The organism is Acinetobacter sp. YH12120 (genome assembly GCF_013418795.1).
GTDB lineage: Bacteria > Pseudomonadota > Gammaproteobacteria > Pseudomonadales > Moraxellaceae > Acinetobacter > Acinetobacter towneri.
This window is the reverse complement of record NZ_VPBI01000019.1, coordinates 1-44,429: the sequence shown is the minus strand read 5'-3', so window position 1 is coordinate 44,429 and position 44,429 is coordinate 1. Positions and strand designations below refer to the sequence as shown.

39 protein-coding genes and 1 pseudogene are annotated in these 44,429 nt (G+C 41.3%); 16 read left to right on the top strand and 24 right to left on the bottom strand.

The window, feature by feature from the left end:
* Positions 1-1,236 precede the first annotated feature (1,236 nt).
* Positions 1,237-2,469, bottom strand: coding sequence for a tyrosine--tRNA ligase (tyrS, locus tag FTU58_RS11395; protein ID WP_162495524.1), 1,233 nt, complete (start codon positions 2,467-2,469; stop codon positions 1,237-1,239).
* A gap of 63 nt (positions 2,470-2,532) precedes the next feature.
* Between tyrS and FTU58_RS11390 the strand changes: the two genes are divergently transcribed.
* Positions 2,533-3,660 carry an anhydro-N-acetylmuramic acid kinase gene (locus FTU58_RS11390; RefSeq protein ID WP_004969740.1) on the top strand — a complete coding sequence of 376 codons (1,128 nt, stop codon included), beginning with the start codon at positions 2,533-2,535 and terminating at the stop codon, positions 3,658-3,660.
* 131 nt (positions 3,661-3,791) lie between these two features.
* Here FTU58_RS11390 and erpA read toward each other — a convergent pair whose 3' ends face one another.
* From erpA to FTU58_RS11375, 3 genes are all read right to left on the bottom strand, one after another.
* A complete protein-coding gene (gene erpA, locus FTU58_RS11385; protein WP_004969742.1) occupies positions 3,792-4,127 on the bottom strand; it encodes an iron-sulfur cluster insertion protein ErpA in 336 nt (111 codons plus the stop codon).
* A 133-nt stretch (positions 4,128-4,260) separates the two neighbouring features.
* Positions 4,261-5,268 carry a putative solute-binding protein gene (locus FTU58_RS11380; protein ID WP_104852777.1) on the bottom strand — a complete coding sequence of 336 codons (1,008 nt, stop codon included), beginning with the start codon at positions 5,266-5,268 and terminating at the stop codon, positions 4,261-4,263.
* A 181-nt stretch (positions 5,269-5,449) separates the two neighbouring features.
* Positions 5,450-6,466 carry a putative solute-binding protein gene (locus tag FTU58_RS11375; protein ID WP_180062447.1) on the bottom strand — a complete coding sequence of 339 codons (1,017 nt, stop codon included), beginning with the start codon at positions 6,464-6,466 and terminating at the stop codon, positions 5,450-5,452.
* A 387-nt stretch (positions 6,467-6,853) separates the two neighbouring features.
* On the opposite strand from FTU58_RS11375, the gene FTU58_RS11370 reads away from it, so the two are divergent.
* Entirely contained in the window at positions 6,854-8,794 is a 1,941-nt protein-coding gene (locus FTU58_RS11370) for an ATP-binding cassette domain-containing protein (RefSeq protein WP_180062446.1), read from the top strand.
* 455 nt (positions 8,795-9,249) lie between these two features.
* Here FTU58_RS11370 and FTU58_RS11365 read toward each other — a convergent pair whose 3' ends face one another.
* The 5 genes from FTU58_RS11365 to dnaA all read right to left on the bottom strand — a co-directional run bounded on the left by FTU58_RS11365 (position 9,250) and on the right by dnaA (position 16,040).
* Positions 9,250-9,612 (bottom strand): hypothetical protein, encoded by a 363-nt coding sequence (locus FTU58_RS11365; RefSeq protein WP_004969754.1) that lies wholly within the window; start codon positions 9,610-9,612, stop codon positions 9,250-9,252.
* A 161-nt stretch (positions 9,613-9,773) separates the two neighbouring features.
* Complete coding sequence (gene gyrB, locus FTU58_RS11360; protein ID WP_180062445.1) at positions 9,774-12,242, bottom strand: DNA topoisomerase (ATP-hydrolyzing) subunit B; 2,469 nt, start codon at positions 12,240-12,242, stop codon at positions 9,774-9,776.
* Between the two features lie 44 nt (positions 12,243-12,286).
* Complete coding sequence (gene recF / locus FTU58_RS11355; protein WP_180062444.1) at positions 12,287-13,369, bottom strand: DNA replication/repair protein RecF; 1,083 nt, start codon at positions 13,367-13,369, stop codon at positions 12,287-12,289.
* 37 nt (positions 13,370-13,406) lie between these two features.
* A complete protein-coding gene (gene dnaN, locus FTU58_RS11350) occupies positions 13,407-14,555 on the bottom strand; it encodes a DNA polymerase III subunit beta (RefSeq protein ID WP_004969759.1) in 1,149 nt (382 codons plus the stop codon).
* Positions 14,556-14,663: 108 nt separating this feature from the next.
* Positions 14,664-16,040 carry a chromosomal replication initiator protein DnaA gene (gene dnaA, locus FTU58_RS11345; RefSeq protein ID WP_004969761.1) on the bottom strand — a complete coding sequence of 459 codons (1,377 nt, stop codon included), beginning with the start codon at positions 16,038-16,040 and terminating at the stop codon, positions 14,664-14,666.
* A 660-nt stretch (positions 16,041-16,700) separates the two neighbouring features.
* Here dnaA and rpmH point away from each other — a divergent pair.
* The 6 genes from rpmH to FTU58_RS11315 all read left to right on the top strand — a co-directional run bounded on the left by rpmH (position 16,701) and on the right by FTU58_RS11315 (position 21,459).
* Positions 16,701-16,835, top strand: coding sequence for a 50S ribosomal protein L34 (gene rpmH / locus FTU58_RS11340; protein WP_000831329.1), 135 nt, complete (start codon positions 16,701-16,703; stop codon positions 16,833-16,835).
* A 31-nt stretch (positions 16,836-16,866) separates the two neighbouring features.
* Positions 16,867-17,259, top strand: a complete 393-nt coding sequence (rnpA, locus tag FTU58_RS11335; RefSeq protein WP_004969764.1) for a ribonuclease P protein component — start codon at positions 16,867-16,869, stop codon at positions 17,257-17,259.
* A 9-nt stretch (positions 17,260-17,268) separates the two neighbouring features.
* Positions 17,269-17,589 (top strand): membrane protein insertion efficiency factor YidD, encoded by a 321-nt coding sequence (gene yidD, locus FTU58_RS11330; protein ID WP_004969767.1) that lies wholly within the window; start codon positions 17,269-17,271, stop codon positions 17,587-17,589.
* Between the two features lie 5 nt (positions 17,590-17,594).
* Positions 17,595-19,358 (top strand): membrane protein insertase YidC, encoded by a 1,764-nt coding sequence (gene yidC, locus FTU58_RS11325; protein ID WP_004969769.1) that lies wholly within the window; start codon positions 17,595-17,597, stop codon positions 19,356-19,358.
* Between the two features lie 91 nt (positions 19,359-19,449).
* Positions 19,450-20,805: a tRNA uridine-5-carboxymethylaminomethyl(34) synthesis GTPase MnmE gene (gene mnmE, locus FTU58_RS11320; RefSeq protein WP_180062443.1), complete on the top strand. Its 1,356-nt coding sequence runs from the start codon at positions 19,450-19,452 to the stop codon at positions 20,803-20,805.
* Between the two features lie 318 nt (positions 20,806-21,123).
* Complete coding sequence (locus FTU58_RS11315) at positions 21,124-21,459, top strand: DUF1622 domain-containing protein (protein WP_154321234.1); 336 nt, start codon at positions 21,124-21,126, stop codon at positions 21,457-21,459.
* 123 nt (positions 21,460-21,582) lie between these two features.
* On the opposite strand, the gene FTU58_RS11310 is transcribed toward FTU58_RS11315, so the two are convergent.
* Positions 21,583-22,770 (bottom strand): MFS transporter, encoded by a 1,188-nt coding sequence (locus FTU58_RS11310; protein ID WP_171287397.1) that lies wholly within the window; start codon positions 22,768-22,770, stop codon positions 21,583-21,585.
* A gap of 103 nt (positions 22,771-22,873) precedes the next feature.
* On the bottom strand, positions 22,874-23,140 hold the full coding sequence (locus FTU58_RS11305; protein WP_004969779.1) for a metal/formaldehyde-sensitive transcriptional repressor: 267 nt from the start codon (positions 23,138-23,140) through the stop codon (positions 22,874-22,876).
* Between the two features lie 58 nt (positions 23,141-23,198).
* On the opposite strand from FTU58_RS11305, the gene dmeF reads away from it, so the two are divergent.
* Both dmeF and FTU58_RS11295 read left to right on the top strand, forming a co-directional pair.
* Positions 23,199-24,194: a CDF family Co(II)/Ni(II) efflux transporter DmeF gene (dmeF, locus tag FTU58_RS11300; RefSeq protein WP_180062442.1), complete on the top strand. Its 996-nt coding sequence runs from the start codon at positions 23,199-23,201 to the stop codon at positions 24,192-24,194.
* Positions 24,195-24,362: 168 nt separating this feature from the next.
* A complete protein-coding gene (locus FTU58_RS11295) occupies positions 24,363-25,010 on the top strand; it encodes a DsbC family protein (protein WP_372238852.1) in 648 nt (215 codons plus the stop codon).
* Positions 25,011-25,184: 174 nt separating this feature from the next.
* On the opposite strand, the gene FTU58_RS11290 is transcribed toward FTU58_RS11295, so the two are convergent.
* From FTU58_RS11290 to FTU58_RS11275, 4 genes are all read right to left on the bottom strand, one after another.
* Positions 25,185-25,442, bottom strand: a complete 258-nt coding sequence (locus tag FTU58_RS11290) for a GlsB/YeaQ/YmgE family stress response membrane protein (RefSeq protein WP_004969785.1) — start codon at positions 25,440-25,442, stop codon at positions 25,185-25,187.
* A 196-nt stretch (positions 25,443-25,638) separates the two neighbouring features.
* A complete protein-coding gene (gene hpt, locus FTU58_RS11285) occupies positions 25,639-26,166 on the bottom strand; it encodes a hypoxanthine phosphoribosyltransferase (protein ID WP_004969787.1) in 528 nt (175 codons plus the stop codon).
* 217 nt (positions 26,167-26,383) lie between these two features.
* Positions 26,384-27,724, bottom strand: coding sequence for a guanine deaminase (gene guaD, locus FTU58_RS11280; protein WP_154321230.1), 1,341 nt, complete (start codon positions 27,722-27,724; stop codon positions 26,384-26,386).
* Positions 27,725-27,883: 159 nt separating this feature from the next.
* Positions 27,884-28,849 carry a TerC family protein gene (locus FTU58_RS11275; RefSeq protein WP_104852786.1) on the bottom strand — a complete coding sequence of 322 codons (966 nt, stop codon included), beginning with the start codon at positions 28,847-28,849 and terminating at the stop codon, positions 27,884-27,886.
* 398 nt (positions 28,850-29,247) lie between these two features.
* Here FTU58_RS11275 and FTU58_RS11270 point away from each other — a divergent pair, with 398 nt between their 5' ends.
* On the top strand, positions 29,248-29,529 hold the full coding sequence (locus FTU58_RS11270; RefSeq protein WP_004969793.1) for a GNAT family N-acetyltransferase: 282 nt from the start codon (positions 29,248-29,250) through the stop codon (positions 29,527-29,529).
* 161 nt (positions 29,530-29,690) lie between these two features.
* Here FTU58_RS11270 and FTU58_RS11265 read toward each other — a convergent pair whose 3' ends face one another.
* Together FTU58_RS11265 and mpl are read right to left on the bottom strand one after the other, a co-directional pair.
* Positions 29,691-30,776, bottom strand: coding sequence for a zinc-dependent alcohol dehydrogenase family protein (locus FTU58_RS11265; RefSeq protein ID WP_180062441.1), 1,086 nt, complete (start codon positions 30,774-30,776; stop codon positions 29,691-29,693).
* Between the two features lie 238 nt (positions 30,777-31,014).
* Positions 31,015-32,385, bottom strand: a complete 1,371-nt coding sequence (mpl, locus tag FTU58_RS11260) for a UDP-N-acetylmuramate:L-alanyl-gamma-D-glutamyl-meso-diaminopimelate ligase (RefSeq protein WP_004969796.1) — start codon at positions 32,383-32,385, stop codon at positions 31,015-31,017.
* A gap of 240 nt (positions 32,386-32,625) precedes the next feature.
* Between mpl and FTU58_RS11255 the strand changes: the two genes are divergently transcribed.
* The 4 genes from FTU58_RS11255 (at position 32,626) to FTU58_RS11240 (ending at position 36,803) form a co-directional block, all read left to right on the top strand.
* Entirely contained in the window at positions 32,626-32,967 is a 342-nt protein-coding gene (locus FTU58_RS11255) for a DMT family protein (RefSeq protein WP_019836196.1), read from the top strand.
* Between the two features lie 223 nt (positions 32,968-33,190).
* Positions 33,191-33,703: a 5-(carboxyamino)imidazole ribonucleotide mutase gene (gene purE, locus FTU58_RS11250; RefSeq protein WP_004969800.1), complete on the top strand. Its 513-nt coding sequence runs from the start codon at positions 33,191-33,193 to the stop codon at positions 33,701-33,703.
* Positions 33,704-33,717: 14 nt separating this feature from the next.
* A complete protein-coding gene (locus tag FTU58_RS11245; protein WP_104852791.1) occupies positions 33,718-34,839 on the top strand; it encodes a 5-(carboxyamino)imidazole ribonucleotide synthase in 1,122 nt (373 codons plus the stop codon).
* A 677-nt stretch (positions 34,840-35,516) separates the two neighbouring features.
* On the top strand, positions 35,517-36,803 hold the full coding sequence (locus FTU58_RS11240; protein WP_004969803.1) for a lytic murein transglycosylase: 1,287 nt from the start codon (positions 35,517-35,519) through the stop codon (positions 36,801-36,803).
* 70 nt (positions 36,804-36,873) lie between these two features.
* Here the strand turns inward: FTU58_RS11240 and FTU58_RS11235 are convergent, their stop codons facing one another.
* The 5 genes from FTU58_RS11235 to FTU58_RS11215 form a co-directional block, all read right to left on the bottom strand.
* Positions 36,874-37,251 (bottom strand): hypothetical protein, encoded by a 378-nt coding sequence (locus FTU58_RS11235; RefSeq protein ID WP_162164695.1) that lies wholly within the window; start codon positions 37,249-37,251, stop codon positions 36,874-36,876.
* Positions 37,252-37,391: 140 nt separating this feature from the next.
* Entirely contained in the window at positions 37,392-38,306 is a 915-nt protein-coding gene (locus FTU58_RS11230) for a matrixin family metalloprotease (RefSeq protein ID WP_004969807.1), read from the bottom strand.
* A 219-nt stretch (positions 38,307-38,525) separates the two neighbouring features.
* Positions 38,526-40,460 (bottom strand): molecular chaperone DnaK, encoded by a 1,935-nt coding sequence (gene dnaK / locus FTU58_RS11225; RefSeq protein WP_104852793.1) that lies wholly within the window; start codon positions 40,458-40,460, stop codon positions 38,526-38,528.
* 121 nt (positions 40,461-40,581) lie between these two features.
* Positions 40,582-41,154: a nucleotide exchange factor GrpE gene (grpE, locus tag FTU58_RS11220; RefSeq protein WP_256734016.1), complete on the bottom strand. Its 573-nt coding sequence runs from the start codon at positions 41,152-41,154 to the stop codon at positions 40,582-40,584.
* A gap of 566 nt (positions 41,155-41,720) precedes the next feature.
* Entirely contained in the window at positions 41,721-42,200 is a 480-nt protein-coding gene (locus tag FTU58_RS11215; protein WP_178867890.1) for a hypothetical protein, read from the bottom strand.
* A gap of 220 nt (positions 42,201-42,420) precedes the next feature.
* Between FTU58_RS11215 and FTU58_RS11210 the strand changes: the two genes are divergently transcribed.
* Positions 42,421-43,494: an alpha/beta hydrolase gene (locus tag FTU58_RS11210; RefSeq protein ID WP_131261892.1), complete on the top strand. Its 1,074-nt coding sequence runs from the start codon at positions 42,421-42,423 to the stop codon at positions 43,492-43,494.
* A 40-nt stretch (positions 43,495-43,534) separates the two neighbouring features.
* Here the strand turns inward: FTU58_RS11210 and FTU58_RS11205 are convergent, their stop codons facing one another.
* Together FTU58_RS11205 and FTU58_RS11200 are read right to left on the bottom strand one after the other, a co-directional pair.
* Positions 43,535-44,179, bottom strand: a complete 645-nt coding sequence (locus tag FTU58_RS11205; RefSeq protein ID WP_180062448.1) for an acetoacetate decarboxylase family protein — start codon at positions 44,177-44,179, stop codon at positions 43,535-43,537.
* Between the two features lie 138 nt (positions 44,180-44,317).
* Positions 44,318-44,429 (bottom strand): annotated as a pseudogene (locus FTU58_RS11200) (IS982 family transposase); the annotation flags it as partial.

The window sequence follows — 44,429 nt, the reverse complement described above, 5'->3', positions numbered from 1 at the left end:
GATCAAACTCTTCAGTTAAAATCATTTTGAAGTTTTAATCTAAACTTCCAAATCTGGCTCATCAATTTTCTGACTTAAATTTCGCTCAAATAAACTTCGAGTAATTTAAACCAATCAATCAATGAAATATGTTCGATCAATCAATCAGTAAAAATCCACACAAGTTGTTCTTCATAATCTCTTAATGATCTTAATTTCTGCCTCGTCAGCAGAAATTTTAACACAAAACACTTCTAACAACTTAACCCTGTAAGCTAAGTTCGTAGGCTGTTTCGCGTCGGGATGGGTGCATTCTAGGGGATTTCAAAATCTTTGCAAGCCCCAAATTAGAATATTTTTCACGTATGTATTTTTTTTCTACAAAAATGCTTGGTTTTTTAATTTTTTAGCTATTTTTTCATCAAATTTAAATAAAAACTCTCCTCTACAATGCAGAGAAGACTTTTTTTATCCATACTTTTATGGGTTCAAATCGGTCAAGTTTTGAAGACTGCAATCAACGATTGCCAATGTATATGATTCGTTTCATCTTACGACATCTAAAAAATTTTACATCTCAGTTAAAAATGCTTTTGCATTATCCAAAATAATATTCCTACATACGGCGTACATCTAGCATTGATTTCATGTCAGCTTGGTGGTTTTGTCCGTTAATTCAAAGTTGATGCTTAGCATTTGCATTACCGACTTCAAGTTGACAAACCTACTCTTCTATTCGGCAAGTTTAGATCGCGCCATCCACATGCACTACCTACAAGAGGTTTTGCCGTATAAAAGTAGCTTTAGCTTTGAATTTTGAATTTAGGTCTTAAAGTTTTAAGAAAATTTTTATAAAACAAAGAGAAGTAATCTTACATTTTACCTTTAGATATAAACCACAACAAAACTAGAGGCAAAAAAAAGAAAGAGATCTCTCCCAAAATCTCTCCCTCGGAGTTGAATCTATATGCGATCCATATATCATTATTATAGTTATACGAAAAAAAGAGTCCCTTGGGGAAGGGACTTGTAAATTGTGGAGCTATAGTTATAAGTACCCTCTAGATCTGTTTTGTACACTGTGTCTAGATGGGTAAATCTTATACATAACTGAGCAAAAATGCAAGCTACTTGGCAAAATTTAAGTGTTGTTTTTATAAGGTTTTTTTTGAATTTACTTATTCATATAATTAATATACCAAACAGAAAATAAAAGCAGACCGAAGCCTGCTTTTATTTCAATCACTTAGAATGGACCTAGTCCGTAAATGTGACTTTGGCAATGGCTTTTTTGCCCGCCTGAATAATGTGTGTTGCGTTTTCTTTGACCGAGAAACCTGCGTCGACCACATTCCAATCCACTTTTACTGCGCCACGTGCCACAGCATCTTTGGCTTGTGCAGCATTTTTAGTTAAACCTGCAGCACGTACAATAGAAGCAATAAATAATTCACCACCAAATTCAGCACGTGAAATTGTTACTTCTGGCGTACCTTCAGGTAATTCACCTTCGGTAATAATATTACCCGCACCTTTATGGGCATTGGCTGCGGCTTCGCTGCCGTGGAAACGCTCAACCAATTCGAGTGCCAAAATCTTTTTGATTTCTTGCGGATTACGACCTTCTGCCATTTCTTTAAGCAAAATTTCAATTTCATCCATCGACTTGAAGCTGAGTAACTCAAAATAGCGCTCAATCAGACTATCAGGCATCGACAAGACTTTTTGATACATCGCACCCGGTGCATCAAATACGCCAATATAGTTGCCTAAAGATTTAGACATTTTATTCACGCCATCTAAGCCTTCAAGAATTGGCACAGTAATACAAACTTGCGCTTCCTGATCATAACGACCTTGCAAGGTACGTCCCATCAACAAGTTAAAGGTCTGGTCTGTACCGCCCAATTCTACATCGGCTTGTAATGCCACCGAGTCATAACCTTGTACCAACGGATACAAAAATTCGTGAATCGCAATCGGTTGCTGGTTGTTATAACGCTTGGTGAAGTCATCACGTTCCAACATACGCGCTACGGTTTGCTGCGATGCCAACTGAATTAAGTCTGCTGCAGTTTTTGTTGCAAACCATTCAGAGTTAAACACCACTTTGGTTTTATTTGGATCAAGAATTTTAAAAACTTGTTCCTGATACGTTTTGGCATTTTCCAAGACTTTTTCACGTGACAACGGCGGACGTGTAGCACTTTTACCTGTTGGGTCACCAATCATGGCAGTGTAATCGCCAATCAAGAAAAATACTTCGTGACCTAAGTCTTGGAATACTTTTAATTTATTGATTAATACCGTATGCCCCAAGTGTAAATCAGGTGCAGTCGGGTCAAACCCCGCCTTAATTTTTAAAGGACGATTCTCTTTTAATTTCTTTAGAAGATCTTCTTCAGAAATAATTTCATGCGTGCCTCGTTGAATGAGAGCAAGTTGTTCTTCAGCCGGCAGGAAATTTGACATCACGAAATCCAAACACATCAGTTATTCAATTTGTGCGATATACTAACACTTTTTCAGCATATTGCAGGCTATAGAATAACCATGACAGCGATCTATATTGGGGTAATGACGGGCACAAGTATGGATGGTGTCGATCTTGTTGCTGCTTCTTTTGATCCACTGCAACTCCACGCGACCCTGACTTTGCCGTTTGATCCCGATTTACGTGACGAACTCATGGCACTGACTTTGCCAGGTGACAATGAAATTGACCGCATGGGCAAGGCAGATGTGGCTTTAGCCACCATGATTGGACATGGTATTAATAGCCTGATTGAAAAAAATAAACTGGATAAATCTCAAATTAAAGCGATTGGTTCGCATGGCCAGACCATTCGTCATCGTCCTGAACATGCTTTTACTTTACAAATTGGTGATCCGAACATCATCACCGAAATTACCCAAATTCCTGTAATTTCAGATTTTCGTCGTCGTGACATGGCTGCAGGCGGACAAGGCGCACCGTTAGTGCCCGCTTTCCATCAAAACTTATTCCAACATCCGAGTATTCATCGGGTAATTTTAAATTTAGGCGGCATTGCCAATGTCAGTTTGTTGCCTGCAGGACAGCCCGAAGCAGTATCGGGTTTTGATACAGGGCCTGCCAATATTTTAATGGATGCTTGGTGTGAGCGTTACACAGGACAACCTTATGATGAAAATGGCAATTGGGCTGCGTATGGACATCCGATTCGCAGCTTGTTAGATCGTTTACAAGCCCATGCTTTTTTCTCTAAAGAACCACCCAAAAGTACAGGGCGCGAAGACTTTAACTTGGAATGGCTAGATGAACAGGTTGCCGATTGGCGCAATGATGTGGAATATGACGAGCTGGAAGATAATCCTGAAAATATTCAAGCGACTTTATTAAAGCTCACCACCCGCGCGATTAAAAAAGCCATTTATCGTTCAGGCATGGATACAGGTGAAGTCTATGTCTGTGGCGGTGGTGCCTATAATTCTTATTTGCTAGAGCAATTGCGCTGGCGTTTGCGCAAACATCAATGGACTGTACAAAGTACAGCCGATTTAGGGCTAAACCCAACATGGGTCGAAGCCACCGCCTTTGCTTGGTTGGCAATGCGTTTTTGTCAGCAATTAAGTGGCAATTTACCTGCGGTCACAGGGGCTAAAGGTGATCGCATTTTAGGTACCATGACTTTGGTTTAAGGATGCACTTTTAAACCAGATCAGTAGCAACAAAAAAGCCTTTCCTCTTCTATATAGGAAAGGCTTTGATCATTTTGAGTGCATCAATCTACTTTTTCAGATGCTGATACTCAAAAATATTTAAATCATACTTAGATTGAGAATGAAGAACCACAACCACAAGTCGTGGTTGCATTCGGGTTTTGTACCACAAAACGCGAACCTTCCAAGCCTTCAATATAGTCCACTACCGAGCCAACTAAATATTGATAGCTGAGTGAATCGACCAGCATTTTTACATCGCCATTCACAAATTCTGCATCATCTTCATTTTGGCTTTCCGCAAAGTTAAAGCCATAAGAAAATCCTGAACAACCGCCACCTGTCACATATACACGTAGCATTAAGTCTTGATTACCTTCACTGTCACGCAATTGGCGAACTTTTTTAGCAGCGTTGTCGGTGAGCTCAAGTGCTTGGGCATTCATGATGGATTTTCCTCAGGTACAATTCAGATGTCTTTTCTGCAAAAAGACCACTTATCAAGTATAGCATACTCAATATTGGGACGGTGATGCAGAATTAAAGTGAATTCTGAGTAATTACCTCAAGATTCTCCAATTATTTGTAATTTTCGTCCTGCAAGCCACATTCAAAATTGGTTGGCGCTTCTTTACAGCGGAATTGCCACAATAATTTCATCATGCGTTTGTCATAAACACCACGTTTAGTTAAATCAATCCGCGATTCACGCATCATTTTTTGATAACCCGGTTGATCTGCTGCAGGCACTTGCATCCAATATTTTGCAGGAATATCGGCTTTCATTTTGCCTAAAATACCAAAGGCACGTGGTAACTGCCCTTTCACCCATTCACGTGATTTTTGCCCAAAACCTGCAGGGAATTTATCTGGGCGGATAATAATATTGCCCGTGACCTGTAAAATTGGATAATTCACAATCGCGCCTTTAGTGCCTAAGCCTTTATGTAGTTCCAAAGGACGGAATACTGCAGCAGGCGCACCAATAATATCGACCTGACCATTGTTAAATTTACTGCCAAAATTGGTGACATCGGCACTGACTGCTTGCGCACCAATTTGCTGTACCATAATTTTTTGCGCTTGGTCATAATCTAAAACAGCAATTTTTTTCCCCGCGGCTTTGGCGACACTATTAATACTGCGGTCATTCACCATCAAAAAGGCATCACCCACAGGAATGACACCTGCGACTTCATACTGACCATTGCGCATATATTTGGCGAAAGCAGGACTTGCCAAACCTTGCATGACTTTGACTGCCAGTTTTAAATCTGGAATCGCGCCAATTGCATCCAATGAGCCTGTAAAATGGTTAAATTGACGACCACGCATGCCCGTCACACTAATACCATCACATTTTCCTGCTTTAAAATCTTCTGCAATCACGCCTTCGTTTTGACCTACGCGTAACTCAATCTCTGCACCCCAGTTTTTGGCCGCCAATTGATAGTCTTGCATTAAGTTATAGACATCACCGTTTTTACCGACCAAATCGAATACACAGACCACTTGTTTGGCCTGCGCTGCACTAGCGACTAAAGATAAGCCTGCGCCAAATAATAAAGCTTGCGTCCATTGTTTCATTTCTAGTTCCTTCCATTTTTTGTTTTTCTGCGCACAGTTGATCCAAACCTTCAATTTAGTATCACTGTTCTTTTATCAAGCTCAGATTAGCGAATTTTGATTTTTTGGCTGATATGGCTCAATTGACGAATCTTTCATTATAAAAAACCTAGAGATCTAGGCTTTTTTATTAAAAATCAATCTATTCACCACCTAGTGAACATTCAAAATTGGTTTTTTCGACAGAACAACGAGCGCGTTTTAACACACTCATCATGGCAGGGTCATAAATACCGCGTTTGGTCATATCCATACGTCCATCACGTAGCATTTTTTGATATTTAGTTTTATCTTCTGCGCTCAAGTTCATTTTATATTTGGCTGGAATTTCACCTTCTAAACGATTAATCATACTCATCGCTTTAGGCAGATTTTTTACAAACCAATCTCGTGATTTTTGCCCAAAGCCCGCAGGGAATTGTTCAGGGCGAATCACAAAGTCTGCGGTCACTTGTAATACAGGGAAGTTAAACATCGCCCCGTGATTACCTAAACCCTTGTAGATTTCTAAAGGTTTGTACGCATAGGCAGGCGCACCGACCATATCGACCTGACCATTGTTAAATTTCGCCACAAAGTTAGATACATCAGAAATGACAGCTTGCGCACCGACACGCTGCACCATAATTTTTTGTGCATCGTCATAGCCCAATACCGCAAACTTTTTCCCTGCTGCTTTTTCAATCGAGCTGATGTTCTTGTCGCGCACAAAAATAAAGGCCGAACCTAAAGGTGAAATACCCGCAACTTCATATTTCTTGCCACCTAAATTGGTAACCATTTTCGCTTCATTACGTTGATCTAAAGCAAAGCTGATGGCACGTTGTGCAATCGCATTACTTGGCGCACCACCTAAAGCATCAATCGAGCCTGCAAATTTATTGTATTGGCGAGCACGCATGGCGGTCATAAATACCCCATCACATTTGCCTGCTTTAAAATCATTGTCTGCGACAGCTTCATCCTGACGTGGAATTAAATTGACTTCTGCACCCCAGCCTTTTGCTGCTAGCGCCCACTCTTGTGCCATCTGAAAAGATTCACCTGACTTACCCAGTAAGTCAAAGACACATACATCTACTTTTGCTGCTTGCGCCTGAGCACTGAAACCGATCGCTGCGAATGCTGTCAATGTTGCGCTGACCCATATTTTTTTCATTGTTTCGATCCTTCTACAGATTTTTTTATTTTTGAGTGTCCGTACACGAAACAAATATTAAGCAAGTTCAAATTAAAAAAATAGAGCATTTACTCGAATTTCATCTGTCAATTCTGCCAAAACCTTATACTGCCTTATTTAAGCGATCATTTTTATTTCATAATTCACTTATATTTTATAGATTTAGATCAAAATAAAGATCATTTCCAACATGCACGTATTTTGTGCTTGTTTACAAAGTCATAAAAAAAGCCTGTTGTTAGATCATAATTTTTAAACATCACAAGAGAGATTTTTCGCAAATCACAAATAAAACTGGGCTTATTTTTGTTTTCTGGTGGGCTTCCATTAGAATATGCCTAACTTTTGTTGTGACCAGTAAACACCATGATTCAACTTGACCAAGTTTCTTTACGCCGCAGTGGACGTGTTTTATTTCAAAAAGCGTCTATGCAAATCCATCCAGGCTGGAAAGTCGGTCTTACAGGTGTCAATGGTGCAGGAAAATCCAGTTTATTTGCTGCGCTTTTAGGTAGTTTAACCCCAGACGAAGGTACGTTGAGCCGTCCGCAAGGCTGGACTGTGGCGCACATGGCACAGGAAGTTAAAGCATTGGATTTACCTGCGATTGATTTTGTGCTGTCGGGTGATGAAGAATACTGGAACATTCAACAACAACTGCAACATCCTGAACAATTAAATAATGACCAACTTGCACATTTGCATGGTCGTTTTGATGAAATTCATGGCTATACCGCACCCGCCAAAGCCGCACAACTGATGGCAGGTTTAGGTTTTATGGAACATCAAAACAGCTTGGCGGTCAGTAGTTTTTCTGGTGGATGGCGCATGCGTTTAAATTTGGCGCGTACCTTAATGAGTCGCTCCGAATTATTATTACTGGACGAACCAACCAACCACTTAGACTTAGATGCAATTTTATGGTTAGAAGACTGGCTTAAAGCCTATGCGGGAACTTTGGTGCTGATTTCCCATGACCGTGATTTTTTAGATGCCATTACCGATCATATTTTACATATTGAAAATAGTGAACTGACTTTATATACAGGCAATTATTCAACCTTTGAAACCACACGCAGTGAACGCTTGGCACAACATCAACAAGCGTATGAAAAACAATTAGAAACCCGTGCACATTTACAAAAATATATTGATCGTTTTAAAGCCAAAGCCACCAAAGCACGGCAGGCACAAAGCCGTATCAAGCAATTGGAACGCATGCAATTGCTTGCCCCTGCGCATGTAGATACACCATTTACCTTTAGTTTCCGTGAACCGACCAAAATGAGCTCACCCTTACTGACCTTGGAACAAGTCAGCATTGGTTATGCAGACAAAGTGATTGCCAGCAAAATTAACCTACAAATTACCCCGACCAGTCGTATTGGTTTATTGGGGATGAACGGCGCAGGTAAATCGACCTTAATTAAATCCTTAGTGGGTGAATTGGCGTTATTGGCAGGTACTCGCAAAGCCTCAGAATTACTCAATATTGGCTATTTTGCACAGCATCAAATGGATGCTTTAGATGATAGCGCCAGCCCGATGCTACAACTGGCACGCATTGCCGATAAAAAAATCAGCGAAGCCACTTTACGCGCCTTTTTAGGCAGTTTTGGTTTTAGTGGCGAACGTATGGACACGCCTTGTGAAAGTTTTTCAGGAGGTGAACGTGCACGTTTGGCTTTGGCTTTAATTGTCTGGCAACGTCCTAACGTACTGATTCTGGACGAACCGACCAACCATTTAGACTTAGATATGCGATATGCCTTAACCATGGCATTACAGGATTATGAAGGTGCAGTGGTATTGGTGTCACACGAACGTCAATTAATTGCCAGTGTCTGCGATGACTTACTCTTGGTTCATGCAGGACAATGCACAGAATTTGAAGGCGATTTACAAGATTATGCCCAATGGTTACGCCAAGCTCGTGCAGACATGCTTAAGCAAGGTACATCCAACACAGCTCCATCCAATCCAAGTCCAGTGGTTGAGAACAAGACTAACCCAGTCAAAGTAGATAAAGAAGCTCAACGCAAACTGGCAGCACAACGCCGTGAACAAACTCGCCCTATTCGTAAAAATATTGAAAAATACGAAGCGCAAATTGAAAAAATTCAACCGCGTCTGACTGAAATTGAAACCGAACTGGCAGATCCTGCCCTTTACGATGCCAACCGTAAAGATGATTTGCTCAAACTCATGAATGAGCAAAATGATCTGAAAACAAAATTGGCACAGGCAGAAGAACAAATGCTTGAATTGATGATGGAATTGGAAGAACTCGAAAGTAGCTTTGAATAGCCATACCGATGAGATTTTAACGCTATGCTAAATAGGGTTAAATCTCATCATATTTCGTAGAATATGCATTGTGTATGTTCCATACTTATAAGACACATTCGTAATAGTTTTAATCTTTAGTTTATCTTCACAATAACCACGCAAAGAAATTTAATTCACTCTCTGCGTTTGTTTATTTTTACTTATCAATCTTGCACCACAGCATAGTTGTATGACACCCCCACCCTGAATAAAAGTAAGACAACATAGCTACCAAGCAAGAAGTTTTGAATTTAAAACTCAGTGTGATTTTTAAATTCAAAATCTACAATTTAAATTTAAAAGCAAAAACTTAGTTATCCACAACTCAAACTAACTGTTATTTTAAATTCAAAACTCTAATTAAAGCCAAATCAATCCATTCTTTCATGGTTATTTTGAGTCATTGAATCTCAGTGATTCACAGAAAATCGCTGCTACTCGGCAGTAATTTTTGCTTTGCTAATACATAATTCTTGTATTTTCCAGCCCTGAATATAGCGCCAGATTTCTTGAATATACCCTTGATCATCCGCCAAACCAATTTGAATCCGACAGTTAACCTGCTCACGATCAAACTCATATTCTTCTAATTCAACATTCGGTTTGATCGGTTTCCAGACACCATTATTCACTGCATGCTGAATGTTGGCATAACGTGTTTCACGATTTTCCACACGTGATTCTGCCGTATAAACGACTTTAAAATCTTCATCTTCATAGTGTGCTAACAGCTCCACATTGCCAGTAAAAAAAGCATTCACCCATGCATCACGTGCTTGTTCTAATTGATTATCCATCTTAATGATTCTCCTATATTTTTGGCTTAATGTAGCTCAGCATGACAGAACAATAAGTCAGTTTTATAAAAGTTATTTGGATGAATCACGACAACAACAAAAGCCAAACATAAAAAAGCACTCCGTAGAGTGCTTATGGTTATGCGGATGATTTGGACGAATTAAGCGTCAATATCTGCATTTAAGGCATTTTCTTCAATAAAGGCACGACGTGGCTCTACATCATCGCCCATTAAGCAAGAGAACATGCGGTCTGCTTCAATGGCATCATCAATGGTGACTTGCAACATATTGCGGTTTTCTGGGTCCATGGTGGTTTCCCAAAGCTGTTCCGCGTTCATCTCACCTAGACCTTTATAGCGCTGAATCATCATGCCGCGACGCGAGTCTTGTAAAATGTGTTGCCACACTTGATGGAAATTGTTGACCGTAATTTTACGTTCACCTTTTTCCAAGTATGCACCTTCTTCAAGCAGCGTAAACCAGCTTTTTGAATTTTTCAGCAAACGTGCATATTCAGCTGAACCTAGCAAACCTGTGTCTAGCAAATAAGTATGGGGCAAGTTGTGCACATATACCGTGATTCGTGGCCAATACGTTGCAGATTTTTGACCATCCACATCTTCTTTTTCAAACTGTTCGATGCTTAATTCAGGACGCAAACTTGGCTGTAATCGTTCAATGCTTTGACGTAATTGCTCGCCCCATTGTTGTACATAGGCCTGATCTGCTGCTTGATCAATTTTAAAGGCATCTAGCTCCAATAAACCATCCAACAGACTTGCAGGATAACGCAGCGTTAAACGACTCAAACTCTTTTGTGATGTTTGATAATCAGCAATGACTTTGGCTAAAGCCTCGCCACGAATTGCAGGTGCATCAGCACTCACATGCAGCTCCAGTTCATCAATCGCATTAGAAATTAAATAGGTTTCTAAAGCATCGTTATCTTTGATGTACTGTTCCTGCTTGCCTTTTTTCAGCTTATACAATGGTGGCTGTGCGATATAAATATGACCGCGCTCGACCAATTCTGGCATTTGACGGAAGAAGAAGGTCAAGAGCAAGGTACGAATATGTGAACCATCTACGTCAGCATCGGTCATGATGATGATTTTGTGATAACGCAGTTTGTCTGGGTTATATTCTTCACGACCAATACCACAGCCCAAAGCAGTAATTAAAGTACCTACTTCTGCCGATGAAATCATCTTGTCAAAACGGGCACGTTCCACGTTCAGGATTTTACCTTTCAGTGGCAAAATCGCCTGCATTTTACGGTTACGACCTTGTTTAGCCGAACCACCTGCCGAGTCACCCTCGACTAAATATAATTCAGATAATGCTGGGTCTTTTTCCTGACAGTCGGCCAATTTACCTGGCAAACCTGCAATATCCAAAGCACTCTTACGACGCGTCATTTCGCGGGCTTTACGCGCTGCATCACGGGCACGTGCTGCATCAATAATTTTACCCGCGATAGATTTTGCTGCTTGTGGATTTTCCAATAAATATTCAGAGAAAGATTTATTCATGGCCTGCTCAACAGCAGGTTTCACTTCACTCGACACCAATTTTTCTTTGGTTTGTGATGAAAATTTTGGATCTGGCACTTTGACCGACACAATCGCGGTTAAACCTTCACGTGCATCATCGCCTGAAACCACAACTTTTTCTTTTTTCAGGATATTTTCGCTTTCCATGTAGTTGTTTAAACCACGGGTCAGCGCAGCACGGAAGCCTGCTAAGTGCGTTCCACCATCTTTTTGTGGAATGTTATTGGTAAAGCAACGTACGTTTTCCTGATAGGAATCATTCCACTGTAAAGCAACTTCTACGGTAATTCCGTTTTCAGCCTGCGTGGTGAAATGAAAAATCTCATTCAGATGTGTTTTGCCTGCATTGATATATTTCACAAATTCAGACAAACCGCCTTCATAGTCAAAAATATGTTCTAAATTGACACGTTCATCACGCAGTACAATACGCACGCCCGCGTTTAAGAAAGACAGTTCACGCAAGCGACGCGCCAAAATATCAACATTAAAAATAGTTTGGCTAAAAGTTTCAGCACTTGGCCAAAAACGCACAGTCGTGCCTGATTGATCAGTTTCGCCGACCACTTTCAGAGGATATTGCGGATCACCATGACGGTATTCCTGTTGGTGAATTTGACCCGCGCGTTTAATCGTTAATTCAAGTTTACTCGATAAAGCGTTGACCACCGACACACCAACGCCGTGCAAACCGCCCGACACTTTATAACTGTTGTCATCAAACTTACCACCTGCGTGCAGAATGGTCAGAATGACCTCTGCTGCAGAGACACCTTCTTCAGGGTGAATATCGGTTGGGATACCACGACCATTGTCAGATACGCTGACAGATTCATCTTCATGGATAGTCACCAAAATTTCATCACAATGACCCGCCAAAGCTTCATCAATAGCGTTATCGACTACCTCGAACACCATGTGATGCAAACCTGTACCATCATCTGTATCACCGATATACATGCCTGGGCGTTTACGAACAGCATCTAGGCCACGCAATACTTTGATACTAGAGGAATCATAAGCCTTTTCATTGGTTTGTTCTGTAGTAGAGACAGATTGATCTTCTGAACTCATGGTTTCTCCCTAGTGAAAAATAGGTCTATCCAAAGATAAAAAAATTATTGCTCAACAGCCTGCACCGTTCCGTGATCGACCTGAAATAAGCGATAAGGAATCGACAACGCTTGTAAGTGTTGTTGCACGGATTGATGATCTAAAGTGGTAATAAAAACTTGACTACCCAATTGGCTTAATCGTTCAATTAAACGTTGTTGTGCGCTTAAATCTAATTCTGCTGTCAGATCATCTAATAATACCACAGTTTCCTTATTAGACGCATGCAGCATTGCAATCTGTGACAGTTTTAATGCCATAATCAATAGCTTTTTCTGCCCACGTGACAGCACCACATCGGCATCACCCATTGGGGTTTTTAAGCGTAAATCGGCGCGGTGTGGCCCATATTCGGTATAGCGACGTTCCACATCTTTTTGATGATAATTGCACAGATCATTCAACAAGCCTGTTTCGGTATGAAAGCCTGCGCTGTATTCCAGACTAATGTGTAAATCAGGCAATAAATACTGTAAATCTTGTGCAAAAAATTGCTGCCATTGTTCCACCGTTCCCAAACGCTGCCGATGCAAAATCTCACCATAATCACTGAGCATTTTGTTCCACGGTTCCAAGTCCGACAGACTTAAATGTCGCTTTGATTTAAGCAAACTATTACGTTGTTTTAAGGCACGTGAATAATATTGCCAAGCGTGATAAAACTCTGGTTCCACGTGGAACATCAACCAGTCCAACAGTTGCCGTCGTGGTTTTGCACCATGGTCAATAATATCGGTACTGAGTGGATCAATATGTTGTAAAGGCAGAATTTTAGCCAATTGCCCTTGGGTCGCAACAGGGTCGCCATTGACCTTAATCAACTGCTCACCCGATGCCATTTTTTGCATGCCAATTTTTTCAGTCAATGACTGAGCAAATACAATCGCATCTTGGCTACTGTTCTGAATGTAATTTTTAGGAATATGGGTGCGAAAAGAACGCCCTGTCGCCAATAAATGAATCGCTTCTAAAATCGAGGTTTTACCCGAACCATTTTGCCCATAAAAGACGTTAAACGGCTGCAACTCATGAAGTGCAACCGCTTTTAAGTTCCGAACACGCTCGATATGTAAACGCGTAATATGCATGATTCAGCTAGATTTAATCTTGAAATAAACCGCTCACTTAAACACGCATTGGCATCACAACATAGGTTTGATCTTGATGTGCTGGATCTTGTACCAATACCGATTGATTGGCTTCGGTCATGGTCATCGATACATCATCGCCATCCAATGCCCCTAATACGTCCAATAAATACTGTGCGTTAAATGACATTTCTAACGGCGAATCGGCATATTGAATCGCTAAATCTTCAATTGCTTCATCTTGTTCTGGGTTATTGGCACGTAATTGCAAGGTGTCCGCACTAAAATTCAGGAATACGCCACGCAATTTTTCATTACTTAAAATCGCCACACGCTGTAAAGATTGTTTAAATACATCATGCGCGATCAGCACGTTTTTATCACCACCACGTGGAATCACACGGCGATAATCTGGGAACTTACCATCAATTAATTTAGTGGTAAAACGCACGGTAATTTCTGCTTGTTCTTTATCACGGCTTGGGGTGCGAATGGTCACATTCAGCAATTCACGCCCAATTAAAAGTGCCAGTTGTTCATCTTCAATGCTCAGCAAACGCTGCAATTCAGCCACAGCTTTACGCGGCACAATGGCTTGAATTAATTGAGTAGCTGTCGAAGATGCCGCTGTTTCACACAAGGCCAAACGGTGACCATCTGTGGTCACAGCACGTAATTGGTTTTCATCAATTTCTAACAAAGTACCCGTTAAATAAAAACGTACATCCTGCACTGCCATCGCAAACGCAGTTTTTTCAAACAAACGCTTCAGCTCACGCTCAGTAACCGTCACTTGCGTACCTTGAGCATTTTCTGTAGCCAATAATGGATAATCTTCCGCAGGCAAAGTACCTAATACAAAGCGGCTATTGCCCGATTTTAAAATACAGCGCTGATCTTCAGTGATTTGCAAATCAATCAAAGCTGCGCTTGGTAAAGATTTACAAATATCCATCAGTTTACGTGCAGGCACTGTAGTTTCCCCTGCCTGTAAACATGCCCCTTCAGTCAGATTCGTACTGGCAACCAATTCCACTTCCAAGTCCGAACCAGTAATGGTTAAGGCTTGCTCAGTCACCTGAACTTTGACATTGGATAAAATATTTAAGGTATGGCGACGTTCAACCGCTCCTACGACATGTGACAGAACATTCAGTAAGCTTTCTTTCGCGATTTTTAAACGCACGGTACATTCCTCTAACAACTGAAGATTGGAGTATAAAATAGGTTTTTTAGCAGTGTACTATGCGGCAAAAGCTGCCGCATGGCAAGAACAGAATTTGAGCAAATTCGGTCAACTTTGCAACAATCGTTGCAGGTTTTTATAGTCTTCGTTAAAGATCGGATCTTCTTCGCGCAGGCTTTGTACTTTTTCGCAGGCATGCATCACGGTACTGTGATCACGGCCACCAAATGCCATACCAATTTCAGGGAAACTGTCGCCTGTCAGCTCACGTGCCAAGCCCATTGCCAACTGACGTGGACGCGCATAAATACGGGTACGTTTTGGCCCCACCAATTCTTTGAGCGGAATACGGAAATATTCACTCACGACTCGCTGAATATTTTCGGTACTGATGGTACGTGCGCGAATTGCCAAGACATCTTTTAAAGATTCACGTACCACATCTAGATCGATTGGGGTGCCTTTAAAACGGGAAATTGCCACCACTTTATTGAGTGCACCTTCAAGTTCACGCACATTAGCCACCACTTGCTGGGCAATAAATAAAGCACAGTTACGTGGTAAATCTACGGCGCTGCTTTCAGCTTTCTTTAATAAAATTTCAATTCGGGTTTCAATATCTGGCGGTTCTACCCCGACTGATAAGCCCCAAGAAAAACGTGACACCAAACGTGCATCCAATTCGGTTAATTCTTTTGGATAACGGTCTGAAGTCAAAATAATCTGTTTAGATTCATCCAATAAAGCGTTAAAGGTATAGAAAAACTCCACCAAACTGGCTTCTTTACCTGCCAATAAGTGAATGTCATCCACCAATAACAAATCTAAAGAGCGGCAGTTTTTCTTAAATTCTTCAACCTTGCCCTGCTGCAAAGAGCTGACAAAATCCTGCACAAAACTTTCTGCAGTCATGTACATCACCCGTGCATTCGGTTTGGCTTGCAACAAAGCATTGCCCACCGCTTGCATCAAGTGAGTTTTACCCAAACCTGTTGGGCCATACAAAAATAATGGGTTGTGCTGTGAAGCCCCCAATTGGGTCAATACCTTGCGACAGGTTTCCGCAGCCATTTGGTTAGAACGACCTTCCACAAATAAGGAAAAGGTAAATAACGGATTGAGTTGGCGTTTACGGCTTTTTGCAGAACTTTCTTCTTTTTCACGTTTAGGCTTGGCCACAGGCGCAGGGCTAGATTCCAGCGCAGCAGTAGTGGTAGCAGGTTGTTCACTGGCCGATAAAATTGCACCTGGACGCGAATCGACTAAAATTTCGACCTTACGCACGCGTCCCTCAGACAACTGCTCTGCCAAAATAGTAATCAATTCCAGATGATGTTCTTGAATGTAACGCGTCCAATAAGGATTAGGCGCATAAAGTTTTAATGTATCTTCAACTTCTTCTGCCACCAATGGGCGAATCCACATTGTAAAGACATTTCCAGAGAGCTCTTGTCGCAAGCGATTTAAGCAGTCCGTCCAAAGCATGTGAAACCCCTATCTAATCCATTTTTAAATTTAAAACTTCTCTCGACCGCCTGAGCGGGTCGCCATTCTAACCAAGTTATCCACATCTGTCATGACAAAATCAGCAAAATTGCTCAAAAAAGGAATCATTAAACCTGAATTTAAATTTGAAACGTGGTGTGGATAAGTTTATCCGCAAGGTGTGGATAAAATATAGCACAAAGTTATCCACATAATATTAAAATTATAGAAACACAGATATCCACAATTCAAAATTTTGTTTTATAAAAGAAAAAGTGGGTTTTCAACAGAAAAATGCGTCCCTAATAGTAATAAATTTAAATTTATAAATTTGAATTTATTTATAAGAAACGTTGCAACTGTGGATAATTCAATCTGAGTTTAAATTTAAATTCAAAACCGAAAATTTTAAAATTAAACAGAATAAGCTTGTGGATAATTATGTGAATAATACTGTTAATAACTTATTAGTCAAGCATAAACAATTACTTATCTTGTGTATACTTTAATTTGTATGATCAACCAGTCAATTGAGCGAAAACTTGTTAAAAAGAAAAATTTAGGCTTATTTTGCAAGAAACCGTGTTTTTCATTGACAGCTCAAGCAATGAGCACTAAAATCGCGGACCTTTATAGAAAGATCATTTTTGGAGTTTCGATATGAAACGTACATTTCAACCATCTGAATTAAAGCGTAAGCGCGTTCATGGTTTCCGTGCTCGTATGGCTACTAAAGCTGGTCGTCAAGTATTGGCTCGCCGTCGTGCAAAAGGTCGTCACAGCTTAACTGTTTAATACAGTCACGCTGAACCGACTCTTGGGTGTTATGACAACACTTTATGGCTTCAGCACAGAGTTGAGATTACGCTGTGCTGCCGATTATAAAGGTGTGTTTGATGGTGCGCTTTTTAAAGTGCATCAACCCCATTTCTTATTTCTTGCAAAACATTCCGAACTGCCGAATAGCCGTTTGGGTCTTGTCGTTGCAAAAAAGAAAGTGCGTCGTGCACACGAACGAAATCGAGTAAAACGACTTGCTCGCGAAAGTTTTCGCTTACACCAACAGCAATTAAATGACTTAGATATTGTGGTAATGCCCAAAGTTGGGGTAGATACGGTATCTAATGCGGAATTGCATCAGCAATTACAATTTGCTTGGCAGAAGTTACAACGTCTCGCCAAAAAGCATTCAAAAATAGCTCCCTCCCCACAAAAGTAGAGATGGCCAATGGTACTTTTACTGCATTGGTTGATACGTTTCTATCAGATCGCGATTAGTCCTTTATTGGGACCACGCTGTCGCTATATTCCAACATGTTCTCAATATTCTTTGGAAGCAGTCCATACGCATGGTGCTGTACGTGGTGTGTGGCTGGCTACAAAACGTATTTGTCGTTGTCATCCGTGGGGTGGTTCGGGCTATGATCCGGTGCCGCCAAAAGTCATTCGTTTTATTTCATTTCAGCAAATAGATTCTCAAACGCATCACATTACTGTACCCTTTCGTGATCGTTTATTGAACCAAAATCACTCTAACCACTTGGGGTAATAGATATGCAACAATGGGCCAGGTTTGCAATTCTCGGGGCCATGTTTGTCGTCGCATATTTGCTCATTTTGGCGTGGCAAAAAGATTATGGAAATGCTGAAACAGCACCGCAGCAAAAAACTGCCGTTGTTTCACATGAAGTGTCTGCAGATTTGCCGAATGCCCAAACGGCTACAGCAGCTTCTGATGTACCGCAAGCAAATATTCCTGCACAGCAAACAACCGATGCCACAGCACCTGTAAGTCAGCAGCTTATTTCAGTACAAACTGACCTTTATCATCTTTGGATCAATCCGAAAGGTGGTGATATTGTTCGTGTTGAATTACTCAATCATGACAAAAATAAAGACAGTGACGATCCTTTCGTCATGCTGGAAAGCGATGCTAAGCGCACCTATGTCGCGCAATCTGGGTTAATCGGGCTGAATGGTCCAGACAGTAGCCGTAATGGCCGCCCAAGCTATGAAATTGAAAAATCGACTTATAGCTTAGCCGATGCCAAAGAAAGCAAAAATAAAGCGGGTGAAACAGTTAAAACTTTAACTGTCCCAATGGTATATAAAACTGCCGATGGTGTAGAAATCATTAAAACCTTTAGTTTTACTGAAGGTGAATATCCTGTGCTGGTGAATCACAAAGTGATTAACCGCAGCAGCCAAAACTGGCAAGGTCAGATGTTTGGTCAGTTGAAACGTGATAATTCAGATGATCCAGGCAAGTCAGATCAAGGTATTTTTACCTTGGGTACTTTCCTTGGCGGCGCATGGGGAACACCTGAAGAACACTACAACAAGTTGAAATTTGACAATTTTAATGACGAAAAATTGAATGTCGATGCAACAGGTGGTTGGGTGGCCGTGGTTCAGCACTATTTCGTGAGTGCATGGGTTCCGGGGCAGTTAAAATTGACGCAGGCCGATGGTCAACCGTATGCAGCGAAGTTGGAATCACGTAAATCTAGCGATGAAATGAACATCATTGGTTTTACCTCGCCAACCATTAATGTCCCTGCAGGTACGGTGGCAGAAGTTGATGCGACCTTCTACTCTGGTCCAAAAATTCAGTCTGAATTGAAAGATTTGGCGACAGGTTTGAACCAAACTGTGGATTATGGCTGGTTATGGCCAATTGCAAAATTATTGTTTATTGGTTTGCAATTCTTCCATGGTTTAGTGGGCAACTGGGGTTGGTCAATCATCTTATTAACCGTTCTTGTCAAACTGATTCTTTGGCCGTTATCGTCTAAGAGCTATCGTTCTATGGCGAAAATGCGTGTGATTGCACCAGAAATGCAGCGCATGAAAGAAGAATTTGGCGAAGACCGTATGCGTTTCTCGCAAGAAATGATGGCACTTTATAAACGTGAACAAGTGAATCCACTGTCAGGTTGTTTGCCATTGTTACTACAAATGCCAATTTTCCTTGCCTTGTACTGGGTATTGATGGAATCGGTAGAGTTACGCCATGCACCGTGGTTAGGTTGGATTCAAGACTTATCGGCAATGGACCCTTGGTTTATCTTGCCATTGTTGATGGGTGTGACCATGTATGTTCAACAAATGTTGAACCCACAGCCAACAGATCCAATGCAGGCAAAAATCTTCCGCATTATGCCTGTGGTATTTACCGTATTCTTATTGTTCTTCCCTGCAGGTCTAGTTCTGTACTGGATTGTCAACAACTTGATTACGATTTTGCAGCAAAGCTTGATCAACAAAAGTGTTGAAAAAGACCGCGCTAAACGAGAAGAGGCAACTCCAGTCAATTAAGTATGGCTGAGCTGCTGAATAAATCCGCTTAAGATGGTAATCTTAGGCGGATTTTTCTTTGCATATATTTTGAAAGTTTTAGGTGAATTTTATGTATAACCGCAGCACCATTGCCGCAATCGCGACTCCACCTGGCCGTGGTGGTGTGGGGGTGATTCGCCTGTCGGGACCAAAAGCCTATGCGATTGCCGCAGCCTTGACCCAAAAAGACTTACCCAAAGCACGTTATGCAGGTTTTCGCCAGTTTTACGATGCAGCCAATGAAGTCATGGATGAAGGTTTGGTGATTTGTTTCCCCAATCCTCATTCATTTACTGGCGAAGATGTGGTGGAACTACAAGGGCATGGTGGCCCAGTGATTCAAAATGCTTTATTGGCACGTTTACTGGAACTCGGTGCAACGGCTGCCAAAGCGGGTGAATTTTCGATGCGCGCCTTTGAAAATGGCAAGCTGGATTTGGTACAGGCCGAAGCCATTGCCGATTTAATTGATGCCACTTCACAAGCCGCTGCGCGTTCTGCAGTGCGTTCCCTTCAAGGGGCTTTTTCCACCAAAGTGAATACTGTGCTAGAACAGTTAATTCATTTACGTTTGCATGTTGAAGCTGCTATTGATTTTCCTGAAGAAGAAATTGACTTTTTGGCTGATGGGAAAATCCTCAATTTGCTAGATGAAGTGGCTACTTCGGTGACTGCTGTGCAACAATCTGCGCGTCAGGGACAATTGTTGCGTGAAGGTCTGCAGGTAGTGATTGCGGGCAAACCTAATGCAGGTAAATCTTCTCTACTCAATGCCTTGGCGGGTATTGAACGTGCAATTGTGACTGATATTGCGGGAACTACTCGTGACGTATTGCATGAAAAAATTACCCTAAATGGCTTACCAATTACCCTGACCGATACCGCAGGTTTACGTGAAACAGGGGATATTGTGGAGCAGGAAGGGATTCGCCGTGCAATTAAAGAAATTGAACAGGCGGATTTATTGTTATTGGTCTATGACTTGAGCCAAAACGAAGATCCGTTGCAATTGGCACAGCATTATTTTGCTGAACATATTGAACCGAAGCGTTTGATGTTGATTGGCAATAAATGCGATTTAACTGGTGTACAAGCTACAATTTCAGATTTTAATGGTTTTAGACATATTACTGTGTCGGCCAAACAAGAAACAGGTGTTCAATCGCTCATAGAGGCGATTACAGCGCATGCAGGCTTTCAGCCTGAAGAAGATACCTTTATTGCACGTACCCGTCATTTAGACGCAATGAAACGCACGCAGCAGTATTTGGCTGAAGCACGTGAGCAGTTGGTGGTCTATCATGCGGGGGAATTAGTAGCCGAGTCGTTACGTCTTGCACAGAATGCTTTGGGTGAGATCACTGGTGATTTTTCTGCAGATGATTTGTTGGGCAAGATTTTTGGATCGTTTTGTATTGGGAAATGATTTTTAGCGATTACTTCCTGATTTGATACAAAAATAGCATTAAGTTTGAGTGGCTTAGTGCTTTTTTATTATCCTATTTGGGGTGATCTGCTACTAAAAATCAGCCTATTCGTTAATGTTTAGTTTCTCATTCGGCACAAGCCCGATCTAACTTATGTCATATTTAAACGTTTCAATTTATCTTTATGAAAACCCATCAATAATCACGTAAGTCTTTTTAAACCGCAGCATTTAAAGCTATGATGAGAAAATAATCAAAAATTGGCGCTCAATTCAATCCTAAATGCACGAGATGAAATCTCTGATGGAGGTATTTGGATGTTTGAACTGGCTTTTTTACGTGAAATACTCATTTCTTCGGTTCATTTTTTGCAATTGTCACTCGAAGCCATTTCTGTGATTTGCGTGGTGATTGGTCTGGTTAAAACTTTATTGGTGCTGGTTCAGTTAAAATCGGGGCGTACTGCACGTTATTGTTTTGGGGATTGGCTCGCGACGGCACTTGAATTTCAGTTGGCTGCAGATATTTTAGCCACCACAGTAGATCCAGATTTAGATAGCCTAATTAAACTGGCGATCATTGCTGTCATTCGAACCTTTTTAAATTACTTCCTAACTAAAGAATTAGAGCATCAAACCATCAATGAAAAATAATGGCTGCTGAGTTTGAGATCAAACAGAAGACATAGTCCTAGTCATCTACAAAGTTTGAATATTTGAATAAACTCAGCTGATCCAAACCTTGTCCTGATTTTAGTTTGTCGTTTAGATGAAACTTCATCCTAAAACAGGTTTGTTCTGCAATTGGCGATACCAAATAATGATGTAGCCACACAGTAAGCAGATGGCTGCACAAAAGCTAAGTACGGCGGTGGTTAAACCAAAATGATCGGCCAGATAACCGACTGCAATAATTGGCAGAATTGTGCCTAAATAGCCCACAAATAAATAGGTCGACATCACTGCAGCGCGATTCTGTAGATTGGTCATGGCATGAATTAAGCCAAAAGCACCAATCAATGCCAACCCGTGTCCTATGCCTAGCAGCACATCACTCACAAAAAATAGAAAACTCCAATGTAAATACATGCATAAACCGAGTACCAATAAACTCAATAACAGCAAATACAGCCCATAATTTAGACATTTTTGTGCAGGAATGGCTTTAGAAAAATACTGCACCAGCGCTGAAATCAGCAAAATACAGGTGATGGCCAAACCACTGACCAAAGGCCCGTGCCACGGAATAATCACTTGCACAAAAGAGGGAGAGAGCGAAGCAAATAAACTAAAGGCAGCAAAGGCACAGAATGCGGTTAAACCTGTAATATAAAATTCTGCATGAAAGCGTGGTTCTGGGCGTTCTAATTTTGGGGCAATCGAGAAGGCTTGTGGCGTAAATTCAGGCGGTGCTAAACGTAACAATCCAATAAAACACAGTACTGCACCCAAAATGACAGGAATATATGGACTAAACAAAGGCGCTGCTGAAAATTGTGCCACACCACCACCGAGCAAAGGACCTAAGCCAAACCCGACTGCGGTAATGACTGAACTGAGCTGTGGCGCATGTGCTTTATGTGATTCGGGGATACTCCACATTAAGCCAATTAACGCCGATGTAGTCATAAGACCTGAAGCAATTCCAATCACAAAACGCCCCAAAGCAAGCCAAAGTGCATTGGTGGCAAACATAGACAGAATCAGTCCGAGGGTGATGATGACTAAACCCAATTCTAAGGTTTTTAAGAAGCCGATACTGTTGCTGGTACGCCCTAAAAAGAGCAAGGTAGCCAAACAACCGAGCATATACGCCACAAAAATAAAGGTGATATGGCTGGGTAAAAGCTGCCACAATTCCTGATAAATTGGATACAGCGGGCTTGCAAGTGCCGTGCCCATGGTGCCAATAATCAGGGCGAGGCTGATCATCACGAAAGGATGCCAAGATTGAGATTGAGTCATAAAAAACTCGATTGATGGCTAAACTGTTGAGTTTAGTCTCATATAGTGAGAAATATCACTCAGTGTAAAGACAAGCCTTGAATCTGGTCAAGCCTATTTGTGTTTAAGCATAGCGTTTCAGCAATTTCATAAACTCTTCCAGTTCATGTTCATCAATCGCGCATTGATCACCAATCACATGATGGCGTAAATGCGATTCGATTAACTCATTCATCAAACCATTGACCGCACCTTTAATGGCTGCGACTTGTTGTAAAACTTCAATACAGCCATGATCAGGATTGTGAAGTGCTTGTTCTACTGCCCCAATTTGTCCTTGTAGGCGTTTGACGCGATTTAAAATTTTCTTATCTGTATGTAAATGACCCAACACATCACCTCAATTTTTATATACTCTATGGGAGTATATTTAACAATGATTTCCCATTATGCGTCAGCAACACTCTCATCGTATGCATCCACATCAATTCGATCAAGGCAATCCGCTGGCGCAGAAAAAAATATTATATGCGGCTTTGCTGACGGCTGTCATGATGTTCTTGGAAATCTTGGGTGGTTGGATTTTTCATTCCATGGCTTTGCTAGCGGATGGCTGGCACATGAGCTCACACATGCTGGCGCTAGGCTTGGCTTATTTTGCCTATCGGGCAGCACGTCATTATGCAGCAGATACACGGTTTAGTTTTGGTACATGGAAAATTGAAATTTTAGCTGGCTATAGCAGCGCCATTTTATTGTTGGTGGTGGCTGCATTTATGGCAATTCACTCTATCGAGCGTTTATTTTTTCCTGTCGATATTCAGTATAACCAAGCCATCCCAATTGCAATTTTAGGGTTATTGGTCAATTTGATTTGTGCATGGTTATTACATGAAGATGATCACCATCACCATCACCATCACCATCACCATCACCATCACCATCACCATCACCATCACCATCACCATCACCATCATGAGCATACGCATGACAGCCATGACCTGAATCAAAAAGCCGCCTTTATGCATGTGGTGGCAGATGCGGTGACTTCAATTTTTGCGATTATTGCTTTAATTGCGGGTAAATATTGGGGCTGGGATTTTCTAGATGCACTGTTAGGTATTGTTGGTTCAATTTTAGTGGCGCGTTGGGCGATAGGTTTGATGCAGGAAACAGGGAAAACATTGCTGGATGCAGAAATGGATCATCCTGTGGTGGATGAAATTCGTGAAGTGATTGCAGAGTTACCAGTCAGTGTGATGATTACAGACTTGCATGTTTGGAAAGTCGGACAGGGTAAATTTTCCTGTATTTTGGCATTGGAAACCGCACACGATTTAGACGCAGATCAAGTCCGCACCGCCCTCGCCATTCATGAAGAAATTGTGCATATTTCAGTAGAAATTAATCCGCCATCAGGCTTGAATGTTCCACGTGAAACCTAAAGCGTTGCATAGCAAAAACGAGTTGTAGCAATTGCGTAATTCTGGCTTAAAAATACTGAATTCTGTGCAGCTTTCAGCTTAGAATCAGGCTAAATTTACTTTTAGATGAAACACATGATTAAACAATTGAGTTTAGCTGCCTTAATGGGATTATGCAGCGCCGTGAGCATGGCCGATGTTGCAACGGTTAGTAAAAATGTCAAACAACAGCATCCGCAACTGAAATTAGACAATATTCAAGCCACAGAAATGAAAGGTATTTACAGTGCCTCTATGGATGGTCAAGTGGTGTATTTGAATGAAGATGCACAACATATTTTGGCGGGTTCAATGATTCGTTTAAAGGATCAGCATAACTTAACCAAAGATTTATTGATCCAACAAAACAGTGTCGATTGGAAAAAGTTACCGTTACAAGATGCAATCAAAAGTGTGCGAGGTACGGGAAAACGTCAGATTGCGATCTTTTCTGACCCAAATTGCCCATATTGTAAACAGCTTGAGGCTGAACTGAAAAAGCTGGACAACATTACAATCTATACCTTTATTTTGCCGTTAAAAGCGCAATCTGTTGCGCCATCTAAACAGGTGTATTGTGAGAAAAACCCTGCTCTTGCTTGGGAAAACCTGATCACAAAAGCACAATTGCCTACAAGTCAAAGCAGTTGTGCCAACCCTGTGGAGCGCAACATTGTTTTAGCGCATCGTTTAGGTGTAAACGGTACGCCTGCGATTATTTTCTCGAATGGCTTTAAAGTTATGGGAGCATATCCTGCGGCACAAATTGAACAGATTTTTAAAGAATTTGGTCTTTAAGAACGGCTAATTTTTTATCTGATATTGGCAACTAAAATTGTGTAGTGTGTATCGGAGCAAACCTGAAATTTGTGATTGCGAAGTAGATATAAAAAAACCGCCTCAATTTTTAGGCGGTTTTTTTATTGAGAGAGAAGATGTTTGACTGAAAAATTACAGTCGTTAATACAGGATTTAAGCACGCGATTTTTTCATGAACGTATTATAAATAAATAGAATAATCAGCGCACCAATGATGGAGGCAATAAAGCCTGCGGCAGAACCATCACCGTACAATCCCATCATACGCCCTGCATAGGTTGCCAATAAAGACCCTGCAATCCCAAGTAAGGTGGTGACAATAAACCCTGCTTTGTCATCTCCAGGATGAATCGCACGGGCGATTAAACCTGCAATAAAACCCACCACAATTGCGACAATTAATGACCACATGAGCAGCTCCTTGTTATCTTTGTTTATGTTTTACATCATGTTTCAGACTTATTTTTGCTGAAAAATCCCAAGGAAAATAGTCGAATAATGCTACAGCATGTTGTGTTTTTGTCCTGTTAGATAGATGAAATGCAAATTTTAGCCATAAAAAAAGTGATCTGAAACGATCACTTTTTTTAAGCGAGGCGTGTTTGTTTTATAAGCCAATTTCGCCAATAAACGGAATATGACGATATTTCTGGTCGTAATCTAAGCCATAACCGACAATAAACTTATCTTCAATTTCAAAGCCCATGAATTTAACTTCAAGTTCAATTTCACGGCGTGATGGCTTGCTAATTAAGGTACATAGCTCAATTGAATTTGGCTCACGGGTTTGCAAAATTTCCATCACTTTATTTAGGGTGTTGCCCGAGTCGATAATATCTTCAACCACCAAGACATCTTTACCGCGAATTTCACCATCCAAATCTTTTAAAATTTTCACATCACGCGATGACACAGTACCTCCGCCGTAGCTGGATACAGTCATAAAATCCAGTTCATGCGGCTTTTGAATGGTGCGGCATAAATCTGCCATGAACAATACAGAACCACGTAATAAGCCAATTAAAACCAACTCTTTGTCGCTATTGGCATAATGAGCATTAATTTTTTGACCAAGTTCCTGAACTTTTGTCTGGATTTCTTCTGCAGAAATCAAAACCTGCATTTCAACTGTCATGGGTAGATACCTAAAAAGCAAAAATAAAAAAGGTGTTGACCTGCAACACCCCAAAATATGCCCTAATTTTAATATATCTTGCGCGATGTTGCACGTGCTTGCATGGTTAAAATAGCATCATTTTTGTGCTGAGTGAGAATCTGTGCGTAACAACAAGGCACAACCGAGTATCAGCATTGCCCATCCGATGGGTTTTATATACGAGGGTTGCGTAGGTTTAGCCACCTGCTGCTGAGTTTTGATCGGGTTGGTAGTAGGCACGTTGTCCATAAATATAGGTCGCATGAATATTACGGTCATCTGCTAAAGTAATGAGGGCAAATAATGCATCTTCAAGATGTTTGGAACGTTGTTGTCGTAAGCGTTGTAAAGCGGTGGCATTTAAGTCCAGCACCACAAAATCGGCTTCTTTGCCTACCTTAAAATTCCCCAGCTTATCGTCTAAGTCCAAAGCTTTGGCAGCACCTAATGTGGCGTGATACAACGCTTCAAAAGCAGAGAGTTTTGCCCCTTGCAGTTGTTGTACTTTATAGGCTTCATTGAGGATATGCAGTACATTAAACGTGGTGCCTGCGCCAATATCTGTACCTAAACCGACCTTCACCTGTCGCTCCCAAGTTTTATGCAGCGGAAATAAACCGCTGCCCAAAAATAAATTGGAGCTTGGACAAAAGGCAATTGCAGAATCGGTATGATGCAGACATTGCCATTCATGTTCTTCTAAATGCACGCAATGCGCAAAAACCGAACGTGAACCTGTTAAACCATAGTGATGATAAACATCTAAATATCCATTTTGCTCTGGAAATAATTGTTTCACCCACGCAATTTCATTGTGATTTTCACTTAAATGGGTATGTACATAAACATCGGGATATTCGGCTTTGAGTTGCCCTGCCCGCGCCAGTTGCTCAGGGCTAGAAGTCGGTGCAAAACGTGGCGTAATCGCGTAGAGATTACGTCCTTTTCCATGCCATTTTTCAATCAACGCTTTAGAGTCTGTATAGCCTGAGTCTGCACTGTCACACAATGCTTCAGGTGCATGCCGATCCATCAGCACTTTACCTGCAATTAAACGCATTTGATGTTGTGCTGCCGCTTCAAACAACGCATCTACCGATTCAGGATGTACCGTACAAAACACCAAAGCTGTGGTGGTGCCATTTTTCAGTAATTCCTGCACAAAAAATTGTGCAATCTGATCTGCATAGGCTTTATCTGCAAATTGCAGTTCAGTCGGAAAAGTATAAGTATTCAGCCATTCCAGTAATTGTTCACCATACGCGCCAATCATTTCAGTCTGTGGAAAATGAATATGGGTGTCGATGAAGCCAGGCACAATGAGATGGTCAGGATAATGATGGAACTCTGTGTTGGCGTTTAGCTTTGCCTGCCCTTCTTGCCATGAACCAAACCACTGAATTTTGCCTTGTTCGCAAATTAACAAGCCATCGTCTACATAACGGACTTGTTCTGAAATTTGATCGGCTTGGCTGGTACAGTTTTTGAAATCAAGAAAGCGACCACGAATTGCGGTGCGTTGTACAGGAGATGGCATAAAACAACCTACATTTTTCATTTTTCAAGAGATTGTACCTTAAATGTAGCTTGCAGCAGTACGATAAAATTTATCGTACGGTAAATTAAAACTTGGTGAAATGAATACAAAAAGCCTTCTCGAAAGAAGGCTTGCAACGATGGTGGGGACTGTTAAATTTTATAATGTGGTTTCATGGTGTTTTCGACTATGTCGAATTGATAACCACGCAGTGATTGTCAGCACAAGTACAATAAAGCCGAGTGAAATCCAGATAGGCATGTGGAATACATCTAACATCAGCATTTTAAAGCCAATAAATAGTAAAATTAAACCCAGTCCATACGGTAAATAATGCATTTTAGTGGCTGCGCCTGAGAGCAAGAAAAACATGGCACGTAAGCCCAAAATAGCCATAAGATTTGCAGTGAGTACAATAAACGGATCGGTAGTCACGGCAAAAATTGCAGGGATAGAATCCACGGCAAAAATAACGTCAGATGCTTCGACCAAAATTAAAACTAAAAATAATGGCGTTGCCCAAAGTACACCATTTTGGCGCACAAAAAACTGATCTTTTTCCAGTGTTGGGGTAATACGCATGTGTTTGCGTAGCCATTTCAACAACGCCATATCTTCAATATTGCTGGCTTCTTGCTCTGGACCTTTTAAGAATTTAAAGCCTGTGTAGACCAAAAATGCGCCAAAAATATACAAAATCCAGGAGAATTCTTGTACAAACCAAGCTCCAATAAAAATAAAAATGGTTCTGAGAATAATTGCGCCCAGTACGCCGTAGAGTAAAATTTTACGCTGTAAGCCCGGTGGGATGGCGAATGCGGCGAAGATCATCAACCAAACGAATACATTATCAATCGCCAGTGATTTTTCCAGCAAATAACCCGCAAAGTATTCCATGACTTTGGTGTTGGCGACTTCTAGCCCAACGCTGTGTTTAAGATACAGCCATAAACCGCCACCAAATAAAGCTGCCACACTGACCCAGGCGATACTCCAATACGCAGCGGTTTTGACTTTGACCGATTCGCCTGCTTTTTGTTTAAAGCCTAAGAAGTCAATGGCGAGCATGACTGCAACAATTGCAAAAAAGACCAGATATAGCCATAAATTGCCGATGGATTCCATACAATCTCCACATCCAACAACTGGCCACAAAAAAACCTTGACCTGTTGTCAGATGATTTCAAACATCTGTAACAACATGATCAAGGTCTTGCCTACATAGAGCGGACTTGTATCAACAAGTATGTGCACTATGCTCAGCGTCCGACTTTTTGCAAAGTGTAATGACGAAACGCTGACACGTTAAAGTTATATTTTAACGCTTGGAGGAGGCTACTCCCCTTGTTCAACATAATTTGGGATTAGGACGCTGCCTAAATCTGCGTAAAGAATTACATAATTTTAAGTGTTGTGCAATTTATTCTGTATGGTAAATCACTTTAATTTGTACAAATTCAGCACAATATTTCGTAAAGAGTGTGGCAAATTGAAAAAATAGATTTAGTTTGATAGGTGGACTTATGCAAATTCAACATCAAGAAACCCAACGCGGTGGCGAGTTTTTTATTGAACGAGATGGTCGGCATATCGCTGAAATTACTTATCAATATCAAGATGATCACACTATTTTAGCAGATCACACTTGGGTCGATCTGACATTACGAGGTCAAGGGGTTGCCCGTCAGCTATTAGATATTTTGGTCGCCTTTGCACGTGAAAAGCAGCTAAAAATTGTACCCGTGTGCTCTTATATTGAGACGGCTTTTGAAACAGATACACAATATGCTGATGTCGTGGCTTAAAAGTCTTTCTACGTTGAAATAATCTAATGTGTTGGTATTAAAACAGCATGCAGACTTCGTCTGTCGTGCAGTCTAAAATTTTCTTGAAAATATTATAAAAGCCCAAAAAAGCCAATCCACAGCGCGTAGATTGGCTTTTTTGTAACATAGTTAAGCCAAGATTATTCGTAATTAATCATCACTTTCATGGCATTTTCATCTGAAGCATGTTTAAACACATCATAGGCTTTTTCAAATTCAGAGAATTTAAAATGGTGCGTTGCCAGTTTTTCTAAAGGTAATTTGCCTGAACAGCAGGTTTTTAACAGCATACCTGTCGTATTGGTATTCACCAAACCCGTAGTGATGGTCAGGTTTTTAATCCAGAGTTTGTTTAACTCAAAATTTACCGACTTACCATGTACGCCCACATTGGCAATATGTCCGCCCTCTTTCACGATATTTTGGCAAATATCCCAAGTGGCTTCGACACCTACAGCTTCCATGGCACAGTCTACCCCGCGACCACCTGTAATCTCTAAAATACGTTGTACCGCATCTTCTTTGGCAGAGTTAATGGTATGGGTTGCACCCAACTCTTTTGCCATCGCCAAGCGGTTATCGTCCATATCGACTGCGATAATTTGTGCAGGAGAATAGAACTGTGCGGTAAGCAGACAACCCATGCCAATTGGACCTGTACCCACAATGGCAATGGTATCACCAGGTTTAACATTGCCGTATTGCACACCAATTTCATGTGAAGTTGGCAATACATCAGACAAGAAAACCGCAACTTCTTCATTTAAACCTTCAGGCAGCAAATATAAAGAAGTGTCTGCAAATGGAGTACGGACATATTCAGCATGAGTACCATCAATCATATATCCCATGATCCAACCGCCTTCATTTTGGCAGTGTGCATAGAGTTGTTTTTGACAGTTTTCACAAGTACCACAACGGCTGACACAAGAAATAATGACCTTGTCGCCTTTTTTGAAATTTTTGACTGCCGAACCGACTTCTTCAACAATCCCGATACCTTCGTGACCTAAAATACGGCCATCAAATAGCCCTGTCTTGGCAACTGCAGTGTCTTGAATTTCTGGGTTTTTACCTTTCCAAATACCTAAGTCAGTACCGCAAATGGTAGTTTTGGTGAGACGAATCACGGCATCTGTTGGTTGTAAAATTTCTGGACGTGGGCGTTCTTCAAAACGAATATCATTGGCGCCGTGGTAGACCATGGCTTTCATTGTTTTTGACATTGTGACCATCCTTCTTAGTAATAATGATGAAAGACATCCAGCAGCCAACCTGTAGCAACCGTCATGCTCGCAGGATGTAATCTTTTTAAAGTAACAGGTCAAGATGACAAGTTCATGAGCAGTATTGTTGCTTTTAATAATTATAATATATAAATTTATAATTAATATAAAAATCCCCTATTTTTTGCCAAAAACAGGGGATTTTTTTTGAAAGAGTTTTAAATCAGTTTAAGCGATTTTAAGCCGTGTGTTGCAACGCTTGAATGAGTTTTTGATGTAAACCACCAAATCCACCATTTGACATAATCACCACTGCATCGCCCTCACCTGCTTGGCTCACGATTTTTTGAATAATTTCATCCAAAGTATTGGCCACCACCGCATGATTGCGAGCAGCCGCAACCACAGGCTGTAAATCCCAGTCTAAACCTTCAGGTTGATACCAAATTACAGCATCGGCCAAACGTGCTGAATCTGCCAAGCCCTCTTTATGACTGCCCATGCGCATGGTGTTGGAACGTGGTTCAATAATCGCCCAAAGCTTACGCTCACCCAAACGCTTACGTGCGCCGTCCAGTGTGGTTTCAATTGCGGTTGGATGGTGGGCAAAGTCATCATAGACTTCAATGCCGCGTATGGTGCCTAATAACTCCATACGGCGTTTCACCCCACCAAAATTGGACAGCGCTGCACATGCGGTTTCAATTGCAACCCCAACATGCTCTGCTGCGGCGATGGTTGCCAAGGCATTGGCGACACTGTGTTGCCCAGTCATATTCCAGCGCACTTCACCTTGTAGCACACCATTTTTCAGAACTTTAAAATGTGAACCATCTGCTGCAAGTTGTTCTGCATACAGTTCCGCTTGTGGATCTGCATTGAGCGAAGTACGTAGCACAGGTGTCCAGCAACCCATTTCTAACACTTCATCAATATGGGTTTCTGTAATTGGGGCAATAATGCGCCCTTCACTTGGGATGGTACGCACCAAATGATGGAATTGTTTTTGAATTGCGGCCAAATCATCAAAAATATCGGCATGGTCAAATTCAAGGTTATTTAAAATGGCGGTTTTAGGATGGTAATGTACGAACTTGGAGCGTTTATCAAAAAACGCAGAGTCGTATTCATCGGCTTCGACACAGAAATACTTGCCTGCACCCAAACGTGCACTTTCACTAAAGCCTAAAGGAACGCCGCCAATTAAAAAGCCCGGTTCTAAGCCTGCCTGATCCAATACCCACGCCAACATGGTGGTGGTGGTGGTTTTGCCGTGCGTGCCTGCAACGCCCAGTACGTGTTTGCCTTGCAAGACATGATCGGCCAAAAATTGCGGGCCAGAAATATACGGTAAACCTGCATTCAGCATGTATTCAACCGCATCAATCCCACGTTTCATGGCATTGCCCACAATCACTAAATCTGGATGCGGTTGTAAATGGCTGCGGTCATAACCTTGCATTAAGGTAATGCCTGCATTTTCCAGTTGAGTCGACATCGGTGGATAGACGTTTTGGTCTGAACCTGTGACGGTATGTCCTAAATCGCGGGCCAAAAGTGCCAATGAGCCCATAAATGTGCCACAAATACCCAAAATATGCAGATGCATTCCGCCTTACTCCACTGCTTTTATAGACACATCACGTATTTTTGTGCTGTTGTCGTGATTAACTTGATTTGAAGCAACGATAGCAAGGGTTTTGGCGAAAAGATAGTGATTCTTGTATCTCATTTCAGGGATTTTTCAGCGCTGAATCTGCGCCAAAGGATGTAAAAAATTGCTGCTCTTGCATTTTTTATGGCAAATAGCTCGTAAAATAAAACTGAATTTTTAAGATAGTACGACACAATGTCTTCAGCACTTTTACTTTTGGTGATTGCAAACTGTTTTATGACCTTGGCGTGGTATGGTCATCTCAAGTTTTTACCACATGATGCTCCGCTGTGGCAGGCAATTTTATTCAGTTGGGTGATCGCCCTATTTGAATACAGTTTGATGATTCCTGCTACCCGTTTGCTGGCGCAGCATGGCTGGGCGGTAGGTCAAATGAAAATTACCCAAGAAGTTGTGACTTTATTGGTGTTTGTACCGTTTATGATTTTTCTGTTTAAGCAACCTTTTAAACTGGATTATTTATGGGCAGCCTTATGTTTATGTGGTTGCGTGTATTTTGTATTTCGTGCGCCTTAAAGACGAGTTTTAGCTCGCTTGAATAGCTTTAGGTTCACCTATTTTGTTTAACTGTTTTCAATTCTTTAAAATAACCCGATAAAAATAATCAAAAAAGTCGGTTGAGTCGCCGTGTTCAATTTTAACAAGTCGAAAAATCAGTCTATAATGTGGAGTTCTTATTCAAGCTTGGCTTTCTCGCCTGAATTTCTCTTTCCTTAGTTTCGTTTCTGGAATATTTGTAATGAACGCGGCCGCTGCACAAGACGCTCCTCTCGTTGGAATTATCATGGGTTCTCAATCGGATTGGGCAACTCTCGAACACACTGCCAATATGCTGAAGCAGCTTGGTGTCCCATTTGAAGCGGAAGTCGTTTCTGCACACCGTACCCCAGATCGCTTATTTGAATATGCTGAGCAAGCGCGTGATCGTGGCATTCAGGTGATTATTGCAGGCGCTGGTGGTGCCGCACACTTACCAGGTATGTGTGCAGCTAAAACTGATTTACCTGTTTTAGGTGTGCCAGTGAAATCTTCAATTTTAAATGGTGTCGATTCATTACTTTCAATTGTGCAAATGCCTGCGGGTATTGCGGTAGGTACATTGGCGATTGGTCCTGCGGGAGCAACCAATGCGGCAATTATGGCAGCCCAAATTTTAGGTTTAACCCGTCCAGAGATTGCACAAAATGTTGTCAATTTCCGTGCCGCGCAAACTGAGAAAGTTTCAAGCAACAATATTCCAGGTCAGGCTTAAGCGGGACAATTACTATGGATAAGACCATCGGTATTTTTGGTGGCGGTCAATTGGGTCGCATGATGGCACAAGCGGCTTTACCCTTAAATATTCAATGTACCTTTTTTGAAGCCAGTCCAGATTGCCCAGCGGCAACCTTGGGTCAGGTTTTTGCCAGCAAAAGCGAAAATAGCCTACAAGATTTTATACACAGTGCCGATGTATTCAGCCTTGAGTTTGAAAATACTCCGTTGGCTGATGTTGATGTATTGATTAAGCACAAAGACTTGCATCCACCACGTCAGGCTTTGGCAATTGCCCAAAACCGCTTGCTGGAAAAAGGCTTATTTGATGAATTGGCGATTCCTGTTGCGCCGTACCAAGCCGTCAACTCGCTGGAAAGTTTACAGGCTGCTGTAGCTGAACTCGGTCTGCCAATTGTGCTAAAAACCGCAACAGGCGGCTATGATGGCAAAGGTCAGTTTGTACTGCGCAGTGCAGATCAGATTGAACAAGCATGGGCAGAACTTGGCCCTGCAGGCAGCTTGATTGCAGAAAGTTTTGTTACTTTTTCACGTGAAGTATCTATTATTGCGGTGCGTGGTCAAAATGGTGAAGTAAAAACTTGGCCATTGGCAGAAAACCATCATCACAACGGTATTTTGTCGCATTCGATTGTCCCTGCACCAAACAGCGCAGACTTACAGCCTGTGGCGCAAGACTACATCACTCGCCTGCTCAATCACTTAAATTATGTTGGTGTATTAACGCTAGAGCTATTTGTCACTGACAAGGGCTTGTATGCCAACGAGATGGCACCTCGTGTGCATAACTCAGGTCACTGGTCAATTGAAGGCGCGGTGTGTTCGCAGTTTGAGAACCATATTCGTGCTGTAGCAGGTTTACCGTTAGGCTCAACTGAAGTGGTACGTCCAACGGTGATGGTCAATATTATTGGTCAGCATCCCAAAACTGAAGATGTGTTGGCATTGAATGGCGCACATTTGCATTTGTACAATAAAACTGAGCGTGAAGGCCGTAAAATTGGGCATATTACTTTAATGCCGAATGATGCCGCTGAATTGACAGATTTATGCCGCCAATTGGCAAAAATTTTACCAAATCCATTGGCGCTCAGTGCTGATATGAGCTTGTAAATTTAAAAATGACACCAAAGCGCTCATCACGATGAGCGCTTTTTTATACTTTCACGTTTTTATTCTGCCTATTTTTAAGGTGTTCTACCGTTAATCTGTCTAGGATTGACGCTGTAATTTTAGGTTGATTAAGATAGATCAGGCTGAATAAGCAACCATCACCGTAGCAAAGCAATACTTAAAATAAAAATGCGCACAAGTCTGATGGGAAACAGATGATAATTATGAATTCAAAACTTTAAATTCAAATAGCGCGTTTTAAATTTAAAGCGATGCTTCAACTTTGAATTTAAATATCAGAAATGAATTTAAAGATAGATCTGCAGTTTTGAATTTAAATAAAGTAGCGGTTCTTTTGATCTTTAAATTTAAAAAGCTACTTTTAAATTCAAAGCAATACATCGTAAATATGCAGTGAATGTCGTGTTTTGTGGGTAACTTGGGTTGGTTTAATTTGAATTTAAACTTTTAAATTTAAAAGTCTTATCATGTGTTGTGATTTTGAATTTAAAAATGTGAGATGCTGTACTTGTGGATAAGTGTTTTAAATTTAAAACGAGAAAATGAATTTAAAACTGTGTAAATGAATTTAAAGTTACAGATTTTCATCTGATCTCTGTGGCTGAAGGTGTTATGGTAAAGCCAAGATTTAAATTCAAAACACATTAAAGGGTATTATGCATCGTTTCGCTGTGATTTTTGCGACAGCTGCAATGGCAGCTACTCAGGTTCAGGCAGAACTGATTATCAATGGAAAATCTGTCACCGTAACACCAACGGTCAGTACATCTGCAAATTTTCAACCACAAAACCATTTTCAAAGTTGTTTGGCCAATTTACGCAGCCAAGCCATTGCCAAAGGGGTGAGTGGCAGCAGTTATGATCGCTATACTCAAAATCTCAGTCCAGATTATTCAGTCATTGAGCGTTTAAATTACCAACCTGAATTTTCTACGCCAATCTGGGATTATCTCTCAGGCTTGGTCGATGATGAGCGCGTGCAGGCAGGACAGCAGAAATTGGCACAGCACCGTGATGTGCTCAATCGTGTTGCAGCAGCCTATGGCGTACCTGCAGAAACCGTAGTGGCGGTTTGGGGTGTAGAAAGTAACTTTGGTGCGATTTCAGGATCCTATCCATTATTGCAAGCGCTAGGTACCTTGAGCTGTGAAGGACGCCGTCAAAGCTATTTCCGAGGTGAGTTTTTTACCACCATGCGTTTATTGCAACGTGGTGATGTCACTGAATCACAATTAAAAGGCTCATGGGCAGGGGCGTTTGGGCATACTCAGTTTATGCCATCGACCTATGATGAGTTGGCGGTCGATTTTGATGGTGATGGTCGCCGTGACTTAGTATCTAGTATTCCAGATGCTTTGGCTTCCACCGCTAACTTTTTAAAACGTCGCGGCTGGCAAACAGGGCAGCCGTGGGGCTTTGAAGTCAAAGTGCCTGCAGGCATGTCTTTGAGTGGTGAAGGGCGACGCAATAAAAAATCCCTCAGCAGTTGGGTTAATCGTGGGTTGACTCGTGCAGATGGTTCGGCATTAATTCAGGGCAATTTATCGGGCAGTAGTCAGGCAGGCTTGATGGCACCTGCAGGTGCGAATGGCCCTGTATTCTTAGTGTTTAGAAACTTCGATGCCATTTATAGCTATAACGCAGCAGAAAGTTATGCCTTAGCGATTGCGCATTTATCAGATCGTTTAATGGGGCAGTCTGCATTCCGCACCGCTTGGCCAACCGATGATGCAGGTACATCCCGCGCAGAACGCCGTGAAATTCAACGCTTTTTGTTAAGCCGTGGTTATGACATTGGTGAAGTGGATGGTTTAATTGGCGACAAAACCCGTCAAGCGATTCGTCAGGAACAGACTCGACTCGGCTTGGCTGCAACAGGTCGGGCAGGGCAGCAAATTTTAAGAGCGTTTCGTAATGAAGCGGCCAAACAAATGATGCAATAAGTTGTTGTGATTGCATTAAAAAGGTCTGCAAATGTGCAGACCTTTTTAATTTTTGTCTTAAAACAGGGGATTAAGGTTCAATTTTCACTGCTTCAAGCAAATCAAAAATCACAGTCGTGACATCTTGGCTTAATTCTTTGTTATTAAAAATTTCATAAGCTGAAATGGTGATGTCGGTATCACTTGGCAGCAAACGCTGTTCTTCTTCAATCAGGTGTTCAATTGGTAATAAGGTCTGTCTAACCTCAAGATGCAAAATATCTTTGTATTCAATATTTTCATCTTCAAGTTCAATCACTTGCTCATTAAAATACGGCAATAAAATCGAGTGGAGACAAGGTTGAAGCTCAACAATATCAAAAATTTCGATATCACGGCTTTGTTCAATCGTGCTGATGTGGTCATTTACTTCAATCAGGATATGGTAGTAACTCACATGAATCTCCACAGATCGTTCAGGGTTATACAGAGCCTTCACAATAACATGAAATGAGTAAATTTGCTGCCTTTGCACGTGTAATGGATATGCAACTATCGTACAGGGTGAGGGGAGTTTTGTGTTTTAGTCACTTCAGTTTGCCAGATTGCTCAATGCCGTGCATGGAGTAAATCGAGATCGGCAGGGCGCAGTTGGAAATTCTGCAACTGCTGATCTTTTAGCATTGGATACATTAAGGCATAAGGGTCGTTATGGTGTGCTAAACCCAAAGCATGACCAAATTCATGCGCCAAAGTTAGACGTAAATCATCTTTAGATTGAAACTCATAAATCCGAATGGCCTGACCATCAAAGCTGCCTTTATCAAATAAACGTGGTTGAAAACGTGCATTAAATTGCTGGATGGATACATCAATGTCTTGATTAAGTTGATTGAGGGCATCGACTTGTTGATTGAGCTGGTTAATTTGCTGATTAAATTGCGCTATTTCGTGTTCTAAACTCCACATGTGTTGCTGGATTTCTTGTTTTTTGGCTGCAAAAATTTCCTGTTGCGAAGGATGTAGCCCACCACTTTGGTTAATTTGCTGTACTTGACGATTGTATTGTTCAAGTTGTTGTTCAAATAGCATTTTTTTTGCATCAAGTTGTTGATTTTTATCTGCAATTTCTTGTTTTAGTGCTTGAATATTTTGGTTTTGATTGTTCCAGTGTTGTTGGCGTTGTTCAATGGCTGTAAGTTGTTGTTGGCGTTGGTTTGATTCATCTTGACGTTGATCATAAATCAAGTGAATGGCGAGCTTGGCGTTCGGGTCATATACAAAATAATCTTGTCCCGTCCCTTGTTTCCAAATATGGGTGGCTTCCTGACTCAGTTGTAGTAAATCGGCATGGCTTAAGCCAAAACGCGGATCGACTTCAGCAATACGATAACGTAAGCGAGTATCTAAAGGATGTTTTAAATGATCTAGTGCAGTATTGTGTCGTGTATGAGGATGTTGAATATTTTGATAAATCAGCAAGATAGAAAACAGTATGATTGCACCCAATAGAAACAAACGCATTGCTAGCGGCATCCTTTTTTGGGTTTACTGTAGCCGAAAGTAGGGCAGAAACTCAATCTATTTGCAGTTAGAGCATCATTTTATCTATTGTACTCGGTTGAGCGTCCAATTGTCTGTGCTCTTTCATTTAAATCTTGAAGTCAGTGTATGGATATCGAAAAGAAAAACCGCGCTGCAATTGCTTGCAGCGCGGTTTTTGATGTGCGTTAAAGCGACAAATTATTTTTTATCATCTTTGACTTCAGTGAATTCAGCATCGACTACGCCATCATCGGCTTTTTGACCTGCATCGCCTTGGAATGCATTCGGGTCAAAACCTTGTGCACCGCCTTGACCTTGTGCAGCTTCATACGCACGTTGCGTAATTGGCATGATGATGTTTTGAAGCGCTTCAGTTTTCGCTTTGATCGCATCTACATCATTTTCTTTAGTGCTGGCTTCAAGCTCAGTCACTGCTGTTTCAATCGCAGTTTTTTCATCGGCAGTCACTTGTTCACCAAGGTCTTTTACTGCTTTTTGAGCAGAAGAAACTAAAGCATCCGCTTCGTTACGTGCTTTTGCAAGTTCTTCAAACTTACGGTCTTCTTCAGCATTTGCTTCAGCATCTTTAATCATCGCTTCAATTTCAGCATCGCTCAAACCAGAGTTTGCTTTAATTTGAATCGATTGTTCTTTGCCTGTGCTCTTGTCTTTTGCAGACACTTTCAAGATACCGTCAGCGTTAATGTCGAACGAAACTTCAATTTGTGGCACACCGCGTGGCGCTGGTGGAATGTCACCTAATTGGAAGTTACCCAACAATTTGTTTTGTTGAGCCATTTTACGCTCACCTTGGTAAACTGAAATGTCTACTGCAGGCTGGTTGTCTGCCGCTGTTGAGAACACTTGAGATTTCTTCGCAGGAATCGTGGTGTTTTTCTCAATGATTGGCGTCAACACGCCACCCATAGTTTCAATACCAAGCGTTAACGGAGTTACGTCTAGAAGCAATACGTCAGTTTTGTCACCAGACAATACGGCACCCTGAATTGCTGCACCAATTGCAACAGCTTCGTCTGGGTTTACGTCTTTACGTGGCTCTTTGCCAAAGAATTCTTGTACTTTTTGTTGTACAAGTGGCATACGTGATTGACCACCCACCAAAATCACGTCAGAGATGTCAGAAGTTGAAAGTCCTGCATCTTGTAGCGCAACTTTACATGGCTCAATGGTACGAGCGACTAAATCAGCAACCAAACCTTCAAGTTTGGCGCGAGTCACGTTCATCACCAAGTGCTTCGGACCTGTTGCGTCTGCAGTGATATATGGCAAGTTGATTTCAGTCGCATTTGAAGATGAAAGCTCGATTTTTGCTTTCTCAGCCGCTTCTTTCAGACGTTGTAATGCCAATGGATCTTGTTTCAAGTTGAAGTTTTGCTCTTTTTTGAACTCTTCAACCAAGTATTCGATCAAGGCATTGTCAAAGTCTTCACCACCAAGGAAGGTATCACCGTTGGTTGATAACACTTCAATTTGTTGGTCGCCATCAAGGTCTGCAATTTCAATGATCGATACGTCAAAAGTACCACCACCCAAGTCATATACAGCAACTTTACGGTCGCCTTCTTTCTTGTCCATACCAAATGCAAGCGCAGCAGCAGTTGGTTCGTTGATGATACGTTTAACTTCTAAGCCTGCAATTTTACCCGCATCTTTGGTTGCTTGGCGCTGTGCATCGTTAAAGTACGCAGGTACAGTAATCACGGCTTCAGTAACTGTTTCGCCCAAATAATCTTCGGCAGTCTTTTTCATCTTTTTCAAAGTTTCTGCAGAAATTTGCTGTGGTGCAAGTTTCTTGTCATTCACTTCAACCCAAGCATCGCCATTGTCTGCTTTGATGATTTTGTAAGGCACAAGACCAATGTCTTTTTGTACCGCTTGGTCTTCATAACGACGACCAATCAAACGCTTAATTGCGAATAATGTGTTTTTCGGGTTAGTTACAGCCTGACGCTTTGCAGATTGACCTACAAGAATTTCGCCATCTTTATAAGCAATAATAGATGGAGTTGTACGTGCGCCTTCTGCGTTTTCAATTACTTTAACTTTGTCGCCTTCAAGTACCGCTACACATGAGTTAGTTGTACCTAAGTCAATACCAATGATTTTAGCCATTTGGATGTTTCCTCAAAAATTCTTTTGCAATGTTTTCACTTGTTATTCGATATGAGAGCCAATCAAAATTTTTCAAGTTGTTTAGATGAAAATTTTTTATCAACTCTCGATTTTATAAGGCTTAAGCGCCAACCATCACCATTGCAGGGCGGAGTAAGCGACCATGTAAGGTGTAGCCTTTTTGTAATACGTTGCCAATTTCATTGGCTTTTGCATTTGGATCAATCCCTACGGCTTGATGCAGGTCTGCATTGAAACCATTGGCTGTATCAATCACCACCACACCAAACTTTTCTAAAGTGGTCAGTAATGATTTCAAGGTCAGTTCCACACCTTCAGACAAGGCAGTTTTTTCATCACCATTGGCGGCAATAGCACGCTCAAGGTTGTCTACAGAATCCAATAATTCTTTAGCAAACTTTTCTAAAGCAAACTTTTTAGCTGTATCTGCTTCACGTTCTAAACGCTCTTTGGTTTTTTCCGCTTCGTAAACTGCATTGGCAGTACGTGCTTTTTCCAATTTTAGGTTTTCTTCAAGTTTGCTCAGTTGTTCTTGTAAAGACTCAACGGGAACTTCTGCTTGCTCAGTATCTTGCGCTGTTTGTTGTTCCGTCTGCTCTTGCTCAAGGTCTTGAGTTTGTTCGTTCTGCTCAGTTGCCATTGATTTACTCCGTTTAAATGGGTTTTTAAACATGTACAGTCCTTTGGCGTCAGTGCTAACTGCGTTATTGCTGAACTGCCATGGTTAGAGAAGTTCGTAATTAGCTAAGAAATCGGGGCAGGGCAGGCAAAATTCAAGCGTGCCAGTAGATTAATTTTCATTGCCATGAAATTTGGTCAAAAAAATACATTTTGAATCAAGATGTCGGCGGATGAATGAAGCAAATTAAACTTTGAAACTTATAATATTTTTTTGTTTAAAAAAGTATGGTAATAGGGAGCTGATTATTCAGCTAAACCAGTGCTTTTATTACGGAGATAGCTAAAAACACTGTTTTATCAACAGGATTCGACTGGGTGTTTGTTCACTATATTGTGCATGCGTATGATTAGAGTTTTTAAGTTTTGGTTGATTAATCGCTAAAACAGCTTAATCGAGAGTAATTATATATTTTACACAAAACCTAACACTGCTTATTCTTTGCGCATAGATGCTATATCGCTGTAGTTTCTTGTGTATTGCTAAATGTGTTTTCGGGGCTTATCTAACTTCTGAATAAGCCCTTTTTTTACCTCATTTGTTTTGCTTTGCTGCAAGACTCAATCACGATCACGTCGTTGTTCACGGTCTTTACGGTTTTCCTGCCAGCGCTTTTGTTGTGCATCACGTTGTTGTTGCCAGCGTTTACGTGCTTCCTCACGCTTTTTTTGTTCAGCTTCAATTTGCTGCTTACGCTTTTGCTCAAGCTGTTTACGCTGCTGTTCCGATAAGCGTTTACGCTGCTCTGCTAAACGTTGTCGCTCTTGTTCATAGCGTTGTTGCTGTAATTGCTGTTGTCGTTTTTGTTCCCATTCACGACGTTCTAGTTCACGTTTACGACGCTCTAACTCAACCCGATTTTTACCTTGTTGATATTCCCAACGCTGCCGATCATTGTCATACCGTCGATGATCATCATCATAGCGACGGTCATAGCGTGGCTCATATCGTCCATCGTAGTAACCTTCGTCAGGCACGACCACGCAACCTACGGCTAAAATGGCAGTTGCGCACGAAAGTAAGATCAATTTTTTTGTCATGCTCTGCCTCCTGAGCCGATGAGGTAAATTTGTCTGAAACATCAATCATAGACCGCAATAGTGTCAATGACAGCGTCATAAAAGCAGGGTAGCGTATAGGTAATTTGAATGTGTATAACGATTGAAGCACTTGTATAACAAAATGGTCACTGTGCTGTTGATCATGAAGAAATTATGAAGCGTTTAGGCAAATCATGCAGACATATAAAAAGGAACAGGCATGCAAATTTTGAATTCATCTCTCAAAAATAAATTGCACAAAGGACAAGGTGCTGCTGCACGTGCATTAAATAAGTTACCAAGTCGAGTACATCATACTTTGGCTCAAGCTTTGGGTTATCCGTATCATTATCCAGACCTTGATCCATTTATTAAATGCATGATGGCGGCACAATTAAAACAAGGGAAAATTGGTTTTATTGGTGCTGACCCTGTACAGTCTAGACAGGCATTTGATCGACAAATGCAATCTATTCTGAGCACTCCAACTGCGGTCAAACGAGTTGAAGAAATCCGTTTAAACTTAGCCAGTGGCAATATCGCAGCGCGTTATTATCATCCTGCACCACATAAAAAATTGCCTTTAATCGTGTTTTATCATGGTGGTGGTTTTGTGGTGGGTGGTTTAGACAGTCATGACGAATTTTGCCGCTTAATGGCGGTACATGCCCATGCACAAGTGTTGAGTGTGGAATATCCACTCGCGCCTGAAGCTAGTCCACAGCAGATTATTCAAGTCTGTGAAGATGCTTTGGCATGGGCATATCAACATCGTCGAGAAATGAAAATTTTAAAAAATCGCATAGCGGTGGCAGGCGATAGTGCGGGTGGTAATATTGCAGCGGTGGTTGCACAGCGTAGTGCTCATTCAGCCTATGCACCTGACGCACAATTTTTAATTTATCCAGCCTTAGATTTTAAGAGTCGCCATCCTTCATTCTTTGCTTATAAAGATGGTTTGGTGTTGACGGGACAAGATATTGATTTTGTCACCCAGCACTATGTCACACAGCATCAGGTCGCTTTGGATGATCCAATCATTTCGCCAACTTTTGGCAAATTGAAAAAACTAGCGCCTGCCTTTGTGGTCACAGCAGGGCATGACGTTTTGCATGATGAAGCTGAAATTTATGCACATAAATTACGTCAACATGCTGTCACGGTAAAATATGTAGAATATTTAGATCAAACACATGGTTTTATTAGCATGACCTTTGTGTCGCGTCGCGCCAAAAAAATCAGCATTGAAATGTGTAAAAACTTTAGAAAATTTTGGGATCGACCACGTAGCTAAACCTTGGGTTGTCTTTGTTAATCTGTTTCACGTGGAACGGTTAAACCAGAGTAGAGATTTCGGCTTCTGGAAAAGTCAGTTCGAACTCAAGCACGTAAAAACCATTGATGAAGCGTGCCTGATTAAAATCAGGAAACAAACTTGGATTCGATTGCCAAGACGCATGTTTGAGTGGGATTAATCTGCCGCGAAAAGAAGGATTAAATTGATAAGATTTCCCTTGCCATGTTTGCTGAATTTTTAAAAGCGCAGCAGGGATGTAATGACTATCAATAAAGCTACGTTGCGTATTGCATTTTTCAAGTTGAATGGCGAATTGCAAATCTGCGTGTTGTATTTTGCAACTCATCTGTCGATCTTGAATATCCCAATCAAAGCTTGCCAGTTCTTTCGGAATACCCCAAAGCTGTTGTCCGTGTTGCACAGAAGACTCAGTTGAAACAAAAATTTTAGGAATGGTAGATAAACGACGCTGCCTAAATAGAGGATGATCTAAAATCAGCAGCTCATCATAAGCGCCAATGGGGCTAGCGTTATAACGTACCCACATGACTTGAACAAGACGCCCTAAAAAAGAAGGTGCTAAGCCAAAAGGCTGTGCCAGATTTAAAAAATGCGGGCTGAGCCAATAATTTAAAATATAGGCTTCACCTTGAAGTTGCCAAGGTGCTGGACACAGTCGGATCTGATCTGAATTATTTTTATCAAATGGAGCGTAAAACTCTGTCCTTCAGGTCAGAGATATAAGCGACACGACATGAAGTGTCGTTTGATTTAACTAAGGACTATTTTTCTTGAGTTTTAATTGTTAATATAACCCCAGTTACGGATAAGCCAAAGATTTAATCACATGAATTTTAGGCTTATTCTTTTGGCAAAGTTGATACGCACATAGTGAAGAAAATACGCCTGCTAAAAAACCAGCAATCGAACGA

Bases quoted from the DNA above. Each gene is read 5' to 3' on its own strand.
- recF (WP_180062444.1), bottom strand. From the start codon at position 13,369: ATGCATATTACGCGTTTACATATCGAGCGTGTTCGGAACTTAAAAGCG.
- purE (WP_004969800.1), top strand. From the start codon at position 33,191: ATGAACGCGGCCGCTGCACAAGACGCTCCTCTCGTTGGAATTATCATG.
- erpA (WP_004969742.1), bottom strand. From the start codon at position 4,127: ATGAATGCCCAAGCACTTGAGCTCACCGACAACGCTGCTAAAAAAGTT.
- FTU58_RS11380 (WP_104852777.1), bottom strand. From the start codon at position 5,268: ATGAAACAATGGACGCAAGCTTTATTATTTGGCGCAGGCTTATCTTTA.
- mpl (WP_004969796.1), bottom strand. From the start codon at position 32,385: ATGCATCTGCATATTTTGGGTATTTGTGGCACATTTATGGGCTCATTG.
- FTU58_RS11255 (WP_019836196.1), top strand. From the start codon at position 32,626: ATGTCTTCAGCACTTTTACTTTTGGTGATTGCAAACTGTTTTATGACC.
- FTU58_RS11290 (WP_004969785.1), bottom strand. From the start codon at position 25,442: ATGTGGTCATTAATTGTCGCAATTGTGGTGGGTTTTATTGCAGGTTTA.
- grpE (WP_256734016.1), bottom strand. From the start codon at position 41,154: ATGTTTAAAAACCCATTTAAACGGAGTAAATCAATGGCAACTGAGCAG.
- rnpA (WP_004969764.1), top strand. From the start codon at position 16,867: ATGACAACACTTTATGGCTTCAGCACAGAGTTGAGATTACGCTGTGCT.
- FTU58_RS11270 (WP_004969793.1), top strand. From the start codon at position 29,248: ATGCAAATTCAACATCAAGAAACCCAACGCGGTGGCGAGTTTTTTATT.
- FTU58_RS11390 (WP_004969740.1), top strand. From the start codon at position 2,533: ATGACAGCGATCTATATTGGGGTAATGACGGGCACAAGTATGGATGGT.
- hpt (WP_004969787.1), bottom strand. From the start codon at position 26,166: ATGACAGTTGAAATGCAGGTTTTGATTTCTGCAGAAGAAATCCAGACA.
- yidD (WP_004969767.1), top strand. From the start codon at position 17,269: ATGGTACTTTTACTGCATTGGTTGATACGTTTCTATCAGATCGCGATT.
- gyrB (WP_180062445.1), bottom strand. From the start codon at position 12,242: ATGAGTTCAGAAGATCAATCTGTCTCTACTACAGAACAAACCAATGAA.
- FTU58_RS11245 (WP_104852791.1), top strand. From the start codon at position 33,718: ATGGATAAGACCATCGGTATTTTTGGTGGCGGTCAATTGGGTCGCATG.
- tyrS (WP_162495524.1), bottom strand. From the start codon at position 2,469: ATGTGTTTGGATTTCGTGATGTCAAATTTCCTGCCGGCTGAAGAACAA.
- FTU58_RS11365 (WP_004969754.1), bottom strand. From the start codon at position 9,612: ATGGATAATCAATTAGAACAAGCACGTGATGCATGGGTGAATGCTTTT.
- FTU58_RS11265 (WP_180062441.1), bottom strand. From the start codon at position 30,776: ATGTCAAAAACAATGAAAGCCATGGTCTACCACGGCGCCAATGATATT.
- FTU58_RS11310 (WP_171287397.1), bottom strand. From the start codon at position 22,770: ATGACTCAATCTCAATCTTGGCATCCTTTCGTGATGATCAGCCTCGCC.
- FTU58_RS11375 (WP_180062447.1), bottom strand. From the start codon at position 6,466: ATGAAAAAAATATGGGTCAGCGCAACATTGACAGCATTCGCAGCGATC.
- dmeF (WP_180062442.1), top strand. From the start codon at position 23,199: ATGCGTCAGCAACACTCTCATCGTATGCATCCACATCAATTCGATCAA.
- yidC (WP_004969769.1), top strand. From the start codon at position 17,595: ATGCAACAATGGGCCAGGTTTGCAATTCTCGGGGCCATGTTTGTCGTC.
- rpmH (WP_000831329.1), top strand. From the start codon at position 16,701: ATGAAACGTACATTTCAACCATCTGAATTAAAGCGTAAGCGCGTTCAT.
- dnaK (WP_104852793.1), bottom strand. From the start codon at position 40,460: ATGGCTAAAATCATTGGTATTGACTTAGGTACAACTAACTCATGTGTA.
- FTU58_RS11275 (WP_104852786.1), bottom strand. From the start codon at position 28,849: ATGGAATCCATCGGCAATTTATGGCTATATCTGGTCTTTTTTGCAATT.
- FTU58_RS11295 (WP_372238852.1), top strand. From the start codon at position 24,363: ATGGCCGATGTTGCAACGGTTAGTAAAAATGTCAAACAACAGCATCCG.
- FTU58_RS11230 (WP_004969807.1), bottom strand. From the start codon at position 38,306: ATGCGTTTGTTTCTATTGGGTGCAATCATACTGTTTTCTATCTTGCTG.
- dnaA (WP_004969761.1), bottom strand. From the start codon at position 16,040: ATGCTTTGGACGGACTGCTTAAATCGCTTGCGACAAGAGCTCTCTGGA.
- guaD (WP_154321230.1), bottom strand. From the start codon at position 27,724: ATGCCATCTCCTGTACAACGCACCGCAATTCGTGGTCGCTTTCTTGAT.
- mnmE (WP_180062443.1), top strand. From the start codon at position 19,450: ATGTATAACCGCAGCACCATTGCCGCAATCGCGACTCCACCTGGCCGT.
- FTU58_RS11240 (WP_004969803.1), top strand. From the start codon at position 35,517: ATGCATCGTTTCGCTGTGATTTTTGCGACAGCTGCAATGGCAGCTACT.
- FTU58_RS11370 (WP_180062446.1), top strand. From the start codon at position 6,854: ATGATTCAACTTGACCAAGTTTCTTTACGCCGCAGTGGACGTGTTTTA.
- FTU58_RS11210 (WP_131261892.1), top strand. From the start codon at position 42,421: ATGCAAATTTTGAATTCATCTCTCAAAAATAAATTGCACAAAGGACAA.
- FTU58_RS11215 (WP_178867890.1), bottom strand. From the start codon at position 42,200: ATGACAAAAAAATTGATCTTACTTTCGTGCGCAACTGCCATTTTAGCC.
- FTU58_RS11315 (WP_154321234.1), top strand. From the start codon at position 21,124: ATGTTTGAACTGGCTTTTTTACGTGAAATACTCATTTCTTCGGTTCAT.